This is a genomic window from Neorhizobium sp. NCHU2750, from assembly GCF_003597675.1.
Taxonomy (GTDB): Bacteria; Pseudomonadota; Alphaproteobacteria; order Rhizobiales; family Rhizobiaceae; genus Neorhizobium.
Genome location: NZ_CP030831.1, coordinates 115,344 through 171,266, shown reverse-complemented (window position 1 = coordinate 171,266; position 55,923 = coordinate 115,344). Strand labels below are relative to the sequence as shown.

53 protein-coding genes and 1 pseudogene (2 of these 54 running past the window's edge) are annotated in these 55,923 nt (G+C 60.6%); 20 read left to right on the top strand and 34 right to left on the bottom strand.

The annotated features are described in order from the left end of the window. The 5 genes in view from NCHU2750_RS28760 to NCHU2750_RS28740 are tightly spaced (at most 60 nt apart) and all read right to left on the bottom strand, a layout consistent with a single transcriptional unit that may run on beyond the window. Positions 1-727: the 5' portion of an ABC transporter permease gene (locus NCHU2750_RS28760; RefSeq protein WP_045231716.1), read on the bottom strand. The gene continues 200 nt to the left of window position 1, outside the view; 727 of the gene's 927 nt are visible here — the first part of the coding sequence; the start codon lies at positions 725-727; its stop codon lies beyond the left edge, outside the window. Further along, a complete protein-coding gene (locus tag NCHU2750_RS28755; RefSeq protein WP_010974903.1) occupies positions 724-1,743 on the bottom strand; it encodes an oligopeptide/dipeptide ABC transporter ATP-binding protein in 1,020 nt (339 codons plus the stop codon). Before NCHU2750_RS28755 ends, NCHU2750_RS28760 begins: the two co-directional genes overlap by 4 nt. Then, positions 1,740-2,678: an ABC transporter ATP-binding protein gene (locus tag NCHU2750_RS28750; RefSeq protein WP_045023296.1), complete on the bottom strand. Its 939-nt coding sequence runs from the start codon at positions 2,676-2,678 to the stop codon at positions 1,740-1,742. Before NCHU2750_RS28750 ends, NCHU2750_RS28755 begins: the two co-directional genes overlap by 4 nt. A 60-nt stretch (positions 2,679-2,738) precedes the next feature. Continuing rightward, positions 2,739-4,304: an ABC transporter substrate-binding protein gene (locus NCHU2750_RS28745; protein ID WP_045231717.1), complete on the bottom strand. Its 1,566-nt coding sequence runs from the start codon at positions 4,302-4,304 to the stop codon at positions 2,739-2,741. A gap of 57 nt (positions 4,305-4,361) precedes the next feature. After that, positions 4,362-5,138 carry a DeoR/GlpR family DNA-binding transcription regulator gene (locus NCHU2750_RS28740; RefSeq protein ID WP_010974787.1) on the bottom strand — a complete coding sequence of 259 codons (777 nt, stop codon included), beginning with the start codon at positions 5,136-5,138 and terminating at the stop codon, positions 4,362-4,364. A gap of 541 nt (positions 5,139-5,679) precedes the next feature. On the opposite strand from NCHU2750_RS28740, the gene NCHU2750_RS28730 reads away from it, so the two are divergent. The 5 genes from NCHU2750_RS28730 (at position 5,680) to NCHU2750_RS28710 (ending at position 11,963) form a co-directional block, all read left to right on the top strand. Continuing rightward, on the top strand, positions 5,680-7,332 hold the full coding sequence (locus NCHU2750_RS28730; RefSeq protein ID WP_045231718.1) for a Na/Pi cotransporter family protein: 1,653 nt from the start codon (positions 5,680-5,682) through the stop codon (positions 7,330-7,332). 51 nt (positions 7,333-7,383) lie between these two features. Further along, the gene (gene gtfA, locus NCHU2750_RS28725; RefSeq protein WP_045023299.1) at positions 7,384-8,841 is read left to right on the top strand and encodes a sucrose phosphorylase; all 1,458 of its coding nucleotides are present in this window, start codon (positions 7,384-7,386) and stop codon (positions 8,839-8,841) included. Positions 8,842-9,058: 217 nt separating this feature from the next. After that, positions 9,059-9,763 (top strand): autoinducer-binding transcriptional regulator TraR, encoded by a 705-nt coding sequence (gene traR, locus NCHU2750_RS28720; protein WP_045023300.1) that lies wholly within the window; start codon positions 9,059-9,061, stop codon positions 9,761-9,763. Positions 9,764-9,792: 29 nt separating this feature from the next. Further along, complete coding sequence (locus NCHU2750_RS28715) at positions 9,793-10,068, top strand: hypothetical protein (RefSeq protein WP_233278959.1); 276 nt, start codon at positions 9,793-9,795, stop codon at positions 10,066-10,068. Positions 10,069-10,223: 155 nt separating this feature from the next. Beyond that, positions 10,224-11,963 (top strand): methyl-accepting chemotaxis protein, encoded by a 1,740-nt coding sequence (locus NCHU2750_RS28710; RefSeq protein WP_045231719.1) that lies wholly within the window; start codon positions 10,224-10,226, stop codon positions 11,961-11,963. A gap of 162 nt (positions 11,964-12,125) precedes the next feature. Here NCHU2750_RS28710 and NCHU2750_RS28705 read toward each other — a convergent pair whose 3' ends face one another. The 5 genes from NCHU2750_RS28705 to traA form a co-directional block, all read right to left on the bottom strand. Continuing rightward, complete coding sequence (locus tag NCHU2750_RS28705; protein ID WP_010891530.1) at positions 12,126-12,434, bottom strand: transcriptional repressor TraM; 309 nt, start codon at positions 12,432-12,434, stop codon at positions 12,126-12,128. Positions 12,435-12,959: 525 nt separating this feature from the next. Then, complete coding sequence (locus tag NCHU2750_RS28700) at positions 12,960-13,589, bottom strand: TraH family protein (protein ID WP_045023302.1); 630 nt, start codon at positions 13,587-13,589, stop codon at positions 12,960-12,962. 13 nt (positions 13,590-13,602) lie between these two features. After that, positions 13,603-14,799 (bottom strand): conjugal transfer protein TraB, encoded by a 1,197-nt coding sequence (locus tag NCHU2750_RS28695; RefSeq protein WP_045231720.1) that lies wholly within the window; start codon positions 14,797-14,799, stop codon positions 13,603-13,605. Next, positions 14,789-15,319, bottom strand: a complete 531-nt coding sequence (gene traF / locus NCHU2750_RS28690) for a conjugative transfer signal peptidase TraF (RefSeq protein ID WP_045023305.1) — start codon at positions 15,317-15,319, stop codon at positions 14,789-14,791. The genes NCHU2750_RS28695 and traF overlap by 11 nt, the downstream gene beginning before the upstream one ends. Beyond that, on the bottom strand, positions 15,316-18,900 hold the full coding sequence (gene traA, locus NCHU2750_RS28685) for a Ti-type conjugative transfer relaxase TraA (RefSeq protein WP_045231721.1): 3,585 nt from the start codon (positions 18,898-18,900) through the stop codon (positions 15,316-15,318). Before traA ends, traF begins: the two co-directional genes overlap by 4 nt. A 256-nt stretch (positions 18,901-19,156) precedes the next feature. Between traA and traC the strand changes: the two genes are divergently transcribed. From traC to NCHU2750_RS28665, 4 genes are all read left to right on the top strand, one after another. Further along, entirely contained in the window at positions 19,157-19,453 is a 297-nt protein-coding gene (traC, locus tag NCHU2750_RS28680) for a conjugal transfer protein TraC (RefSeq protein ID WP_045023309.1), read from the top strand. A gap of 4 nt (positions 19,454-19,457) precedes the next feature. Then, a complete protein-coding gene (gene traD, locus NCHU2750_RS28675; protein ID WP_045231722.1) occupies positions 19,458-19,673 on the top strand; it encodes a type IV conjugative transfer system coupling protein TraD in 216 nt (71 codons plus the stop codon). Then, positions 19,660-21,609: a Ti-type conjugative transfer system protein TraG gene (traG, locus tag NCHU2750_RS28670; RefSeq protein ID WP_045231723.1), complete on the top strand. Its 1,950-nt coding sequence runs from the start codon at positions 19,660-19,662 to the stop codon at positions 21,607-21,609. Before traD ends, traG begins: the two co-directional genes overlap by 14 nt. Positions 21,610-21,674: 65 nt before the next feature. Beyond that, the gene (locus NCHU2750_RS28665) at positions 21,675-22,031 is read left to right on the top strand and encodes a hypothetical protein (protein ID WP_349509046.1); all 357 of its coding nucleotides are present in this window, start codon (positions 21,675-21,677) and stop codon (positions 22,029-22,031) included. 377 nt (positions 22,032-22,408) lie between these two features. Here the strand turns inward: NCHU2750_RS28665 and NCHU2750_RS28660 are convergent, their stop codons facing one another. Then, the gene (locus NCHU2750_RS28660; RefSeq protein WP_045025118.1) at positions 22,409-22,735 is read right to left on the bottom strand and encodes a hypothetical protein; all 327 of its coding nucleotides are present in this window, start codon (positions 22,733-22,735) and stop codon (positions 22,409-22,411) included. A 431-nt stretch (positions 22,736-23,166) separates the two neighbouring features. Between NCHU2750_RS28660 and NCHU2750_RS28655 the strand changes: the two genes are divergently transcribed. Both NCHU2750_RS28655 and NCHU2750_RS28650 read left to right on the top strand, forming a co-directional pair. Next, a complete protein-coding gene (locus NCHU2750_RS28655) occupies positions 23,167-23,424 on the top strand; it encodes a WGR domain-containing protein (RefSeq protein ID WP_010974892.1) in 258 nt (85 codons plus the stop codon). A gap of 138 nt (positions 23,425-23,562) precedes the next feature. Next, positions 23,563-23,841 carry an HU family DNA-binding protein gene (locus tag NCHU2750_RS28650; RefSeq protein WP_010891541.1) on the top strand — a complete coding sequence of 93 codons (279 nt, stop codon included), beginning with the start codon at positions 23,563-23,565 and terminating at the stop codon, positions 23,839-23,841. A gap of 41 nt (positions 23,842-23,882) precedes the next feature. On the opposite strand, the gene NCHU2750_RS30750 is transcribed toward NCHU2750_RS28650, so the two are convergent. The 3 genes and pseudogenes from NCHU2750_RS30750 to NCHU2750_RS28635 all read right to left on the bottom strand — a co-directional run bounded on the left by NCHU2750_RS30750 (position 23,883) and on the right by NCHU2750_RS28635 (position 25,641). Beyond that, on the bottom strand, positions 23,883-24,053 hold the full coding sequence (locus tag NCHU2750_RS30750) for a hypothetical protein (protein WP_162936979.1): 171 nt from the start codon (positions 24,051-24,053) through the stop codon (positions 23,883-23,885). A gap of 318 nt (positions 24,054-24,371) precedes the next feature. Beyond that, on the bottom strand, positions 24,372-24,689 hold the full coding sequence (locus NCHU2750_RS28645; protein ID WP_045024646.1) for a DUF736 domain-containing protein: 318 nt from the start codon (positions 24,687-24,689) through the stop codon (positions 24,372-24,374). Between the two features lie 467 nt (positions 24,690-25,156). Further along, positions 25,157-25,641, bottom strand: a pseudogene (locus NCHU2750_RS28635) (NUDIX hydrolase). A gap of 131 nt (positions 25,642-25,772) precedes the next feature. Here NCHU2750_RS28635 and NCHU2750_RS28630 point away from each other — a divergent pair. From NCHU2750_RS28630 to NCHU2750_RS28615, 4 genes are all read left to right on the top strand, one after another. Beyond that, positions 25,773-26,624: a DUF4160 domain-containing protein gene (locus NCHU2750_RS28630; RefSeq protein WP_045231725.1), complete on the top strand. Its 852-nt coding sequence runs from the start codon at positions 25,773-25,775 to the stop codon at positions 26,622-26,624. A gap of 62 nt (positions 26,625-26,686) precedes the next feature. After that, the gene (locus NCHU2750_RS28625; RefSeq protein WP_010974890.1) at positions 26,687-28,093 is read left to right on the top strand and encodes a HEPN domain-containing protein; all 1,407 of its coding nucleotides are present in this window, start codon (positions 26,687-26,689) and stop codon (positions 28,091-28,093) included. An 80-nt stretch (positions 28,094-28,173) separates the two neighbouring features. Then, entirely contained in the window at positions 28,174-28,416 is a 243-nt protein-coding gene (locus NCHU2750_RS28620; RefSeq protein ID WP_003524955.1) for a hypothetical protein, read from the top strand. Further along, positions 28,388-29,008, top strand: coding sequence for an ATPase (locus tag NCHU2750_RS28615; RefSeq protein ID WP_081880124.1), 621 nt, complete (start codon positions 28,388-28,390; stop codon positions 29,006-29,008). The genes NCHU2750_RS28620 and NCHU2750_RS28615 overlap by 29 nt, the downstream gene beginning before the upstream one ends. A 91-nt stretch (positions 29,009-29,099) precedes the next feature. On the opposite strand, the gene NCHU2750_RS28610 is transcribed toward NCHU2750_RS28615, so the two are convergent. The 5 genes from NCHU2750_RS28610 to NCHU2750_RS28595 all read right to left on the bottom strand — a co-directional run bounded on the left by NCHU2750_RS28610 (position 29,100) and on the right by NCHU2750_RS28595 (position 32,866). After that, on the bottom strand, positions 29,100-29,417 hold the full coding sequence (locus NCHU2750_RS28610; protein ID WP_041699416.1) for a DUF736 domain-containing protein: 318 nt from the start codon (positions 29,415-29,417) through the stop codon (positions 29,100-29,102). A gap of 671 nt (positions 29,418-30,088) precedes the next feature. Further along, positions 30,089-31,027, bottom strand: coding sequence for a hypothetical protein (locus NCHU2750_RS28605; RefSeq protein ID WP_045231726.1), 939 nt, complete (start codon positions 31,025-31,027; stop codon positions 30,089-30,091). Further along, on the bottom strand, positions 31,027-31,953 hold the full coding sequence (locus tag NCHU2750_RS28600) for an ArdC family protein (protein WP_045231727.1): 927 nt from the start codon (positions 31,951-31,953) through the stop codon (positions 31,027-31,029). The genes NCHU2750_RS28605 and NCHU2750_RS28600 overlap by 1 nt, the downstream gene beginning before the upstream one ends. A 69-nt stretch (positions 31,954-32,022) precedes the next feature. After that, entirely contained in the window at positions 32,023-32,169 is a 147-nt protein-coding gene (locus NCHU2750_RS30745) for a hypothetical protein (RefSeq protein WP_158006698.1), read from the bottom strand. A gap of 97 nt (positions 32,170-32,266) precedes the next feature. Then, positions 32,267-32,866 (bottom strand): hypothetical protein, encoded by a 600-nt coding sequence (locus NCHU2750_RS28595; protein ID WP_045231728.1) that lies wholly within the window; start codon positions 32,864-32,866, stop codon positions 32,267-32,269. A gap of 517 nt (positions 32,867-33,383) precedes the next feature. Here NCHU2750_RS28595 and NCHU2750_RS28590 point away from each other — a divergent pair. Beyond that, on the top strand, positions 33,384-33,689 hold the full coding sequence (locus NCHU2750_RS28590; protein ID WP_045024867.1) for an alkylphosphonate utilization protein: 306 nt from the start codon (positions 33,384-33,386) through the stop codon (positions 33,687-33,689). Between the two features lie 19 nt (positions 33,690-33,708). On the opposite strand, the gene NCHU2750_RS28585 is transcribed toward NCHU2750_RS28590, so the two are convergent. The 6 genes from NCHU2750_RS28585 to NCHU2750_RS28560 form a co-directional block, all read right to left on the bottom strand. Next, positions 33,709-33,918 (bottom strand): hypothetical protein, encoded by a 210-nt coding sequence (locus tag NCHU2750_RS28585; RefSeq protein WP_045231729.1) that lies wholly within the window; start codon positions 33,916-33,918, stop codon positions 33,709-33,711. Continuing rightward, positions 33,915-34,223: a hypothetical protein gene (locus NCHU2750_RS28580; RefSeq protein WP_045231764.1), complete on the bottom strand. Its 309-nt coding sequence runs from the start codon at positions 34,221-34,223 to the stop codon at positions 33,915-33,917. Before NCHU2750_RS28580 ends, NCHU2750_RS28585 begins: the two co-directional genes overlap by 4 nt. Further along, positions 34,220-35,107 (bottom strand): DUF7007 domain-containing protein, encoded by an 888-nt coding sequence (locus tag NCHU2750_RS28575; RefSeq protein ID WP_045231730.1) that lies wholly within the window; start codon positions 35,105-35,107, stop codon positions 34,220-34,222. The genes NCHU2750_RS28580 and NCHU2750_RS28575 overlap by 4 nt, the downstream gene beginning before the upstream one ends. Next, positions 35,104-35,577, bottom strand: a complete 474-nt coding sequence (locus NCHU2750_RS28570) for a UCP036055 family protein (protein WP_045231731.1) — start codon at positions 35,575-35,577, stop codon at positions 35,104-35,106. The genes NCHU2750_RS28575 and NCHU2750_RS28570 overlap by 4 nt, the downstream gene beginning before the upstream one ends. 96 nt (positions 35,578-35,673) lie before the next feature. Then, a complete protein-coding gene (locus tag NCHU2750_RS28565) occupies positions 35,674-37,434 on the bottom strand; it encodes a ParB N-terminal domain-containing protein (RefSeq protein ID WP_045231732.1) in 1,761 nt (586 codons plus the stop codon). Between the two features lie 380 nt (positions 37,435-37,814). Beyond that, complete coding sequence (locus NCHU2750_RS28560) at positions 37,815-38,738, bottom strand: zinc-dependent alcohol dehydrogenase family protein (RefSeq protein WP_162939845.1); 924 nt, start codon at positions 38,736-38,738, stop codon at positions 37,815-37,817. A gap of 142 nt (positions 38,739-38,880) precedes the next feature. Between NCHU2750_RS28560 and NCHU2750_RS28555 the strand changes: the two genes are divergently transcribed. Continuing rightward, complete coding sequence (locus tag NCHU2750_RS28555) at positions 38,881-39,240, top strand: winged helix-turn-helix transcriptional regulator (protein ID WP_045231734.1); 360 nt, start codon at positions 38,881-38,883, stop codon at positions 39,238-39,240. 95 nt (positions 39,241-39,335) lie between these two features. On the opposite strand, the gene NCHU2750_RS28550 is transcribed toward NCHU2750_RS28555, so the two are convergent. From NCHU2750_RS28550 to NCHU2750_RS28540, 3 genes are all read right to left on the bottom strand, one after another. After that, positions 39,336-44,426: a helicase-like domain-containing protein gene (locus NCHU2750_RS28550; RefSeq protein WP_045231735.1), complete on the bottom strand. Its 5,091-nt coding sequence runs from the start codon at positions 44,424-44,426 to the stop codon at positions 39,336-39,338. 129 nt (positions 44,427-44,555) lie between these two features. Then, positions 44,556-44,957, bottom strand: a complete 402-nt coding sequence (locus NCHU2750_RS28545) for a DUF3085 domain-containing protein (protein WP_045024671.1) — start codon at positions 44,955-44,957, stop codon at positions 44,556-44,558. A 12-nt stretch (positions 44,958-44,969) separates the two neighbouring features. Further along, a complete protein-coding gene (locus NCHU2750_RS28540) occupies positions 44,970-45,572 on the bottom strand; it encodes a DUF1419 domain-containing protein (RefSeq protein WP_045231736.1) in 603 nt (200 codons plus the stop codon). 389 nt (positions 45,573-45,961) lie between these two features. Here NCHU2750_RS28540 and NCHU2750_RS28535 point away from each other — a divergent pair, with 389 nt between their 5' ends. Next, complete coding sequence (locus NCHU2750_RS28535; RefSeq protein WP_045231737.1) at positions 45,962-46,423, top strand: mobile mystery protein A; 462 nt, start codon at positions 45,962-45,964, stop codon at positions 46,421-46,423. Beyond that, a complete protein-coding gene (locus NCHU2750_RS28530) occupies positions 46,420-47,016 on the top strand; it encodes a mobile mystery protein B (RefSeq protein ID WP_045231738.1) in 597 nt (198 codons plus the stop codon). The genes NCHU2750_RS28535 and NCHU2750_RS28530 overlap by 4 nt, the downstream gene beginning before the upstream one ends. Here NCHU2750_RS28530 and NCHU2750_RS28525 read toward each other — a convergent pair. The 6 genes from NCHU2750_RS28525 to NCHU2750_RS28500 all read right to left on the bottom strand — a co-directional run bounded on the left by NCHU2750_RS28525 (position 46,977) and on the right by NCHU2750_RS28500 (position 55,611). Further along, positions 46,977-47,900: a DUF3991 and toprim domain-containing protein gene (locus NCHU2750_RS28525; protein ID WP_045231739.1), complete on the bottom strand. Its 924-nt coding sequence runs from the start codon at positions 47,898-47,900 to the stop codon at positions 46,977-46,979. The genes NCHU2750_RS28530 and NCHU2750_RS28525 overlap by 40 nt on opposite strands. 217 nt (positions 47,901-48,117) lie before the next feature. Continuing rightward, positions 48,118-48,294, bottom strand: a complete 177-nt coding sequence (locus NCHU2750_RS30740; protein ID WP_045024681.1) for a hypothetical protein — start codon at positions 48,292-48,294, stop codon at positions 48,118-48,120. A gap of 519 nt (positions 48,295-48,813) precedes the next feature. Beyond that, on the bottom strand, positions 48,814-49,932 hold the full coding sequence (locus NCHU2750_RS28515; RefSeq protein ID WP_045231740.1) for a hypothetical protein: 1,119 nt from the start codon (positions 49,930-49,932) through the stop codon (positions 48,814-48,816). Positions 49,933-50,166: 234 nt separating this feature from the next. Beyond that, positions 50,167-53,430 (bottom strand): error-prone DNA polymerase, encoded by a 3,264-nt coding sequence (locus NCHU2750_RS28510; protein WP_012654873.1) that lies wholly within the window; start codon positions 53,428-53,430, stop codon positions 50,167-50,169. Next, the gene (locus tag NCHU2750_RS28505) at positions 53,427-54,938 is read right to left on the bottom strand and encodes a Y-family DNA polymerase (protein ID WP_045231741.1); all 1,512 of its coding nucleotides are present in this window, start codon (positions 54,936-54,938) and stop codon (positions 53,427-53,429) included. Before NCHU2750_RS28505 ends, NCHU2750_RS28510 begins: the two co-directional genes overlap by 4 nt. After that, positions 54,859-55,611, bottom strand: a complete 753-nt coding sequence (locus tag NCHU2750_RS28500; RefSeq protein ID WP_045231742.1) for an ImuA family protein — start codon at positions 55,609-55,611, stop codon at positions 54,859-54,861. The genes NCHU2750_RS28505 and NCHU2750_RS28500 overlap by 80 nt, the downstream gene beginning before the upstream one ends. Before the next feature lie 282 nt (positions 55,612-55,893). Between NCHU2750_RS28500 and ligD the strand changes: the two genes are divergently transcribed. Beyond that, positions 55,894-55,923, top strand: the 5' end (the start) of a protein-coding gene (gene ligD, locus NCHU2750_RS28495) for a non-homologous end-joining DNA ligase (protein WP_045231743.1). Its footprint extends 1,032 nt past the window's final position; 30 of the gene's 1,062 nt are visible here — the first part of the coding sequence; the start codon lies at positions 55,894-55,896; the stop codon falls past the right edge of the window.

The following is a 55,923-nucleotide window of genomic DNA, read 5'->3' as shown; positions in this document are numbered from 1 at the left end:
CCAGCAAGCCAGCTGCAACGAAACCCAGCATGGTCACCATCGGGATCGCCGCGTTCGGGAGCGCGTGGCGGATAACCACTTCCCACTTGGGAATACCATCGGCGCGAGCCGCTGCGATATAGGGCTGTTCCAGAACTTCGATCAGCGCGGAACGTGCGAAGCGCGCAATCGCAGCCGCATTGACAAGACCGAATGTCGCAACGGGCAGGATCGCATGCTGCCAGGTGGAACTTCCCGAGCTCGGCAGCACACGAAACCAGACGGCAAACACGAAGATGAGCGTCAGTCCGAGCAAGAAATTTGGTACGCTATAGCCGAGAACAGCGCCTGCCATGACGGATTTGTCGGCGGCACTGTCGCGGCGGACTGCTGCAATGATTCCCGCGGGGATACCGACGAGTACGCTTAGCACGAACGCTGAAATCGTCAGCGTCAATGTCTTGGGTATACGTTCGGCGATGACGGTGAATACCTCACGACCGTCGGCTGCCGATACCCCGAAGTCGCCTCTGAGCGCGCTGGCGAGATAGATCAGGAACTGTTCAGGAATGGATCTGTCCAGGCCCCATGCTGTTCGGAATGCTGCCAGCGCCTCTGGCGTCGCGTTCTCGCCCAACATGGCCCGAGCTGGATCTCCACCCAACCTGAGAATGATGAAGACAAACGTCACGGTCAGCATCATGACAATGATCGCTCGAACGAGGCGTGCAAGGATGAAACTAATCATCGCGCCACCTCCATCATCTGCGCCGGATCAGTCTGCGCGACTATAGATCTCGGAAACTCTTCCGCTCTATGACACGCTGCCAGTTGCCCGCCCGCAGGCCGAAGCAGCGGCGTTTCTTTCGCACATCTTTCGATTGCAAAAGGACAGCGTGACCGGAAGGCACAGCCAGTCATTACCTTGCCAGCGTCGAGTTCCCCCTTGATCGGTGGTTCAATATTGCGGACCGTCGGGTCCATAGTGGGGACGGAGGCAAGCAATGCGCGGGTATAGGGATGGCGTGGCCACGCATACACAGATTTGATATCGCCGGTTTCGACGACGCGGCCAAGATACATCACGACAATACGATCAACGAGATGGCGAACGATGCGCAGGTCGTGGGTGATGAACACATACGCCAGATCAAGCTCCTGCCAGAGCTGCCGAAGCAACGCAACGACCTGGGCTTGCACAGAGACGTCGAGCGCAGATACCGCCTCATCGAATACGACCAATTTGGGGTCGAGGATCAAAGCTCGGGCAATAACAACTCTTTGTCGCTGCCCTCCCGACATCTGATGTGGATAGCGGTTCATCATCGCGCTCGAGAGGCCGACCCGGTCCAGCATGGTTGCCGCCCGATCACGCGCGCCCGCGCGGTTGGCAACCCGGTGAACCCAGACGGCTTCAGCGATTTGCTCGCCGATCGTCATTTGTGGATTAAGGGCGGACAGCGGGTTTTGCTGGACCAGGGAGGTCTCCTTTCGGAACGTCGACCAGTCTCGCGCGCTACGATCTGTGTGCGCGAGTCCTTCGAACAAGACCTCTCCCTCGGTGGTGGAGGTCAAGCCGAGCAGAAGTCTACCGAGTGTCGATTTCCCGCTCCCAGATTCACCGACCACACCTACCCGCTCACGCGGCGCAAGTTCGAGATCAATTGAATTAACCGCCACATGTACCGATGGCTTTACGAAAAGCCCGGATTTCAGGCGAAAGACCTTGGTGACCCCGCGGGCCTGAAGAAGAGGCGCACTCATGGGCTCACCGGATGGTAACACGCCGCGTCATGGAACGCGCCGACGTTGACAGGCCCGGGAAAGCTCACGGAACATTGTTCGCTCGCGCGGGGACAGCGTGGGTGATAATAACATCCGGCAGGCAGGTTATCGAGAAGAGGAACAGAACCCGGGATTGGTACTGGCGGCTCCAGGTCGTCCGCATCGATCGTTGGCATGCAGCCGATCAGGGCGCGAGCGTAAGGATGCGCTGCACGCTCCAACAATTCCGCAACCGGCGCCGTTTCGACGATCTTTCCGCAATACATGACCGCCGCACGATCCGCGAGGCGGGCGATCACGCCGAGATCGTGCGACACGATCAAAAGCGCCATGCCTGTTTCAGATCTGAGTTCCTCCAGAAGATGAAGGATCTGCGCCTGCGTCGTGACATCGAGCGCTGTCGTGGGCTCGTCGGCGATCATCAGCTTGGGCTTCGCAGCGAGCGCGTGGGCAATCATGACGCGCTGGTTCATACCGCCCGAGAACTCATGAGGATAGGATCGCAGCCGACTTTTGGCGCGGTCGATACCGACACGTTCGAGAAGACGCATGGCCTCGAGCCGTGCATCGTTGCCCTCCAGACCCTGATGGCGATAAAGGCTGCTCTCGAGATAATAACCGATCGAATGAACCGGATTGAGGCTGCTGGTCGGGTCCTGATAGATCATGGCAATAGCCGGCTTGCCATCAGCCTTTGGTCCACTGTTCAGCTCAATAGTTCCGCCCGTCTGCGAAATCCCTCGCGGCAATGCCTTGGCTATTGCGTAACATGTCATGCTCTTTCCGCAGCCCGACTCCCCGACGAGTCCAAGCGTCTGCCCTGCATCCAGTGAAAAACTGACACCGTTGATGATTGTGATATCGCGCGCCGGCACCTGAACGACCAGGTCGCGAACTGTTAGTAGATTTGACAACTTAGGCTCCTCCAGGGCGACGCGCACACCTCGCGCGCGCCGCCTTCTCGATTAACGAGTTCAGCCGAAGCTGAGATTGTTGCGGAATTCCATCATCTCGAAGCTCACGGGCTTCCAGTGGACATCCTTGCGCGCGGCATAAACGTCATACGGCTGATAGAGAATGACGGCTGGCGCCTCCTCTTCGAAAATATCCCGCATGCGATTGTAGGCGTCGAAGCGCTCCTTGCCATTCGGCAGAACCGTGACCTTCTGACATAATTCGTTGAACTCGGCCGGCGCCTTCCAACCCCAACGCTTTTGAACCTGACCATTCGGCCCGAATTCGGGGACGATCGTGGCGTAGGCATCGGTCATCCATTGGCCGTTGGACCAGTTTCTGATCCAGGTCTGGTTGTCCGGGGGGAAGCTACCCGGTGCGTAGGTTTTCATGACCACGTTCACACCGATCTGCTTCCACATTTCGATCATCATCATCAACGCAGGCATGGCGTTGGCATAATAGTTGCCCATCGTGTGATAGGTGATCGGCGTTCCATCGTAGCCGCTCTCCTTGACGAGACGCTTGGCCTCCTCGACATTATATTCCATGGCCTTACGCTTTGGATCGAAGGTTTCCCCATAGTTCGGGAAATTGAAGCCGGCCGGGATAGATGCTTGTTTCTTCCAGAGCGCTTCAACCATGATTGGCCGGTTGACAGCCAGAGCAAGAGCGCGCCGAAGCTTCTTATCCTTGAAAACTTCTTGGTTCATATTGAAGGTGAACATGTGGAAGTTTTCGATGAGCGTCCCGCGCGTTTCGAGGTCCGGATAGCTATTTATCAGCTGAATGTCGTCCGGCGTCAGGGTAGTGATGATATCGTATTCACCGCTGATCAGACCCGCGACGCGTGTGGCTGGCTCTGCGACGATCTGGTAGGTGATCTTCGATGCAGTCGGCTTTGGACCCCAGTAGGCGTCGTTGGCTTCCAGCACCACACGGTCACCGGCAACAAAGTCCACGAACTTGTACGGGCCTGTTCCAACGGGCTTGTTACCGAAATCTACTGCTCCCAGTTTCTTGTAGTATTCTTTGGGAACAATGCGGCTCATCCAGGATGCGACGAAGGTCTCGATGAGATAGCTCGGGGTCTTTGTGCGAAGTGTGACTATGTATTTGTCCTCGACCACGGGCTCATCGAAATCGAGCGAATAGGATTTCCCAAGCGGGATTTTCTTGATCGCTTCGGGACCCCAAAGGCGTTCGGAAGAAAAGGTGTATGCGACATCGTCCGCGGTCAGTTCAACACCATCGTGGAACATGACCTTCTGCCGCAGCTTGAAGCGAACCGATTTCTCATCGATGCGCTCCCAGCTCTCGGCAAGTGCCGGAACGAGGTCGATGGCATTGCCGGGAGCTCCCTTCGCGAAAAAATCGCGCGCTATCAGCGTGTCGAATATCTGGTTGACGATACGCGGGCCGACATTGCTGATTGCATTGACCGGCTCCAGCGAGTTCGGCAATCCGTTCACACCCAGGCGAAGCGCCCGGCGTTCTTGCGCGAAGGTGAACTTCGCACCGGCAGTTGAAGCGACCGCTATCGCCGCGGTGCCCATCATAAAATTCCTGCGATTGGTCTTAAGCATGTGGTTTTCCTCCCAGCTCTGTTGAATGAGGGTTTAATTCGCCCGCGGCCGTCGAACCTAGTTCGCAACAACGAACTTCTTCCGCAGCTTTTCCGGTATTGTCTCAATGATGGTTCGGGTTCCAGAGTCGGTGACGATCACGCCGACATCCTCGATCCTGGCCGTCACCGAGAGGCTCGATTTTGTGAATTTCGAATGATCCGCGACGACGATCACGCGGCTCGAAACTTCGATCATGGCGCGAGCGACACTCGCGTTCACGGGCGACGACGTACAGATCAATCCGCGATCAACATCGATCGACGCCGCGTTGAGAATGAGTTTGTCGACATTGAATTGGCGGATAAACTGCTCCGCCAAAGGGCCGCGGAAGGAGCGGTTCGTTTCGGTATACTCGCCCCCGACCGAATAGATGCTTTTGCCCTCCCCTCTCGTCAATTCCTCGACAATGTCGAGACCATTCGAGATGAAGGTGAGGTTTCTGCGGTCAGCGAGCTTCTTGGCAACTTCCAGCGCAGTTGTACCGGCGTCCAGAAGAACCGTGTCACCCTCGACGATCATACCGGCAACGACTCCGGCTATGGCCGCCTTCTCCGCCCGATTCCAGACGGCGCGGGCAGCGTTCGGCTTGTCCTGTGTAACCTGCGTGACGCTGACCGCACCGCCGTGAGTTCGACGCAAGAGTCCGGCCTCGTGGAGTTCGCTCAAGTCGCGCCTCGCAGTGGCCACCGAAATCTGGAAGTGCTCCGTCAATCTGCCGATAGCCAAAAACTGCTCATCGCGCAAAAGCTCAACGATTTTCGCCTGGCGGTCCTGAGTCGAGTTGAACACCAACGCTTCCCTTCCAACAAGAAATGGTCTATATCGCTCACACTATGAGCGTAATCGTTCTTCGTCAAATGAAAGTTTGGTGACAGTTTTGTTGCATCGCAACGATACATTACAAGTGATTACGCATTGTTGGGGATCAAGAAGCTTCGGGTAGCTAAGCGGAAGCCTTTGTTAGTGTGATCGAAATCGCTCACTTTCGCACCGCACCAAGATCGTAAGCTTCTAGGAGGAGTGATGACTCATTCGATGTCGAACTGCCGTCAACAAAACCGGCGCGGATCAGCGCTACTCCGCACGACAACAATACGAAACCAGTTGGAATTCATCTTGCCTGCGATACGGCGCGGGCAAGATGCCGGTGGGCAGCTCTCCTCCCTGCTCGCCCACCGGCACCCTCATCAACCGCAAGCTGGACAAGGTCTGCGACGAGAACCGCTTCCCTCTCGAGACAAATCAAGACGGCACCCGTCTGGCCGATCTCTGTTGCGAGCAGCCGCTTCGCTGATCAAGGCTTACTTCCAACAGAATTAGCGAGAGGCGCGACTTGGAATCGATAATCGTTCTCATAAATCTCTGCGGCGCCGTCGCGTTGCTGCTGTTCGGCCTGGCCCAGGTGAAGGACGGAGCCTCCCGTGCGCTTGGGGCCAGATTGCGAACGGGCCTCGCCTCCGGCACGAAAAGCAGCGCCCGGTCGTTTCTATCAGGGTTCGTCGCCACAGTCGCGCTTCAGAGTTCTACAGCGACGGCGCTGATGGTCTCCTCGTTTGTGGAACGAGAGCTTATCAAGCCTCGCATGGCGCAGGTCGTCCTCCTCGGCGCCAATGTCGGAACGGCGGTCACCGCCTGGATCGTCGCAACGGGCATCGAATGGGTGTCCCCTGCCCTACTCTTCATCGGCATCATTCTCTATCGAGGCGGTTCGACCTCCAGGCAGGGCGCCGGAACAGCGTTGCTCGGTATCGCGCTGATGCTGCTGTCACTACACCTACTCAGCAACGCGACCGAGCCGCTTCGCCATTCGCCGGCGCTCGCAGCGTTTATCGGCCTGCTTGAAAACGCCTGGCCGGTCGCGATGATCTTTTCCGCGGCCATCGCATTCGCTTCATCTTCAAGCTTGGCTGCGGTCGTTCTGATTTTGTCGTTGACCTCCACCGGAATCCTCTCTGGCGGGCTTGTCGTAGCGCTGGTTCTTGGAGCCAATTTCGGTGGCGCAATACCTCCGGTGATCGCGTCGTTATCAGCATCGGCGGCGGCCAGGCGGGTCACACTAGGCAATCTGATTGTCCGGGCAATCGGCTGCCTGCTGATCCTGCCAGTGGCCGATATTTTGGCCAGCTGGCTTTCGATGTTGCCGGTCCCAGCGTCCAAACTTCCCGTGGACGCGCATCTCGCGTTAAATATCGGCCTGGCTCTCCTGGCCATGCCGTTTTCCCGCCTTCTTGCACGGTGGATGGGGGTCCTCATCCCCGCGTCCGAACAGGCTGACAACACACCGAAATTCCTCGATCCGGATGAGCTATCAACACCAGTCGTAGCACTGACGAGTGCTGCACGCGAAGTGCTTGGCGTTGGAGACCTGATCGAAAGAATGCTCTTGAGAGTGTCGGACGCGTTCCAGCAGAACAATGCCGCGAGATTGAAGGATATTGCGCAGCTTGAGCGCCAGGTCGACCGGTTACAGCAGGAGGTCAAGGTCTACTTATCGAAACTCGGCCGTACTGGACTGTCGGAAGACGAAGGCCGCCGCTCGATCGTCATCATCGACTACGCCATCAACCTCGAACATATCGGGGATATTGTCGAGAAAGGTCTGCTGCCCGAGGTCACGAAGAAGATCGCCCACGGTTTGAAATTCTCTGATGACGGCTTCTCCGAACTAACACAACTCTTCCAGCTCACCGTCGATAATCTCCGGATCGCACAAACAATCCTTATCACCCGGGACATCAATCTCGCGCGTCAGCTCATGGAGCGGAAAGTCGAAGTCCGGCACATGGAAAAACAGTCTTCCGAGCGCCACCTGGAACGTCTGCGCGACGGGCGCACCGACAGCCTTCAAACCAGCTCGCTTCACCTCGACATCTTGCGTGATCTCAAGCGGATCAACGCGCATATCGTCTCGGTTGCTCACCCGATCATGGACGAGCAAGGATTACTGGGCGAGAGCCGTCTCATCGCGGGCGGCTCTGCAGACTGAGTGAAAGAAAATCAACTCGTCCTCGTAAGACGACACATACTGGAAATTGAAATGCAAAACAAAGTGCAGTTTATCACCTATGTTGACCGCCTGACCAGAGGTGGTTTCAGGCAATTGAAGGAACTGGTCGATGGCAAGTTCGCTGGCCTGTTCGGCGGCGTCCATGTCTTGCCTTTCTTCAATCCGATCGATGGCGCTGATGCCGGATTCGATCCAACAGATCACACGATCGTCGATCCGCGCCTCGGCGACTGGGAGGATGTGCGGGCTTTGTCGGGATCCGTGGAAATCATGGCCGATCTTATCGTCAACCATGTCTCATCGCAATCCGGCGCATTCACGGACTTCATTGCCAAGGGTTCGGCGTCCGAATTTGCCGACATGTTCATGACGTTCGATAAGGTATTTCCCGATGGCGCCACCGAAGAAGACCTTCTGAGGATCTATCGACCGCGCCCCGGTTTACCGTTTTCGAAGGTGACCCTGGCTGATGGTACTCAGCGGATGCTCTGGACAACCTTCACACCGGAGCAGATCGACATCGATGTCCACAGCGCCAAAGGCACAACCTATCTCGAAACGATCCTCGATCGCTTTTCGGAGGCGAATGTGACGGCGATCCGCCTCGACGCCGCGGGATACGCGATCAAGAAAGCGGGCAGCAGTTGCTTCATGATCGACGATACCTACGCATTCCTCGAAGAAGTGGCTGGAAAGGCCCGCAACCGCGGCATGGAGGTTCTGGTTGAGATTCATAGTTATCATCGTGACCAAATCGAGATCGCGAAGAAGGTCGACCGGGTCTATGATTTCGCACTACCACCGCTCATCTTGCATGCATTGTTTACGGGAGACGCCACGCCGCTGGCAAAGTGGCTGGCAATAAGCCCCCGTAACGCGATCACCGTTCTCGACACCCATGACGGGATCGGCGTTATAGATGTCGGTGCCCATAGCGACGGCCGGGCGGGCCTCCTCGAACCCCAGGCGATCGACAATCTTGTGGAAGAGATCCATAGGCGATCGGATGGCCAGAGCCGCCAGGCGACGGGGGCCGCTGCATCGAATCTGGACCTTTATCAGGTAAACTGCACCTACTATGACGCGCTTGGTCGCAACGATAATGATTATCTCATCGCTCGGGCAATTCAGTTTTTTGCTCCAGGAATTCCGCAAGTCTATTATGTCGGTTTATTGGGCGGTGTAAACGATATGGACCTGCTCGCCAAAACGGGCGTGGGGCGTGACATTAACCGGCACTATTACGGCAACGACGAAATCGGTACGGCCCTTGAGACGCCGCTCTTCCATCGCCTTTCAAATCTGATCCGTTTCAGGAACACCCATCCCGCCTTCGGTGGAGCGCTCAAGGCCACCATTGCTGATGCCGGAGCGTTGGTGCTTTCATGGCAACACGGCGATGCTTTTGCTGAATTGAAGATCTCATTTGCCGACCGCAAGGCGAGCATTGCCGCATCTGGTCAGAGCGAGATGCAGATCGTCGAGTGAACTGCACGCAAGTGCCGCTTCCCCGGCTCGATAGCATGTACAGGGGGATAGTACGGATATTCGTGAAGCGTTGGAGCATGTATGCCTCGTGGAAAAATGCTTCGGCTCAGCCTGAGTTGTCTGGGTAAAAGAGGATGAAAGCAGATTCAGCCCGGCGGTCGGCTGCTGGGAGCAAACGTTAGAGTAGGCATCGCACACCAGCATATGGGGGTATGGAATGCAGCACTGGCTGGACAAGTTGACCGATCTTGCCGCAATTCAGGGCGACGAGTGCATCCTGAAGGATGGCCTTGCCGACCTTGCCGAACATTTCGGCTTCACCGGCTATGCCTATCTCCATATCCAGCACAAACACACCATCGCGGTCACCAATTATCATCGTGACTGGCGATCGGCTTACTTCGAGAACAACTTCGACAAGCTCGATCCGGTCGTCAAGCGCGCGAAATCCAGGAAGCACGTCTTTGCCTGGTCCGGCGAACAGGAACGATCGCGGCTATCGAAGGAAGAGCGTGCCTTCTACGCGCATGCGGCCGATTTCGGCATCCGCTCCGGCATCACCATTCCGATCAAGACCGCCAACGGATCGATGTCGATGTTCACGCTGGCGTCGGAAAGGCCGGCGATCGACCTCGACCGTGAGATCGACGCGGTCGCAGCCGCGGGCGCCGTCGGGCAGCTCCACGCCCGCATCTCTTTCCTTCAGACCACTCCGACAGTGGAAGATGCCGCCTGGCTCGATCCGAAAGAGGCGACCTATCTCAGATGGATCGCCGTCGGCATGACGATGGAGGAAGTCGCAGACGTGGAGGGCGTCAAGTACAACAGCGTCCGTGTCAAGCTCCGCGAGGCCATGAAGCGCTTCGACGTTCGCAGTAAGGCCCATCTCACCGCCCTCGCAATCAGAAGAAAGCTGATCTGAAAACGTGACAGACAAACCAGGGGAGAGGAATGATGTCAGTAACTTCCTATACGTTCTACACCTATTCTCAGGCGACTGCCGATGACCAGGCGCACTGGCTGCACGGGCACACCACCGTTCAGTTTTTCGATAGCCTGGAAGCGGCCCGGCAGGAGATAGTCAAGTTGCACGAAGACCTAAGCCAGGATCTCGACCTCACGTGGCGTCCGCTCTATCTCGAAAAAGCGAGACCCGGGCCGTCACAAAAGACCTGCTGCTGTCTTTGCTCAATCGCAACATGGAAGCCCTTATCGAGCGGCACATGATTGTTGATACAATCTCCTCCTTCTCTTCGAGCGCTTTAAGCGGGCATAATTGATGGATGCCAGTTCCATGTTTAAATGAAGATTAAACATCGTATGCAACTATTCGCGCTCTGCCGCGACCTTCGGTCCGGTAAGTATCCTTGGGAGGTCGCCTAGTGAATATTCTCAATCGTGGTGCCAATGCATGCGCGGTACTTGCTGCCCTCTCTAAGTCTCAGGCCATGATCGAATTCGATCTGTCCGGCAGGATACTCACTGCCAACGACAATTTCTGCCGGGCGCTTGGCTATGAGCTATCAGAAATTATCGGCAAACATCACAGCATGTTCGTTGAACCGGCATTTGTGAAATCGGCAGACTATAAGGCGTTCTGGGCGAAACTCGCCGCCGGCAACTTCGACCAGCAGCAATATAAGCGCATCGGCAAGGGCGGCAAGGAAGTCTGGATCGAGGCGTCCTATAACCCTGTCATGCGCCGTGGCAAGCCGGTCAAGGTTGTCAAGATCGCCACCGACATCACCGCCCAGAAGCTGAAAGTTGCAGAAGATGCCGGCAAGATCGAGGCTTTGTCGCGGGCGCAGGCGATTATCGAGTTCACGCCGACCGGCGACGTCCTGACCGCCAACGAGAATTTCCTGTCCGCCCTCGGATATTCTCTGAGCGAGATCCAGGGCAAACACCATTCGATGTTCTGCGAACCATCCTATACCGCGTCGCCCGACTATCGGAATTTCTGGAAGATGCTTGCAGGCGGGGATTTGATGGCGGACGAGTTCATGCGGCTCGGCAAGGGTGGTCGCAAGGTCTTTATCCAGGCCTCATACAATCCGATTTTCGATATGAACGGCAGAGTCTTCAAAGTCGTGAAATTCGCGACCGACGTGACGGCCCGGGTCGAAAACGTCGAACAGCTCGCGGGCTGCCTGAACAGTCTGGCGGACGGTGACCTGGCGCAGCAAATCGAAAAACCGTTCATCCCCTCGCTCGAACGTTTGCGCACCGATTTCAACGCCGCCTCCGACAAGCTGAAGCGCGCGATGGCGACTGTCGCCGACAACGCCAGGGCGATCTCCGCGGGATCCAGCGAGATTCGGACCGCCGCCGACGAGCTGGCAAAACGCACCGAGCAACAAGCCGCCTCGGTCGAGGAGACCGCCGCTGCGCTCGAGGAAATCACCACAACGGTCAAGGATTCCAGTCGTCGGGCGGAGGAGGCTGGCCAACTCGTTGCACGCACCCGCGAACATGCAGAGCATTCCGGGCAGGTGGTGCGCGACGCGATCGGCGCCATGGATCAGATCGAAACGTCCTCTCGCGAGATCTCCAACATCATCGGTGTCATCGATGAGATCGCGTTCCAGACCAACCTCCTGGCGCTGAATGCCGGTGTCGAAGCGGCCCGTGCCGGCGAAGCGGGCAAGGGATTCGCGGTCGTCGCGCAGGAAGTCCGCGAGCTCGCGCAGCGATCGGCCAAGGCCGCCAAGGAAATCAAGACGCTGATCACCGCGTCGGGTAGCCAGGTCCAGAGCGGGGTATCGCTTGTCACGAAAGCCGGTTCCGCGCTGCAGGAAATCGCGACCCAGGTCCACGACATCAACACGAATGTCGTCGCGATTGTCGAAGCGGCACGCGAGCAGTCGAACGCTCTCGGTGAGATCAACAAGGCCGTGAACAGCGTCGATCAGGGAACGCAACAAAACGCCGCGATGGTCGAGGAGCAGACGGCGGCCAGCCACAGCCTTGCTCGCGAGGCCGCCGCGCTATTCGAGCTGCTGGAGCATTTCAGGTTCGATGACACCGGCCGAACGCAAGCGTTTGCTGGCCAGGTTCATCGGCCATCCGTCGCGCCAGTCGCCAAACCGTCGAGCCGCGCTGCCCAGGTCTTCGCTGCGTAGGGTTCCACCGCGGTCGGTATCAAAGAGACCGAACGGAGGAGCTCGTGTCACGCCGCCTTGCCTCCGATGAAGATAGCGGGTCTGAGCTGCCGCAATAGTTCAGGACCGATATGACATCATAGCCCGCTATAAAAATTCGCCATGAGACAAACGGAAGCCGGTTCAGTTCACGGAGGCGTTCGGGATATAGCCAAGAATGCTGATTAGCGTGCTGACAGCGCTCATCTGCGCGTGCATCTCGATACTGGCCTCGATGTAACACAGATGCTGTGGGCCTCCGACTTCCTTTCCCGACTTATAGCTTTCCGGCAGGGCCTGGAAAAGTTCGTCGGCCTTTTCGACAAGTCGCCGATGTGCACGGATTGCGTCTATGGTCAGTTTCTCGAGGTCAGCCGGGTGTAGTCCACGAGTTAAGCCGACCAGTGGCCGGAGCTCAACTTTTTTCGTCAATGTTGCATCTTCCGATTCCATTCCTGACCTAACCCTGGTTTTGTCTGCGGTGCGCCCCCGCCGACGTTGAACCCTTTGAACCCTAGCCGGGGGTTAGAATCCGAGATGAATCGGCCCTGAGACCTTTAGCACCGAGGCGCCTGGACATGAGTCACAGGCCCCCGGCCACAAGGTCAGAGGGTTCCTGGCACCGTTTCGGTCAGCGCCAACCGTTCATCTGCGGATTCTAAGCCGCAACACAGCGCGTACTGCGTCATGCCCCTTATAAGAGCCATTCCAAAGAGATGCCAGCGCCGATCGACAGAACGACGGTGCAAATCTTCACATGCCCATCTCGATGCAAGGCACAAAATACCTCAAGGCCTATGCTTTCGAAGAAGAAATCAACGCGACTTGCGACCAGGGATAGAATGCATTGTTGAAGCGTGACGACACTTAGTTGTTTTCCGCCATGGTCTCATTAAGTGCGATTCGCTTGGCCCACGGACCGAGCGATTTTTCCCTCCTGGCCCGCGTTCATCCACGCAGACGCGAGGAACCTGTTCCTCACTTCCCGCGCGCGCCGATGCCGGAAAGGTCGATCCGAATACCGGCCTTGTTCGGGTCAGCTGGTTCCGCCTCGAGTGCAGTATCGACGTTGCCGCCCTTCATCTTGTCACTACCGGCTTCGGACGTTTCCGCTTCCACCCCTGGATCCGGCTCTGGCAGCTTCACGTCGCCCGGATCGGCTGCCCGGAACACCGCTGTCCCCTCGAAATACCCCGTTTGCCATGCGATGATCGCGTCTTCAAAAACCTGCGGAAGGACCTCGCTTTCGGGAGGGTTACCGTACCATTTGGTGACGATACGATAGACTTTGGCGAACAGGGCCGTGCCCATCTTGATGTTTTCGCAAGGCTCGATCAGGTCCGGCTTCAACTGGCCCGCCTCGACGATACCGAGGCCGGCGGGATACTGCGTCAAGCCGACGCGAACGATATTGCGGCCGAGGTTCTGGCGTATCAATGCGAGCGCTTCGTCCGGCGTTGTCGGCTTCGGCACCAGAACGATGCGGTTGCCGGAGCGGACAGTGACCGCGAGCGGGTCCGGCGCCCCTGCCCGTTCGATGAACTCTTCGACGATCGCGGGCTTCAGGCCGGGATCGCTGCATTCCTTGATGAGGGCGGAATCGACCATCGCGAAAGTCTCCTTATGTGTTGAAAGCCGTGACGACGGGTCGCCCGAAGAGTTTCGCCCAGGCGATCACGCCTGCTTGTTGGATGGCGACGATCGACGTTCCCTCGGTCCACCATCCGTTGCCCGTGGCGACGATGGCGGCGGGGGAAAACAGCATCGAGTGCAGTATGGGCCAGACGATGAGCTGCTCGTAGCAGATCAGCGGCGCGATCCTCGTGCCAGCGAGATCCACGGCCGGGTTGGCGAAGAAATGCGCTTGAGCGCCACCGCCCTGCCCGGTCCATTGCAACCATGGCTGCCACATCGATACCGGGATCGGCATGCGCTCGCGATAGAGGATCCGTGCTTCACCCTCCGAGACCGTCACCATGACGTTGTCGTAGCCGCCCGGATCGATGACGGCCGCGCCGGCGATCACGGTGACGTCCGCCCCTCGCAAGCCCGCCTGCCAAAGCCGTGCGACAGTCGGGGTCCATAAGCCGAGGGCGCTTTCGGGAAGAACGATGACACGGGTTTCCGCTCCTGCCGCCGCGCGCACCGTTGCGATCAGGTCACGGTGATGGTCAAGCGAACCATCACGTCCAAGCGTTTGACCCTGTTCGAGGTCGACGCCTTTCCATCCATCCGGTAGGACAGGTTGCGTCCACGTAGCGGCGGACCAGAACCAGAAGCCTCCCAGGGCAATGGCAGCAGCCGGCCAGTATCGCGATGTCATCATCGCGAGGCCGGCTGTGGTCGCACCCAGCCCCCACCATCCAAAGCCGGGAAACAGAATGCCCGCTGCGGTCAGTGGATGCGCCCACCCGGTGATGCCGAAGGGCGGCAGCCCCATCAGCACCGCGGCCGCAAGGTAGCGCACCGGCTTTCCCCAACCCAGAGCGCCCCTTCCCGGGAGCCTCTTTTGCAAGCGCGCGGGCCAGAACGCCGCATGCACGGCGACAAAGCCGGCCGAGGCCGCCAGCCATAGCAGGAGGCCGGGCCAGAAATCGGCGGCGTAGAAGTTCGCCACACCCTGCGGCAGGCCGCGCGAGGCGGTGAGGAAGTACCCGGCAGACACCGCGCCCGCAACCAGTCGTGATGGAGATTGCGCCCATAGCAACGGAAAGAGCATGGCTGTCGGAAGAAGGAGGGCCTCGCCGCTCCAGCCGACCGCTCCGACGGCGATCGAAAGCAGGATCAGGAGCGCCACACGCCAGCGGTCACGGGTCAAACGTGAACACCGGCCGCGCCTGACCGAGAAGGCCGGATGCCGGGATCGGCCCAAAATATCGTGAATCATAGGAGCTCGCAAAGGATGAGTGAAGAAAGAGATGGCCGGGTGGCACGACGCCGCCGGGATAGGGATGGATCGCCCTGCCGGCACCATCCGTCGCCCGCACAGCGGATGCGGGTACCGGGCGGCCGTCGATGATGACCTCGCCGGCGATCTCGACCCGGTCGCCGGGAAGAGCGACAATGGTCTTGATCAGCGGCGCAAAACCGCCCCTGCAAAGCCCGCGGTGGAGATATCCGCGCTCTAGCGCCTCGATGAACGGCGCGTTCGACGGCGGGCAGATGAACACCAGATCCCCGACCTCAGGGGAGCGGTTCAATGCCTCGATGCGCCAGAGCCCGAGCGGCTCGCTTGGTGTTAGGTTCAGGCGATAGCCGCCGACCGCGGCGACGACCGATTCGCAGAGAATGACGGTCACAGAGGCACGGATCAGGATGATCGCCCGGCGCGGCGTCATTGCTTGATCACCGGTGTCTGGCGCTGCGATAGCCGCAGGTCCTCGACCTGCCTCAAGGTCGCGGCGGTGCGCTCGTGGGCAGCGAGTTGCTGGGCGGTGCGCATCACCGGCCATGCCTCGGCCAGGTGCTCCTTCTCTTGGGGCTGGAGCCCCTTGGCGAGCTGCTCGAACAGCCGCCCGGACGGTTCGCGCGCGGCGTTCGGCAGCAGGCTGCGTTCACCGAAGCGTTCCGATACAGCCTTGTTGAATCCGTCGATTTCGAGCTTGGCCTCCTTGTCGCTGACCGCATATCCGAGTGCTGCGGGAAGGTCGTTGCGGTCGATCGCATCGCGCACCCGTTCGAGCACCGTGCGGGCGGACGGCGACAGTGCCGGAATGTCGATCGAGACGCGATGCCGGATTGCCCTCTCCTCCGTTTCAAGGCGCTGCATGGCGTTCGTTCGCATCTGAAGATAACGTTCGAGGTCACGCGAAAGCGCCGGCGCATTGACGTGTGCAATATCGCGGTCCTCCTTCTCCACGCGGCTGGCGAACAGGCCGGTCTTGCCTTTGAGCGCTCCAAAACTCTCCGGCTCGTTCGCGATCTTCGCGAGCGTGGATTTCGCAGTCGCCGGATCCTTCAACGCCGCGTCGACATCGACCGCGCGGAAGGCGGCTTCGGGCTGGGCGTAGATCAGATGAAAACGGGAGGAGACTTCCTCCCATTGCTTCTTCAGACCGGGATCGGCGGCGAGCTTGTCCTCGACCGCCTGGTCGAGGGATTTCGGATGAATGGTGATGCCGGCAACCATCGGCCTGACCTCCTTCATGTTGCTGGAAAGCGATTGTTGCTGCTGAGTGCTGGAAACGAGACCGAGCTTGCCGCCGATGGCGAGCAGCCGGCTTCCGAGACGGGCAAGCCGCTGTTTCTGCCGGACCGTCCAGTCGAGCCGGTCGCGCATCATGGTCCGGGCGACGTTCATGAGGCGCAGGCCATGCGTGTCGGCGAAGCGGAGTGCCGCGCGATAGAAGCTGGCGTTCTCGTAGTCGAGCGTCGTTTCCTTCGCTGCGTCGCGCGACATGCGTTCCGTCATCCGCGACAGCGCCAGCTCGCGGATGTCGACGACCTTCCAGGTATGGCGCTTGACCTTCTTGCCGTCGGGAAGACGGACCATTTCGGAACCCTTGTGGTCGAGGCCGATGCGGTCGCCGATCTGAGGCGCCGCCTCTGCCATCGCGCGCTTCAGGTCGACGCCCCAGATGGTGTTCTGCTTCCCCTCGCCGGTTTCGAGCGTGACGAAATAGCTGTCGTGGTTCTCGGGCTTGTTCTCGTAGGGAGCCTCTCCGTGATCGACGAGAACGCCGCCGCGGTTGGTGAACTCGTTCATGCCGACATAGAGCCGGGCTGCATCACGATGACGGGTGAGCGCGACATAGGTCAGATGGCGGTCCATCGTGCCGGAGGCGAGCACCCTGACGACGTCGACCGTCGCGCCCTGCGATTTGTGGATGGTGGTCGCATAGCCATGATCGACATTGGCGTAGAGATGCTGATCGACCGTCACCTGGCGGCGATCCTCCCCTTCGCCAATCTCGGCGACAAACCTGCCGGGTGCGGCTTCGACCACCTTCGCCAGCATGCCGTTCTTGACGCCGAGCGATCCCTCGTTCTTCAGGAAGACGATCCGGTCGCCGGCGTCGAAGCGACGCTCGCCCTCTTCTGTCCGGAAGGCGAAGCCCTCGCCGACGAGACCGCGCCCGACCAGCCTTTCGCGGGCGAGTTCGTTGAGTGCGCGCACGTCGAGTCGTCGATGGGCGAGAATGAGAGAAGACCTCGCCGGATCGTAGTCGCGGTTCCAGTCTTCGATCAGCGAGGCTATGGCCTCGTCCTTCGACCAGTGCGAATGGATCAGGTTCGCGCGGTCATAGGCTGCGAGCGCCGACCCGACTTGACGGTGGGCAAGATCGACCGAGGCGCGACGCATCCACGCCTCGCGCTGACGATAGATCGTGCCAAGTTCGGCATAGCCGATGCGGTCGGTGATCGCGCGGAATGCGGCGCCCGCTTCGATCGGCTGGAGCTGATCGGGATCACCGACCAGCACCAGCTTGGCCCCGGCCTCGGTCGCTGCCTGGACAAGCATCGCCATCTGCCGCGACGACACCATGCCCGCCTCATCCAGCACCATGACGGTCCTGTCGTCGAGGCGGTCACGCTCCTGCTGCCAGCGTAGTTCCCACGACGACAGCGTGCGCGCGATGATGCCGGCCTCTTTCTCCAGACCCTCCGCCGCCTTGCCAGCAAGCGCTGCGCCCACGACGCGATATCCGGCGGCTTCCCATGTCTCGCGGGCCGCTTTCATCATTGTGGTCTTGCCCGCTCCGGCACGGCCAACGACGGCGGCTATGCGATTGGCGCCGGCGATATGCGCAAGCGCTGTCCGCTGTTCCTGCGACAGCCGGTCGTGGCGCGCGAAGGTCGCGTCGAGAACGGCCTTGCCGATACCATGCGAGGAGCGTCGGTCAAGCCACATCGCGCTCCGGGCCATCGTCGCTTCGAGGCGGATCAGCTCGTGCGTCGTGAACTTCGACGGCTCGCGCTTGCCGGTTGCCAACGAGATCCGCTCGCGCTCCAGCCGCAGCACTTGCCCACTCTGCATGATGCGCGCCATCATGTTGCGGAACAGGCCCGCATCGTCGATATAGCGATGCAGGATTTTGGCGACATCGCGCTCGTCGAAGACGCTCTTCTCGCGGGTGATGAGATCCAGCACGAGTTCGGGATTCTCCCGGATGCGGCGGGCATTTTCCTCGCGCCGCTCCTCGTTGAGCTCAAGGCGTTCGAGCTCGGCTTTGCGTCCCTCCCCTTCGGCCTTACGCTCGATCGCCTTGGCGCCGACGCCGAGATGAATGGTCGGCACCAGATCGATACCCTGCTTCTCGTAGGATCGCCCGTCGACGCGCAAATTGATGCCGTTGAGCGCCAGGTGATGGTTCATCCGTTCGAACCAGGCGTCGCGAAACGCGTTGAAGTCGTCCGTTCCGCCGGCCCATAGCTCATAGACGATCTTCCCGGCTTTCGTCCGCAGAGGTTCGCCCTCCTCGCCGATCACCGCGACCTTCTTCGCGCCAAAACCGTATTCGGTCAGCGGCCGCAGTGTCGTCATCAGGTGGATGTGCGGATTGCCGGGATTGTCGTGATAAACCCAGTCGGCAACCATCCCTCTGGAGAGAATGTGCTTTTCCACGAAGTCACGGACGAGCGCGATATTCTGCTCGGCTGTGAGCTCCAGCGGCAGCGCCACCGTCAGGTCCTTGGCGAGCTGGGCGTCGATCCGCTTCTCGAAAGCCTCGACCCTGTTCCAGAAGGCCTCCGAAGCGCCGGCGACAGAGCGGTCGGCGATCAGCATCCGGACCCATTTCGGCGCATGGTCCGGCAAAAGGAACTCTTCGTGAAGGAGCCCAACCTTGCGGGTGTAGTCGATGGTGCGCGCCTCACGCTCGTAGTGCATCTTCGCACAGTGCCGGTAGGCCGCCGACAGCACCGCGCTGCGGCCGTCGCCGCGGCTGACGATGCTGGCTGAGAAGTGGGCGATGGCCACGGCGGCGAATACTCCCGGTCAATCGGTCGAAACAAGCTGCTCGTCGCGAATAGCGGCCCCGCCAGGGTCATTGAGCAACGCGTCGCGCCAGCGACGTATAATTGCGCCCTTGGATCCGCTCCTTCGGAACGGCGGGATCATCTTCCAAAGTGTCGGCTTTGCCGACGTGCAAATCTGCACGTTCCTTCGGACGTGCTTTTGAGGAAGTCTGGCGGCGAGAACATCACCGCGAGACTTCCAGGGAGATCCGACCGGAATGAAGAAACCGTCATCGAAGATACGTGAAGAAATCGCCCGCCTTCAGGACCAGCTCAGACAGGCGGAGACGCGGGAGGCCGAGCGCATCGGCCGCGTCGCGCTGAAGGCCGGTCTTGGCGAGATCGAGATCGAGGAGGCCGAACTCCAGGCAGCGTTCGAGGACATCGCCGGGCGCTTTCGCGGAGGTAAGGCAGGGACATCCGGAAGGAAAAATGCCGATGACGGCCGGACCGCCGGCGAGCCGGGCGCGACGCTCGCATCTGGCTCGGATGCGGGCAGCCGTGGCGAGGCTTGAGCGGATGCACCGGACCTCATCGACCGACGCCCGAAAGAAGGACACCCGCGAGAAGATCGAGCTGGGTGGCCTGATCGTCAAGGCCGGGCTGCGCTACGAGAAACGGGCACTGCTGCTCGGCATGCTGATCGATGCAGGTCGCCGCATCAAGGGCGACGATGCCGAGCGATCGCGCCTCACCACGATAGGGGCGGAGGCCTTTGGTCGTGACGGCGAATAGAATTCTCCTCGCCGTCGTCCCCGCCACGACGATGATCGCCGCGGTGATCCTGATGCCGGGGATCGAGCACTGGCTGGCGGCGTTCGGAAGGACGGCGCAGGCGAAGCTGATGCTCGGGCGGTTCGGCATCGCCCTGCCCTACATCGCAGCGGCTGCGATAGGTACGATGTTCCTGTTCGCGGCCAACGGTGCCGCCAACATAAAGACGGCTGGATGGAGCGTCGTCAGCGGAAACGTCGCGGCGATTATCATCGCGATGATCCGCGAGGCGGCTCGTCTTTCCGGCATCGCCGGAAGCGTCCCCACGGACCAGTCCGTCCTCGCCTACACGGACCCGGCGACAGCGCTCGGTGCGGCCGGCCCATTCCTCGCCGGCGTCTTCGCACTTCGCGTCGTCATCAAGGGCAAGGCTGCATTTGCCAGTCCGGCGCCGCGCCGTGTCCGCGGCAAGCGGGCCGTGCATGGCGAGGCGGACTGGATGGGCGTGGTCGAAGCGGGAAGACTGTTTCCCGATGCGGGCGGCATCGTCATCGGAGAACGCTATCGCGTCGATCGCGACAGTGTGGCGGGCATGTCGTTCCGCGCCGATCAGCGCGAGACATGGGGCGCGGGCGGCAAGTCCCCGCTGCTCTGCTTCGACGGCTCGTTCGGCTCGTCGCACGGCATCGTCTTTGCCGGCTCCGGCGGTTTCAAGACGACATCGTTGACGATCCCGACGGCGCTCAAATGGGGTGGCGGGCTTGTGGTTCTGGACCCGTCGAGCGAGGTGGCGCCGATGGTCTCGGAACACCGGCGCAAGGCCGGCCGAAAAGTGATCGTGCTCGATCCCGCCACGCCCGCCATCGGCTTCAACGCGCTCGACTGGATCGGGCGGTTTGGCGGAACGAAGGAGGAGGATATCGTGTCGGTCGCGACCTGGATCATGACCGACAACGCGCGGACTGCGTCCGCCCGCGACGACTTCTTCCGGGCTTCCGCCATGCAGCTGTTGACCGCGTTGATCGCAGACGTGTGCCTGTCAGGGCATACGGACGAACAGGACCAGACGCTGCGCCGGGTGCGCGCCAATCTCTCGGAGCCTGAACCGAAACTGCGCGAGCGGCTGACGCGGATTTACGAGCAGTCCGAATCCGAATTCGTCCGGGAGAACGTCGCGGTGTTCGTCAACATGACGCCGGAGACGTTCTCCGGCGTCTATGCCAACGCCGTCAAGGAAACGCACTGGCTCTCCTATCCGAACTATGCCGCCCTGGTGTCCGGCGACAGCTTCTCGACGGACGATCTCGCCAAGGGCGAGACGGACATCTTCATCGCACTCGACCTGAAAGTGCTGGAGGCACATCCGGGCCTTGCCCGCGTCGTGATCGGCGCGTTCCTGAACGCGATCTATAATCGCAACGGCGAGGTCGAGGGCAGGACGCTGTTCCTGCTCGACGAGGTGGCCCGTCTCGGCTATCTGCGCATCCTCGAGACAGCGCGCGATGCCGGTCGCAAATACGGCATCACGCTGACGCTGATCTTCCAGAGCCTCGGGCAGATGCGCGAGGCCTATGGCGGTCGGGACGCCACGAGCAAATGGTTCGAGTCGGCGTCATGGATCTCGTTCGCGGCGATCAACGATCCCGACACGGCCGACTACATCTCGAAGCGATGCGGCGACACGACGATCGAGGTCGACCAGACGAACCGGTCGACCGGAATGAAGGGATCGTCGCGCTCGCGGTCGAAGCAGCTTTCGAACCGGCGGCTGATCCTGCCGCATGAGGTGATGCGCATGCGGACCGACGAGCAGATCGTGTTCACGGCTGGCAACGCGCCGCTCAGATGCGGCCGCGCCATCTGGTTCCGCCGCGACGAGATGACGAGGATCGTCGGCAAGAACAGGTTCCATCAAGGCGATGCGCCGGCCAAGGGGCCGGAACCTTCCACACCCTGACAGAACGAAAGGAAGCGCGCATGATGCATTGGAGAAAAGACTGGTACTCGTTGATGGGGCCGTTGATGACCTGGGTGGCGTTCATCATCGCCATTCCGTTTCTCGGCGCCGGGGCGATCGTCAGCATGGCCATTCTGCCAGCGATCGGCGATACGATCGTGAAGACGGTTGGCCTTTTCTGCGCTCTGGTGCTTGGGCCACTGGCGGCGTTCACGGAGATCGCGCCGCCATTTGTGACGAGAGAAGAGGTGGCCTGGCGCAACAGAAACAGAGAGATGCTCTTCGAAGGCGATGTCGCCTGGGAAGATGTTCCGTTTCTGCCACCGGTGCTGAACCGGATTCGGTCCACAACCGGAAAACGAAAGCGGGAGGAAGAGAAGGAGGGGGCCGCTGCCAGCGATGCGAAGCCGTCCATCGCATGACGTCCGAAAGCGCGTCCCCGGATGCCGTACGGGACCTGTATCCGGCACACTGCGACAAGCTGCTGAATTCAGGGGGAGAGGCTATCACCGGTGCATAAAATCACCAATGAGCGACGCCGATCTCCCGGAGCTTTAAGCCGGCCGCAGGCCGCACCCGGGAGAGGGATAGGGGTTTGGGGAAAGGGTGGAGGGAACCGTCCCCTTTCCCCATGGGAGGGTGTTTGAGGGAGGGGCTTGCCCTTCCCTCATGGGGTGAGCGGCGAGAGGGGCGGCGCAGCCCCCCTTTCGTTAGCCATGCCGGCCGGTCGATCCGGCTGACGAGGCTCGCAGACAGGGATACGGACGAAAGGTGGCACCACCACCTTTCGTCCTCGACATTAATCGGGGCTAACGTTGAGTTCACGGATCACCGTGTCGATGCGCCAGTCGCCAATCTCGGTTCGTCGCTGGGCAACCAGAATATCGACGGCCGTTTCGTTCGCCTCGATAGCACTGATCGCCGCGTCCATCGCATCCCATGGACCGAGGTTTTCGACAGGGATGACGTCGCCGTCATCGTCATAGGCGCCTGAGATGTACATTGGCGCGCGCGTGACGCGGTCATGTGCACGCTCGGCTTCTCGAATCAACCGAAAACCCTCTTCCCGCTGACGCCAGTATTCCGGGCTGCCACCATCGATGTATTTGATTTTCTGCTCTGTCATGACAATCTCCTTTCGTCTTTCTGACGCAAGGAGGCTGCGCCGTAGACGCGAGGGGTCAGGGATCGCATTGCGACCGCCGGAGGCGGCGAGTGGAGGAGCCGATTTGCAAGAGCCGTCGCGGACGGCGGCTGCAAATTGGAGGTGCTACGACGTCCTTGACGCCGGAGTGGCGGGTGCAAAATACAAAGTCAGAGAGAAGAGAGACCCGCGCCTGCAGGGCGCGTCCGTCTGCCGGTAGAACCGGCCGCGAGAGGATCGCAACCGGATGGCCGAAACCGCTTGCGGGTTCGGTGCGCTTGCGCATAGAGCCATGCGTTGAAGCCGCCTCGCCCAGTTCCCTGTCTGAAATCATCACGGCGATGAATCGGTGACACCGGATCGATTCAGATAACTCGTTGGACGCTGCTTGCCGAGATAGCGACAATGAGGGCATGGAAGACAAGGAGACATGCCCGGTTCATCTTCACCGCATCGAGACGGCGCAGAACATGCGACGCTTCTACATTCTGGCGATCCAGCCGACACTGTTCGGCGGGGCTTCGGTCATCCGCAACTGGGGCCGGATCGGATCGGGCGGCCAGACGATGATGCAGACCTTCGATCATCCGGATGATGCGAACACAGCACTCTCCTGTCTCGAACGAACGAAGAGACGACGTGGCTATCGGGACGCGGGCAACACCGAATAGCCGGTTTCAATCGACCGCATTGCTGCATTTCCTGTGGCTTACGCGCTCCTTCCGGGGATTCCTGCCTTTCTGCCCCTTTCTTCGCCACATCTTCATTGCCAAAGCTGAGGGACCGAAACAACATGAGGAATGTCCAATATGACCACGACCAACGAAATCGCCGACAAGATCGCAGCCGAACAGAGCCTGACCAAGGCGCAGGCCAAGACGATCGTCGAGAGCGTCTTCAAGCAGATCACCGACGCGGCGCTTGCTGGCGCAGAAACGTCGATCCCATCATTTGGAAAGTTCAAGCTGAAGGACACTCCGGAGCGCGAGGGACGCAATCCGGCGACGGGTGCTACGATCAAGATCGCGGCATCGAAGAAGCTGACCTTTACGCCCGGCAAAGCGGTCAAGGACGCACTGAACGGCTGAAGCGACCACGCCGCCGGAAACGGCAGCATGATGGAAGCCTCCTAGAAAGGAGGCTCCGCGCTGATGCGTCCGTCCTGTTCGGCCTCGATCGTTGCAAGCTCCGCCTGTACCATCTCCAGCTCCGCCGCAATCCGGCGGCGCTCGGCCGGATCGCAGGCATTCCTGAATTCGGCCCGAAGCTCTTCGCGCTGAATTTCGAGAGAAATCGTCATCGTCGTCTCCTTGACGTTTGTGAAAGACGACGCCGCGCGTCATGGCGGAGCGGAGGGGTCCAGCATCGCGGGACGCGACCGCCGGAGGCGGCGAGGGGAGGAACCGATTTGCGGGAGCCGCCATAGGCGGAAGGAGCAAATTGGAGGCGCCGCTCGTGCTGGACGCCTTCGTTTCGCCATGGCACCCTTGGACGAACTGAGCAGCCCACAACTCCTCGTATGGCACCGGAAAAGCCGGAAGCAGGCTCGATGCCTGCGCCCGGCTCTCCCTCGCGACACGAAAAGAGCCCCGCCTTTCGGCGGAGCTCGTTGCGGTGATCAGGCCTCCCGCTTCGGGCGGTTCCAGATGAGGGCGTATTCGCCTTCCTTCTCGCCCGGCCAAAGGGCTGCTGTGATCGGGGCATTGAAGCTGGGGTCGTCGAGCTTGACGGAGATGAAGGGCTCGCCATCGTTGGAGACCTTGTTCCAACCCGCGCCGACCTCGACGCCGTTGCCGGCGGTGATGCGGAAGTCCGGAGCGTCGCGCGAGACGCGCTCGATGGGGTTCAGGCGGGCCTTCATGCTGACTGTGAGCGTGCGCACGTTGCCGATGATGGAGTTGTTGCCGTTGGTGTTGAATTCGCCGATGACTGCCATTGTCGTGCTCCTTTTCCGGTTTGCTCGGGCCGCGCCCATCGCGTCCTCGATGACGGTGTTAAGACCGACGGCGATCGACGTCGCACCGCTGGCGGCCGGAACGAAGTGGAGGACGGCCGGGAGCGGCTTTCTTGGCCCGCGAGGAATGCAAACCTGTTTGCAGGGGAAGAAAGTCGCGTATGGCCGTTGCGGCCAAGGCGATCGAGACGAAGGCGTCCTTCGGTCACACCAGATCCATCGAGGTCTGCGTGGGTGTGGCCAGCCAGAACCGGATTGCGCACGACATGCCGAGAAACCAATCGTTGAACTCACTACCAGCACGCCGCTGGCACAATCGTTTTCGGCACCCTGCTCACACCACGTCACGGCTGCGGACCTGCCGTTCCTTCGACGCCATCGCCGATGGGTGCGTCTGAACTACCTGTCGTTCGACAGTCGAGCGATGCCGAGACGGCTCTGACTCGACGTCATGAACATCGCATTGCTCCACGCGTCGAATAGATAAGGAGGTGTCGAACCGGCTGTCGCTGTACGAACTCGGCCTGCACATGCTTCAGCACATGGCGTTGACCCGCAAAAGGCACCATCCCCAAGGCCGTTTCGAACGGCACCCATCGAAATTCGCTATGTTCGTGATTGATGACAACAGTTGCCCCAGCATCCACGAAACCAACGAAGACCGGCAGCATGCTGATTGCGTCGCGATCCGCCTCATAGAACTGCTCACATATGTCTGCCGAATAGAGCTGACCACAAGTCAGGCCGGTTTCTTCACGAACTTCGCGCAGCGCTGCTTCCCATGCTTTCTCCCCCTCTTCAATTCCACCGGCAATCTGGCACCACTCGCCGATCAGCGTGCGATTCCGGCGTAAAAGCAGTACCTCGGGTCCAGCGGCGACGCTGCGAAGAAGTACGACGGATACGGCAAAAATCGGATCGGAATTTCAGCCATCTGCTGCGCTTCCCTTCACTCACATAGTTTCCGGCAGACCTAAGCGACATCAATCCATCAGGGGTAAACATTCGCATTTCGATGGTCTATAGCAGTTTGCAACTTCCAGTCATTTGTCTCCCGGAATAACAATGATCCTTTTTCATCATACTTCTGTTTCCCTTGCCGAGGGAATTTTGGCATCTCAGCTCAACCAGGGTCACGTCACCAGGCGGTCCGAAGAGCCATTGCGCGACGTCGTATGGCTGACGACCGATGAAAGGCACGAGGGGCACGGACTGACGACGGGAGAACAACTCGATCCAGTGCACCGTTCTTATGTTGAAAAAGTCGAGCAAACGAAGCTTCGCCAGGGGCGTGTGTGGACGGCCGATAAGACGCGCATCAGAATTAAGGTCAAAATTCCGACGCGGGACCGCAAGCTTTTCAACTATTCTGCCTGGTCCCGGAAAAACGACGGTCCGAGGTTCGCGAAGTTCATGGGCCTTTCCTGCGTCGAGTCCGTGGCGGGTCTGAACGCTTCGGAGCTGGAAAGAGTGATGTTGATGACAGCGACGAAAGAAGAGACCTGGTATCTCTCGTTCCGGCCCATCGATCCTAAGGAATTTGAAGAAGTATTATACCGGACGGAGGACGGCTACATCCCGTATGACTTCGAACTTCACGGCCGCCACGAGCTTGAGAACGTGGGAATTTATTCGGCAGGGAAAGCGGCCTTGGAGGAATTGCGCGAGGTTGTCGCGTCGCGACACGGGTATGACCGTGCAAGTGCTGTCGTAACCTGTGCTGATCTCGCGATGCCGGCAAACGTTGTCGTTCGTGGCGGAGGAATCAACGTGGCTTTCAACCTCGACACCCTCCGGCGACTTGAAGGTAGCGCCGGCCCGTACGAGGAGGAGATTGTAGCCTGGATTGAACGGCATCGTTTGGATCTCAACGAGGCCTGGCAGAAAAGCCGGACGCAGCTCATCAGCTACTCGTAAAATTCGGCGATTTTTGCCGCTTCGATTAACCTTCTCTGTCCAAACTCCATCATGGTGAGCAGTTGCGCCATCCCTCAATCGCCACGGTCGTCACTCCGCAGTCAAAGTCGGTCAACCAGTCCGACGCCTTCCTTGCCAGCAAACACAATCAGCTCAATCTGTTCAACTCGATCGATCATCTGGTTACGGATGAGAAGAAACTCAGCGACAGTGAACGGGGCGCAATCGAACACCATATCGTAAATATTCGCGCGGCTATCGCCCGATCGCTGTGGTCAAAGGAAATTTATGTCGGTACGTCTCTCTTGGATGAGCATGTTCTCGCATGCGCTAAGCAAGGTGGGGGTGGCGTTCCCGGAAAAATGCTGAGTGATCTCGCTTCGGCCGGAGTCGAGCGTCCCGGGTTCGTCCTTTATCCGCTAACCAGCTTCGGCATGAAGATGGAGATGCTGCCCTGGAGGAATTCGGGACTGAAAAGCCACATCCTGTTTCGTGCGGCCGGGTTTGCCGTCAGCGCCCAGACCAATTCAGTCGCGCGGGCACATGACCGCCTGATCGAAATGGCACGCGGGTTGGGCATACGGCAACGTATAGAGCGAGGCGACATCGAACATTTCTCGCATGCTGCGCAATGGCTTAAAACTAACCCGTTGCTGCTCGTCAAGCTGACATCGCACACGGGAGACATGTATGAAAACCAGTTTGTCTACACTCTCAAGATCCGGTCGGCTGCGTCCGCGCTACTGATGCTTCACGCGCTGTCGGTCGAGCGGGACGGCTCGATCGACAAATTCAGCTCGTCCGCTCACGTCAACAACTGGGAAACACTCGACATCCGCCACTATCTGATCGGGGAAGGTCGACGCTCTGGAAAGATTGCCACCCGGCGCGTCCCCATGAACGTGTCGGCGCTGGATCTCGCGAGACTGTCGGATGTCGCCGCCGTAGTCTCGACAGAGGCGATGGAGACGAACACGATGAAGCGTTTCGAAAGACAAATCGTGGCTGCGCTCAAGACTGTCGAGCAGGGATATTTCCGGCACGTCCATCTCACGGCCGGCTCAAAGATGGAGGCGAGGTTCTACAAGCGCATCGTCACCGCGCTCGACTGGTTCCGACAGTCATTCGGTTCACATGCCAACGAGTCGGAGGCGATTGTCGCTCTTGCGGTGGCGTTCGAAACGTTGCTCACCGACCACTATCAGCCAGGCGTGGCGGAACGCATCAAGCGCCGGGCTGGAATTTGCATGAAAGGCGTTCCCCGCGTTTCCTCCTATCAGCAAAGTATCATTGAACTCTACCACGCCCGCGGCAGCATCGTTCACACGGGGGAACTTGGCCAAGCCGCGAACGTAGAACGTGCTCAGGCAGCGTTTGCGCGATGCTTCTGCAGTCTCGTCTCTCGCCTCCCAAGCGGTCGGCTACCGAACAGCGATCCTGTTCGCAACCTGCTCGGCGACACCGGATGAATCGAGAGTACGCATTAGGAGGACTGGTCTTTTCGTGCTCTATGATGCTTGCTATATTAAGGTGAAAAATTGGAGCAGACATGGCAAAAGTCGTCGTCAAAAAGCTTAATGGCCCTAAGTCCGGAGTGCGTGGCAAAGCGGTTACGGAGAAACGGGTTCGGGATTCGAGCAGCGGGCAGTTCGTCACTGTGCGGACGATCGACGCAAAAAGCCAAACTTTCGGGCAAGATCTTACCTATGTCTTCAGCAGGAATGTCGCCAAGGCCCGCCGTGATAATAAGGCCGTGACTGGCGTTGTCGATCGTGCGCCTGAAAAAGCTTGAGCAGCCCGTCTTTCTGATTGTTGCTGGCCCGAACGGATCCGGTAAGAGCAGCGTCTACGCAAATGCGGATCTCGAGTTGGAAGGGCGCTCCGTATGGATCGTCAACCCCGATCTTCTCGCCGGCCGGATCAGTGAGGTAGAAAACAAACCACTTCCGGAAGCCAACTTGGTTGCTGTTCAGCGCATTGAGGCCTGGATTCAGTCATCGATATCCGTTCATAAGACGATCGGGGTAGAGACCGTTTTATCGACGGATAAGTACCGCCGTCTGGTTGAGGCGGCTGAAGCCGTGGGATTTGCCATCTGGCTTTTCTACACCGTTTTGGACAGCCCGGAGCGGTCGATCGAACGTATCAAACTTCGCGTTGCGAAGGGTGGACACGACGTTCCGGCTGATAAAGTGCGTGCCCGTTACGCAAGATCGCTCGATCAACTTCCGTGGTTTCTCGAACGAGCTGACAGAGCCTGGATTTGGGACAATAGCGGTGCGACGCCCAAGCTGATCGGCGAAAAACAGGATGGTGTGATCGGCCTTGATGAGAATGCTCTCGCCGTCGTCGCTTCAGCTGTGAAATCCATCGCGACCGAGTGATGAAATGGGCTCGATGCCCACCTCCGGCTTCACCATGTGAGAAAAAGACGAAAAAGAGCCCCGCCTTGTCGAGCGGAGCTCCTCTGGGTGCTCAGGCCTCCCGCTTCGGGCGGTTCCAGATGAGGGCGTATTCGCCTTCCTTCTCGCCCGGCCAAAGGGCTGCGGTGATCGGGGCATTGAAGCTCGGGTCGTCGAGCTTGACGGAGATGAAGGGCTCGCCGTCGTTGGAGACCTTGTTCCAACCCGCGCCGACCTCGACGCCGTTGCCGGCGGTGATGCGGAAGTCCGGAGCGTCGCGCGAGACGCGCTCGATGGGGTTCAGGCGGGCCTTCATGCTGACGGTGAGCGTGCGCACGTTGCCGATGATGGAGTTGTTGCCGTTGGTGGTGAATTCGCCGATGACTGCCATTGTCGTGTTCCTTTTCCGGTTTGCTCGGGCCGCGCCCATCGCGTCCTCGATGACGGTGTTAAGACCGACGGCGATCGACGCCGCACCGCTGGCGGCCGGAACGAAGTGGAGGACGGCCGGGAGCGGCTTTCTTGGCCCGCGAGGAATGCGAACCTGTTCGCAGGGGAAGAAAGTTGCGTATGGCCGTTGCGGCCAAGGCGATCGAGACGAAGGCGTCCTTCGGTCACAACAGATTCATCGAGGTCTGCGTGGGTGTGGCCTGTCCGAACCGGATCGACCACGACATGCCGCGAGACCAATCGTTGAACTCACCACCAGCACGCCGCTGGCACAATCGTTTTCGGGACCATGCTCACACCACGTCACGGCTGCGGACCTGCCGTTCCCTTCGACGCCATCGCCGATGGGTGCGTCTGCATTACCGACCGTTCGACATCAGAGCCATCTTCGACTGGATGGTGTCTCCTCCCAACCGGCAAGGGCCTCCGCTATGCTGCGATCCCCCTTGCCCTCAGCGCCCCACACCGCAACGGCTGGTCGGCATGGAACGTGTCCCCCACTTCAGAAACTGACTGGGCCGGCGTCTTTCACGGCAGAGTTCCACCATATGGCGGTGCCTCTTCCGCTCCAAATGGAGCGGTCAGCCGTTACCGCAGCGCCGGAAGGCTGCCCTAGACGCCACACATGCCTTCGCATTCGATGGGCCAGAGATCGAGTTGGCCATGATCGGCGGCCGTCGACAGGTCGGCTTCGTCAAGAGGAACACATGAGCGATGAAGATAAACTTCGCCACGGATGCGTCGAATGCCGGTCCGCAGCGCTCGATCGACTTTCACCGCGTCTGCCCAGGCTTCCGGATCATGATCACGCATGTGGCGCCAGCGTCCGTTATCGTGAAACGGGCATCCGATGCAGGCCGATTTCGGGGGCGTCGGATAATCATGACGGCGCAACCAGGCCAGGCAATCGCGCCTGCTCATGCGTTGTTCGATCAACGGCCAACGATTGATCTGCCAGTCCTCGAACGAGGGTTTGATCCGGCTGGCCTCGTCTGTCGAAATGCCAATCCACTGCTCCGCGACGGGATGATCAGGTGATCGCTTGCGCGTGAGGCCCAACAATTCCCGGACCTTCCTCCGGATCGGCACGATCTTGTAATCCGCAGTGCAGGCCCTGCGCATCATGCCGATCGATACGGTCTCGCGCGATGTCGCGCGGGAACCGATCTGGACGAGTTCGCCGTCGTCGTCCTCATCGAGAACCGGTCGTGCGCTCCCGGCTGGCGTCACGGTTTTTGCAAAAGCCGGAATCGAAGCCCACCGTTTGCCGGCAGCGGCGTCCATGAGATTGTCGCGAATATTGCCGGCCGAGACGACATGGATCGGGAACGGAACGACATTCGGCGACATCAACCATTCAAGATGATCGTAGACGGCTTTTGGCTCCCAACCAGTATCGGCGAAGATCGCGCAATCGGGCATCGGCCCGATCTCACCATGCGCTGCCATCAACGCCATGGTGGTGGACTGGACGCCGGCGCCGAGCGAAAGCGCCCGCAGCCGGATCGGGGAGGACGCGCCATCCCCGGTAAAGTTCGACACCTGGAGCATCAGGCCGCCTCCTTTCCGGAAGCTGCCTGCGGCTGAAGGTCGTGCAGATAGGCGACAGCGCGCTGCGCATGCGCCGCCGCATTGAAGATCGCCCGCTTGTCGGATCCGAGGATTTCGGCCCAACTCTGGATATAGGCGGCATGATCCGGCCGAGGCTCCAACTCTGGCACGATACCCAGATCGGCGCAGATCATCGCTGCCCCAAGCTCCACCAGCATCTCTTCGAACGCCCTCTCACGGCGATCCTTGTGGTAGCGGCTCAGGTCCCTGTTCAGTCGGGCGGGACCGCCCGCCCAATGCAAGGTTTCGTGCGCTCTCGTCGCAACGAAAGAGGCCATGTCCCGGAACTGTTCGGGCCGCGGCAGCTGGATGTGGTCGGAGGCAGGAGAATAATAGGCCTTGTCGCCGCCGTAACGGACGACAGCGCCCGTGTTATCGAAGAAGCGATCGGCATGCTCGATACGCTCGAGCGGTTTCGCGATCGGTTCGGGGCGACTGTAATAATGATCTGCAAGGCCATCGATTTGATCGCAATTGAAAACTGTATAGGCCTTCAGGAAGGGAATATTGCGCTCGACCTCTCCGCCGCCCGCGTCCGTCTCGGTTTTGGTGAAGCGGCTGGCATAGACGACGGTCGCGCCGCTCTCGCCCTTGCGCACGTGAGCGCCGAGTTCGTTTGCCTGGCGCAGCGTCATCCATGTTGACGACATGAAACCACTGGCGACGCTCTCCGACCACAGAAGCAGAACATTGAGGCCGGTGTAAGCTTGTCCGTTGTGACGAAGCGGCCGGCTCACCCGGCCCGATAGATTGGCCGCACTCCACGGCTGCACCCATGGGCGCACGCCCTTTTCCAGATCGGCGACGATCCTGTCGGTGATGCGTGCATAGATATCGGTCCGCGTGTTTGCTGTTTTCCTGCTCATTTCCAAACCTCCGTTTCAGGAGGCCGCGCCCATCGCGGCCCCGTCGCGGAGGGCCGAAAGCAGGAGCGATCAGGGGGAAGGCGCACCGGAACGGCCGGAACGCCAGTGGAGGACGGCGCAGCCGTTGCGGCTTGCCGCCGGATCCTGCAGGACCGACGAACGGGACGGGGCAGCGATGTCGCCCCGCGTCTCTTCGTCTTTCCTCTGTTTCCCCATTGAGCTTTACTCCAACGGCGACACAAAAAATGGCCGCCTCGGAGTGAGACGGCCTCGTCCCGACGAAGGCGGAGCTGGATGCTCCGCCGGAGACGTCTCAGCCAAGAGCGTCCATCTGCGCTGCGGCCGCCTTGCGGTCGAGCGTCTGGCCGGGATTGTCGACCGGCCGATCGAAAGGCTTCCACGCTTCGCCGACAATCTGTTCGTAGGCTGCGACGGCGCCTTCAGCTGCCAGGCGGAGCGCGTGGGCCTGAATACCCATGTCGGCTGCGAACTCGCGCTTGCGCTGGGCGGCGCTGTCGTAACCGACCGGGCCATCGATATCCTCGTCGCGAGCGTCCGACGCACCCTTGGCGGTCGCATCGCGTGCTTCGGTGACGGCCTTGCTGTAGAACTGGCCAGCGCCATGGGCCGATCCGACATAGGCGCCGACGATGCGCTGGAGATGGATCTGCATCGCCCGTTCGCCGAGGCCCTCGGAGAGGCCAGTCGCGGTTTCGACGATAAGGCGCTCGTGCATGTCGCGGATGCCGTCGCTGTCGAGGATGGCCGTTCCGAAGCTTTCGGCGATCCGGAGCGCCTGCGCTTCATCGGGGCATGTTAGGCGGACCATTTCGATCGTGGCGCCCTTGCGGAGCTGCACGACACGGGCGGCAGGGCGAGAAGCTTGACGTGAAGAGGTTGCGGGCTTTGCCATGATGGTTTCCTTTTCGGTTTGCCCGAAGCGATCGGCCCCTTGGCCGTTCTGTCCTTCGGTGCGGTCGAAAAGAACCGGCGCAAGCCGGGCGGTTCAGGGTCCGGGCAGGCCTGATCGAGCGAAGCAGGTGGGCGGGCAAGCGGAACCCACGGTTCTGCGAAGCCCGCGTTCCTGTTTTGTCGAGAGCGGCATGACCGGCCGTCCCGCGGCGCGACAGCGGCCTTGAACCGGACGGGCGCTGGTTCAGACCGCCACGAAACCGAAGGACAGAACGGCCAAGGGGCTGATCCCGGATGCCGAAGCCGGAAAGGAGGTCATGCAAAATGCGCGCCAGGCCCGCACCTGCAAGCTGGTCTTTCCATGCTGACGTCACTGGTGCTCCACGTCGCCAGAATGGATCGCCGATATGCCCGATGTGCCTGTCAGATCACTCTGATTTGCTTGCCCCGCCTTTCCCCGATAGACGCGCATCTGGCGTTACGACCGACCAACAGTATTCGCGAAAGGAACACCGCAGATGAGCGATCATAGCGGCGACGATTATGTCTATGACGAAGCAACCGGAGAATGGCGTCCGGCATCCGAGATTTCCGCCGAAAAAGCAAAAGCCGCAGAAGTGCGCGACGCCTCCGGCAACGTGCTGGCCGATGGCGACTCCGTCGTGCTGCTCAAGGACCTGAAGGTCAAAGGCGCCGGCCAGACCTTGAAGCAGGGCACGGTCATCCGCTCGATCCGGCTGACAGACGATCCGGAAGAGATTGACTGCCGGCATGATGCAATCAAAGGCCTGGTCCTGCGCACCGAGTTCGTGCGCAAGCGTTGATCAGGGCTGTGCCGATTGCTCAAGGTTTCGGCAGCCGATAGCGGTCCAGCCAGGTCGGGCCGTGCGTGTTGCGCAGCTTGCGAAGGATCTGGCCGTCATCGCAGCGCGCTTCGCCCATCCAGACGGTGTTGAGGATGCGCTTCCATGATCGGCCGTGCCTCGCTGCGTAATGCTGAAGCGCCTTTACCTCCTGATCCGTGAGGGACGGAAGCGGTTCATGGCGCTTCATGGTATCGTCTCCTGCAATGCCGCAATCGCGGACTGCTGCCGCATAAGCTTGCGCGCCAGAGCATCGATCTCTGGCTGGCGCTGCGCGGTGATCGCCGCAAGATTGGAGCGGTAGCGGGTGAGGAAGGCTTCGGGTTCAGGAGGCCTGACGCGGCGATATCCGTATTTGCGCCGTCCAAGCGATGGGATCAGCGCGGTCATCCTGCGAATGATCTGGCGGTCGATCATGTCGAGCTGATGCCGCGTCTGCCGGCACGCTTCTTCCATGCGCCGCAATTCCGCCTGTCGATCGATGGACCGGTTCATGCCGCCGTCCTCCTCGTCCATGAGGCAAAGCTTGATGGACCGTCGTAGGCTGCGTGGCGCGCTTCATCGATGATGAAGCCGAAACGGCCCGCTTCGTATTCGGGTGACGGCACGAGAAATCGCCGTTCCTCGCCGCCATGATCGCGCCTGCCTGCGCGCGTGGCGATTACCTCGGTCATGCCTGGATGATGATCCGATCGAAGTGCCGAGATCACGATCCAGTCGCTGGCGTGCTCGAGCTCGAACGCGCGGCGATCCTTCACATGAGATTCGCCGTGAGCAAGCACAGTCGCAAAAATCGCCTCCCACGCATCGGGCTCCCAATCCTTTAGCGTCTCGCTGGCGCAACGCTTCTCGAAGCTGGTGAACAGTTCAGGGAAGGTGTGCGCCACGGCAGCCCAAGCGCAATCCTCCTCGTAGAACCCGTCGTCCGCCCGGAGCAGCGGATGGACCGCGCGGTTTCGGTCGGCCGAGAGCCTGAAGCCGCCGTGGCTTGCAGTGGAGTGGAATTCGATCCCCTCGGCATAGGTTGTCGAGTGCTGGGCCGAACCCCATGGCGTATGCACATGGGGGGCGGTATTCCGACGTCCGAGCGCCTGTATTTCGCGCTGATGTTCGGCCTGTTCGAGGACGTGTGCACTAAAAGCCGCCTCATCGGCGAGTTCGCCGCAATGACCGTAGAAGTCTCCCCGTCGCCACTCGGGAAGCGGACGTCCAATCTTCCAGCCGGTGGCCAGATAATGCCGCCCGGCCTGACCTGGCAGCATGGCAAAGGCGTGATCGCCGACGCGGGCGACGGGGAACCCTTCGCAGGACAGACCAAAGAAAACCCCCGGAAATCCGGGGGTGCAGTCGGGCATGTTCGTGTTGGGAAGATCGATCATGCGGCAGCCCTCCCTTCCACAACATCGGCGGCGATCTCATCCGCCGTGACGTCCTCGAGAACGGCGAACGGATAGCCATGGGTGGTCAGCCATTCCTCGGCAGCCTGCCGGCTCGCCGCGAGATGGACGAGCTCGGCGCTGTCGCCAGGGCGGTCGAAGACACGGTAACTGCCGACCGCCGGACGTTCGACGATGGTGAACATCAGGCTGGTTTCCAGCGAAAATGTGCGGTGGACGCGGATCGCAATAACACCGCCGCTGCCATAGTCGCCTTCGTGGAGCGTGAAGCTGGGCGGCAGGCTGATGTTGCCGGCGCCGCGCTCGTCCTGCTTGCGTATCAGCCGGCCTCTGCTGTTGTTGGTCTTCCACGCGGAGAGCTTTTTGCGATGGCGCTCCGGCGGGCGCGGCTGGCCGTTGGACCACGCCAGAACGGTGCCGATCGGCGCCAGGAATGCGAGATGTGCGGACATGTTGATCTCCTTGATCTTTAGAGTTGGAAACGAAGCCGCCGCCAGTGGAAATCACCGGCGGCGCACAATCATTCGGAAGGAGAAGGAGGGACGCGGCTACTCCGCGGCGATCCCGTAAGCATCCTGCTCTTCGTCAGGATCGACGGCTTCGGGAGCATCGTCGGCGCTGTCTGGAAGGTCGGCCTCGTCTTCGGGGGTGGCGAGGCCCTCTTCTCTATCAAGGTCGGACTCATCGACGTCTGCTTCTTCCGCGCTGTCGTCGGCATCGAGAACCTCGCCACTCTTGATGAGATCCACGATGTCCTGCGGATCGGGCGCGAAGAGTGCGGTCGTGTGAACGAAGCGCTCTTGCCTGAAATGATCAACGAGAGCCGCACGAGTCTCCCGCACCTTCTGGCGCGCAAGCACGTTCGCCTCCTTCGCCGCTGCTTCCATCGCCTGGCGAGACAGGCACAGCAGAAAGTCCTCCGCGCCCATGTTCGGCAGGAAGTTGTCGGCGCCGATCGCGTGACCTGCGATCCTGGAGATCACCCCGCTGTTGGACATACCCCGCCGGCACGACAGCACATCGATCAGCATCGAACGCGCGGCCACGCGCAGTGTCTCCACGTCGAAGGCGAGCCTGCCGTCTTCGCCGATCAGCCGGGCGGCGTGGCGCTTGAAGCGCTTCGACCCGAACACGGTATCGGTCGCGCCGGAATCCACGCGGACGTTCAGGCCGGCGAATGCAAGCACGAGCAGGGCCATCAGCATGTCGTCCTCGATCGGGGCGCGTCCAAGCGCCTCATGCAGGGCGTCGGTGCGGAAGTCGCCGATCATGTCCTGCCCCTTCTGGGTCACATCCGGGCGCGGCTTTGGCGTGTCGACGATTGCATCATCGGCTTCGGCTAGACCGCCCGCGGTCGCCGCGCCGCCTTTGCCCTTCTTCTTGTCCTCGGGCATGCGGAAGGCGACCGACTGCACCTTGCCGTCACGGTCGAGATACATGGCGACGTGGTCGGATTTCGAAGGCTTGCCGTAGACGCGTTCCGCCTTTTTGGGCAGCTCCGGCTGGCCCCAGTTGTTGACCTCGACGATCGACCCCTGCTTCGGAAGCGTCGTCGTCATCCATTCCTGCTGGGCGCCGAGAAACGCTTCCACGTTAGTGGTGTATCGGCTGTCCTGGTCAGCTGGTGCAAACAGATCCTCGACCCATTCGATTCCGTAGGCGCTGGCAAGATCGTCGCCGAAGCTCGCATCCTTGGCAAACATGCGCGTCTTTGAAAGAGACCGGGAGATGTTGTACCAGTCCGCCCGCTCGGTCTTCTTGGCCTTGTTCGCCTTCCACACCTCCCTCTGCTCGTCGAGCGAAGCGGCCGCGATGGTGCGCAGCTGCTGCTCGTTGGGGATATCGCCGAGCGCCATATGGTCGAGCATGGCCGGCAGCACGTTGGCCAGAAGCCGAAGCTTCCTGATTTGCCGGACCGGCAGGGCGAGCGCGATACCGATCGCTTCCTCGGTCCAGCCGAGAGCGACGAGACGTTCGATGCCACGCCATTGGTCGACGGCGCCAAGAGGCTCTCTCGCGATATTTTCGACCATTGAGCGCATGGCGCCATTGTCGTTGGCAGCCTCGCGGACGATCACCTCGATTTCCTCAAGGCCAGCGGCGATGGCCTGCCGGACACGGCGATGGCCTGCTTGGATGATATAGCCGTTGCCGCCATCGGTTTCGGGTGAGACCACTGGAGGTTGGATAATGCCGACAGCCTTCACCGTAGCCAGCAGCAGTGCATCGGCTTGTGGGGACGATTTCGAGCGGCGCGCATCGTCGGGATTGTCCTTCAGCCCGCGGGGGTCGAGTTTAAGGATTTGCATGAGATTGGCTCCTTCGGGGATTGCTGAGCCGGCGCCTTGCCAGCCCCTTTTTCGTCTTCAGTTCTTTCCGAAGACACTTCCCAGACCGCGGAGCGGACGGGCCGGTGCAACTGCGGCTGAGCATCCCTGCCCGGCTGGTCAAGCAGGGCTGACAGCCCTGCGCAGGGCGACGGGCCGGGATCGCGAGTGGCGCGGTTGAGCGCAAGCGTCAGCGGCCTGCCCGATCTGCGAGCAAGCTTCCCCCTTTCCCTATTTTCTCATTTCAGGAGAGCGATTATATAAATTCAAAATAATCGGTCGCGATTTGCGAAGACCGGATACAGAAAATCGACCTGAGATATGCGGTAGGCGCTTTGAGCCTTCTGCGGGTGCTGGTGTTTTTACGCGATGTTCACGACCAGTTTGCCGAAGTGTCCTGCATCACGAAGTGCATTATAGGCAGCTTCGGCTTCGGCGAACGGGAAGACCTGATCGACTTGCGGCTTGATGCCGGTTCTCACCAAGGCGGCGAGTGTCGCGACCGGACCGACATAGATCCCTTGCAGCGTGATCCTCTTTTCCAGAATCGCCCCTGTATCGATATGACCGTCAAAGCCGGTCAGCACGCCCATGAGTGAAATACGCCCATCGAACCGGGTGGCCTTGAGCGTTTGACTGAGCGTCGCGGGGCCTGCCACATCCACCGCCAGGTCAGCACCGACACCGTCCGTCAGACGCAGCACTTCGTCCTCCCAGGCCGTTGTGCGGCGATAGTTGATCATTTCATCCGCCCCGAGCGCGCGGGCACGCTCAAGCTTTTCGTCGGAACTGGAGGTGATGATGACACGGGCGCCCGCCAGTTTTGCGAGTTGAAGGGCGAAGATCGAAACGCCACCAGTTCCGAGCAGGAGGACCGTTTCACCTGGCTGCAAGGGCCGACGCTCGAACAGGGCCGAAAATGCGGTCACCCCGGCGCATGGTAAGGTCGCGGCCTCCTCGAACGTCATGGCATCGGGAATGCGCACGATACTGTTCGATGGAACAACGATACGTTCCGTCAGCACGCCGTCCATCGTCTGGCCGCCGAGACTTGTGGCCTTCTTCGCGGGGGTGATCGGGCCTTCCACCCATCCGGGCATGAAGCCGATTACGACGCGATCGCCGACCTTCCAGTCTTCCACGCCTTCGCCAACAGCTGCTACGACGCCCGCGCCGTCCGAGAGCGGAACAACGTCCTTGAAGTTCCTGGCAATAACCAGGTCCCGGTAGTTCAGCGAAGCAGATCGCACGTCTACGGCAACCTCGCCTTTTTCGGGCTGGCGCACGTCGCCTTGCGTGAGCTTGAGACGGCGGGTTTCGTTTCCGGTCAGAATGTATCGGTGCATGTGAGATATCTCCTTTTGAGAGATCCACCATAGGGATACAAGTCATATCTATGAAGTACACACAAATTACGCATGTAGTATCATGAATGATAGTATCCCCATTAAGCGCACACGCCGCCGCGCCGACAAGACGGGGTGCGCGGTCGAGGCAACCCTGTCGGTCATCGGCGGCATCTGGAAGCCGGTTATCCTGTTTCACCTCCTGGAAGGAAAGCTGCGCTTCAATGCGCTTTGTCGCCTCGTACCGGCCGCTACCCCCCGCATGATGACCTTACAATTGCGCGAGCTGGAAGCGGATGGGGTCATCAACCGGATTGTTTACCCGGAGGTGCCGCCGAAGGTGGAATATGAACTCACCGCGTCGGGCATTTCCCTTGCTCCCGTCCTGATAGCGATGCGGGATTGGGGAGAGCGACTTCAAAGAAACGAGGAAAACGCATAGGGCGATCAAGGTCGGACTGTCGCGAGACTTTCACTTGCGCGATAGAAACTCCCATGAAAATTCAACGCCGGCGATTTTGTCTCACTGTTAAAATTTTACGCCGCCATTGGCGGTGCCGCGCCCTCAACATCCGCGGCCAGTGAAGCCTCCACCTCCGCAAGCTGCAAGCGTTTCTCGGCCAGCTCGCCGGCGAAGGCAAAGTCGCCGCCATCGTCGCGCGTCTGGTATGACGCGAGCCTGCGGCGGGCGTCAGCAAGGCGCTGGCGATTGCGCTCGCGTTCACCCTCGAAATCATCAAGCGCGTGCTCGAGGCGGGAGACGGCACCGAGCGGCGTGACCGTCACGGGCAGATCGATCTCGAAATCCGCGCCGGTGCGCATCAGCATGGTGGTGTAGCGATAATTGTCATGGCCGAAGCGTTCGCCGCGATATTCCAAATCGAAGCCGCCGATCGACGCGATCACCGTCTCGTCGTCCTGCTGGAGTTGTACCTGGGTCAGGATCTCCTTCATCAAGGCACGACCGGCCTCCTTGCGCTCGGCATAGACCTTGCCCATGACCGTCATCGAGAAGGCGGCGCCAGCGGTCGAAAGCAGACGCTCGATATCCTGGCCAACCTCTGCGATCCGCCGCGTGGCATACTCGATATCGCGTTCGGCGTCGCGAAGCTGGCGGCGAACGGCGTGCTGGTCGTCAATGTGTGCCGCGCGCAGGCGTTCCAGCCGCGCGATGTCGGCCTCCAACCCCGCCTTCTGCATCAGGCGCTGGTCGCCCGAGGCGATCGCCTTGGCCATGGCGAACTGGTTCGCCTGCCCCTCGCCGAGATCTTCGAGACGCCGGATGGAGGTATCACCGGAAAGGGCCGCCGCGATGAACCGGGCCTTGCGCTCATTATTCTGCCACATCGTGGCATCGAGGCTGCCTTCGGTGGCGTAGGCGAAGATATCGACCTCGTCATGCTGGTTACCCTGGCGCACGATGCGGCCCTCGCGCTGCTCGATCTGGGAAGGGAGCCAGGGCACGTCGAGATGATGGAGTGCCTTTAGCCGCAGTTGCGCATTGACGCCGGTCCCCATCGTCTCCGACGAGCCGATCAGGAACCGGACCCTGCCTGCCCGGACGTCGCCAAACAGCCGCTGCTTCGCCTCCGATTTCTTGAAGTCCTGCATGAAGGCGATCTCCGATGCCGGCACGCCTAAGCGGATCAGTTCGTCACGAATCCAGCGATAGGCGGAAAAGCCTCTGGTCTTCTCGACGCTGATGGTGCCCAGATCGGAAAAGATCATCTGCGCAGCACCTGGCAGTTCGAACGGCTTGCCATCATGGCGGAGATAGGTGCTGCCCTCGGTCGCCTTCCAGATATTGAAGGCATTCGAGATGAGACTGTTGAGCTTGTTGTCCGCCTCATTGTCATTGTCGGCATCCACGAGGCGCAGGTCGATCGCCGCATGCCGGCCATCGGTGATGACGGAAAGCAGGATGTCGTCGCCGGGTTCGGGCGGCCGGTCGCGCTCCTCGATCGCCTTGATGCGCTCGGCCAGCACCATCTGGTAGTGCTTGAACGCCTGTGTTGGCTTCGACGTGACGATCTGGCGCCTGCCGGTCGAGACCGCCGGCACCTTTACATACTCGCGCAAGTCCGCCGGCATCACGACATCCGCGAAGCTGCGGAACATCGCGATCAGTTCTGGCACGTTGACGAAGCTCGCGAAGCGGGAGACCGGCTTGTACTTGCCGGAAGGCTGAAGCTCCAGCTCGGTGGTGGTGTCGCCGAAGGTTGACGCCCAGGCGTCGAACTCGTGCAGGCCGCGCTCCATCAGCGCCGGGTGGCCCATCAACCGCTGGACAGAGAACATTTCGCCGAGCGTATTTGTGATCGGCGTGCCCGAAGCGAGGACAAGCGCCCGGCCGGGATTGATCGTCTCGATGAAACGGGATTTCACATAGAGATCCCAGGCCCGCTGCGAGCCGTTCGGATCGACGCCCTTCAACGTCGACATATTGGTTGCGAAGCTGAGCTTTCTGAACTCCTGCGCCTCGTCGACGATGATCTGGTCGACGCCGATCTCGGCGATGGTGAGGAGATCGTCCTTGCGGGTGGAAAGCGCTTCGAGCCGCTCCTGCAGCCCTTCCTTCAGGCGCTCGAGGCGCTTGCGAGAGACGCGGTCCTCATCCTCGACCTTTAGGAGTAGGGTTTCGTAGAGCTCCAGTTCGTCGTGGATCATCTGTTGTTCAAACACCGCCGGCACACCGATGAACCTGAAGGCGGAATGCGTGATGATGATCGCATCCCAGGTTGCCGTCGCCGCGCGCGACAGGAACCGGGCGCGCTTGTCCTTCGAAAAATTTGTCTCGTCCGCAACGAGGATGCGAGCCGTGGGATAGAGCGCCAGGAACTCGCGCGCGGCCTGCGCAAGGCAATGCCCCGGCACGACCTGCATCGCCTTGGCGACCAGGCCGAGACGCCGCTGCTCCATGATGCTTGCTGCCATCGTCATGGTCTTGCCGGCGCCGACGGCATGGGCGAGATAGGTCGAGCCGGCCGAGATGATCCTCCAGATCCCGCGTTTCTGATGCCCGTAGAGAACAAAGGCGCCTGAGGCGCCTGGAAGTTTGAGATGATCGCCGTTGAACTTTCGCGGCGCGATGTTGTTGAAGCGGTCGTTATAGACGCGTGCCAGCCGGTCGGTGCGATCGGGATCGGACCATATCCAGCGCTGGAAGGCCTGCTTGATCTTGTGAAGCTTTTCCTTGGCCGCTTCGGTATCGACGACGTTGAGAACCCGCTTTTCGCTGTCGCCGTCCCTGATCGTATCGAAGATCTGCGGCACCCGGCTGTTCAGGGCATCGGACAGCAGTTCGCCGGCATGGCGGCGGTCCGTTCCCCATTCGGATGTTCCGGCGGCGAGGTAGGAAAGCTGGCGGGCCTCGACGGTCCATGACGCCAGTTCGGGCATGTGATGGATCCGGATATCGGTTCCCATCGTCTCCTTGACGAAGGCGACGACATCTCCAGCCGGTATCCACGGAGCGCCGAGGCGCGCGGTGATGTCCGACGGGCGCAGATCGACCGGCTGGACGGCAGTGAGCGCCGAGACGTTGCGCTCATAGGCGGGCTCGAGCGCGGCCGCAGCTTCCGCGACCTTGAGCTTCTCGCGGACATGACCGGACAGATAGGCGTCGGCCATCTGCCAGGACCCGTCGGCGGGGTCGCGGAAGATCGCGCTGCCAAGCTCAGTGACGACGTCTTCGGGATTACGGTGCAGAAGTTCCGCGATATGGTCGAGATCGACGTGCCCACGTTCGTTGAGCACCACGGCGAGCGCATCCGCCGCACTGGTGATCACCGGCGGCGCGGGCGGCGAGATGACACGGTCGGTGAAGATCGGCCCGGGCCTTGCCGTATCGTTTTCGAGGTCATAGTCCTCGATCGAGGCGACCAGCCAGCAATCGGGATCGTCTGCGAACGGCTGGAGATTAGGCCGGCGATGGCTCTCGCGCGTCTCGCCTGTCTCCGGATCCTCGTTGATCGAGACCGTGGTGTGGTTGATCGGGCCGAAGTCGCGCACGAAGCTCGACCAGGCAATGCGCAGCTTGACCTGCAGATCCTTCCAGGGTTGGTCCAGCTCCTGGGCCTTCAGCACCTGACGTACCGCGTCACGGACCGGGATCAGCTTCCTGATGATCCGGACGTGCTTCTCCGGGATACCGTCCGCGCTGCGGCCCTTTCGGACCGTAATAGTGACCGGCTGGCCATCGATCACCTGCATGAGGCCTCGGGCGTTGTGGAAGAAGAAGCTGCCTTCGCGGACATGCTGGCCGGACGGAAGATCGGCAGGAATATCTTCGGTCGCGCCCTCAAGATCGAGATCGATCGCGGTGGGCTCGCCGTCATAGCGGCCTTCCGGAAGAAGATGGACGGCGGCCGACAGCGCCGCGGCGAGATCCTCGCTGTCACGCGGAAGGCATGTATAGGTCTCGCCGAAAGGACCGGCGGTCAACGCGTGGGTACCGAGCACGAATTCCGGATGCTGGGCGAACCACCTGTTGACACGTATGGCGCCCTCATCCTCCGTGGCGGGCCGGATTTCGTCCGTGTCGAGCCAAGAAAGATCGCCCTCGGGCTCGGCGACCTTGCGTTTACGGAAGAAGAGGATGTCCACGACGACGTCGGTTCCCGCGTCGGCCCGGAAGCTGCCTTCCGGCAGGCGGATGGCGGCAATCAGGTCCGCCGTCTTGGCAATATGCTCGCGCGCCGAGGAATCCGCCTTGTCCATCGTGCCGGAGCTGGTAACAAAGGCTGCGAAAGCCCCGGGCTTCAACAGGTCGATCGACCGGGCAATGAAATAGTCGTGCAATCGCAGCCCGAGCGAGCGATAGGCGCGGTCGGAACGGACGGTCCGGTCCGAGAAAGGCGGATTGCCGATGGCAAGGTCAAAGCTCGCCGGCAACTCCGTGCGCGCAAAATCTCCGGTGAGGATCCGCGCTCGCGGCTGCAAAAGCCGTACGATGCGTGCCGTTACGGGATCGAGCTCGACGCCGGTGACGTGCGACAGATCACGAAGCGCTTCCGGCATCAGCGCCGGAAACAGGCCCGTGCCGATCCCCGGCTCCAGCACCCGGCCGCCGCGCCATCCGAGACGCTGAAGGCCAGACCAGATCGCCCGGACGATGAACTCCGGGGTGAAATGGGCATACTGGGTGCAGCGGGCAAGCGAGGCATAGTCGGTCTCGCCGACCGCATCCTCGAGATCGGAACCGATGTCGTCCCAGCCCTTGCGGAATTCGAGCTCGCCGGGACGGCGGAAGACGCCGTTGGCAAGATCGGACGCGCCGAAGCCGGTGAAGCGGATCAGCATCTCCTGTTCCTCGCGCGTCGCAGGACGTTCGTCCGCCTCGATCTCGGCCGCGAGCCGGATCGCGGCAATATTGTCGCGCGCACGGTCCTTCCAGCTGCGGGCGAGACCACGGTCATCGGCGAGATGGAAGTTCAGACCACGGGCACGGCCCGCCGGGGACGACGGCCGCACGACCGCGGCGATCGGCAAGGCCGGCGCTGGAGTTGTAGGATCGGGATCATCGTCGGGCTCGAAGTTGCTGGCGAAGGCCGTCACGCCAAGGCCAAGGCCCGACGAAAGCCCGGTGTTGCCGAAAAGATCGATGGTGAAGGGATCGTCATGTGACATGCTGGAATCTCCTTGGGTGAAGGCGCGCGTCGCCACCCCCCTGGAAGGTTCCAGTCGGCTGACGACGTGCGGGGATGAAGAGAACTGGGTGGGCTGGACGGCCGCGGGACGGCGAGCGTCTGCGGATCGCTAGTCTCGCGCGATCACGGTGAGTTGCATCGAATCCCCGTGGAAGGCGATCCTCAGATGCGTGCAGGCGGGGCTGGCAGCGATTAGCTTCACGAGCATGGCACCGTCGAGAAACTCGATCCCGTCATCGCCGCCGAAATGCTGGCGCTTGTAGTGCCAGTAGTCGGGGTTCGACTTCGGATCGCACTCTTCGGCATAGACGACAAACGGACGTTGCCCCTCTGCGAGCTTGCCGTTGGACATGAGGTACACGCTCTCGTCGCCGACCAGCCAAAGACCGGGCTTCTCATCGCGGCCCGGAAACATGCCGTAGTGGGGATTGCGGAAGCCGCCATTGAGGTGCGCGTCTAGGCGTCCGCGCATCATGACGACGTGGATGTCCGTCACGGAAAAGGTGAACATCGCCGCCTCCCGTTACGCCGCGATCGCGTCAGGGAGGTAGCGCAGGTGCACCGGCAGCTTCGATGCGATCTGCGCATCCGTGAGGTCGTCGAGCAGCTTCAGGACGGTGCCCTGGCGTCCGCCGTAGAACAGCACGGTCCGCTTGCCGTGGTCGTGTTCCGGCCAGCGCTCGCCGGCATAGCCGCGATAGTCATCATGGGTGCTCGACCAGATGTGGTCCAGGCGTTCCTCGCGCGTCATTGCCCGAACGGGCCGGGTTTCGCGCTCGATGATCGCATCGCGCATCCGTTCGGGCGAACCCTTGCCAGCGAGGTCGCAATAGGCATGGAAATACCGCATCCGGTCGTCGATCTTCAGCGTGAAAAAGATGCTGGTGATGCTGTCGGTAAGGAACTCGCGCATGGCGAACATGTCGCCCCGCATGAACAGCGGTGGCAGGATCTCGAACATGTAATCGTGTTGCGCCTGGGCAACTTCGAACCATTCGCCTCGATAAAGTGCGCTGTCGTCACCCTCCCAACGGTTCGGGCGTTGCGCGTGGCGGTCGAACATGCGGAACATCTGCCGGCGATCGGCAATGCCTTCAAGGACTTTTCGGATCGGAGAGACAGTCATGGGCGGGCTCCTTTCAGCCTCGTCGGGAAAGACACGCGGCTCATCCTCGCGATGTCGCCATCCTCTTCAGCCCTTCCTGACCCCTCCTTGGCGCCGCCTCTCCGTCCGGACGGGTCAAGGGCCGCGCAGCGGGCGAAGCTTTACCCTTGACGCGGCTGGCGGGCATGCGGCAACCGGCGTTCCCCTTCCCCTTCCCCTTCCCCTTCCCCTCCTTCCTTCCCCTCCTTGCTATTTCATTCAGATGAAATCAGCTTACAGGCTGGTTCAATCGCTTGTCCTATCATACTTTGGGCTGATCAAACGGAATTGATTATCAGGTTGTAACCTGATAGATTGAGCGCAGCAATCAGCCTGTTGTCTGATGACGAGCGGCGGAGGAAAGATAAACGATGAAGGACGATGCAAGGAAACGAGCACGCAAGAGGCTTGACGAGCGTCTTTGCGGACTGCAGCCGGCGGAAGGCTTCAGGGCACCTCCGAAAGGATGGGTCCGGGCGTTGCGCGACGCGCTTGGCATGACGGGGTCGCAGCTCGGCTCGCGGATGGGAATCCGGCCCCAGACCGTCGAAGCGATCGAGAAGTCGGAGGCATCCGGAACGATCCAGCTCAACACCTTGCGGCGTGCGGCAGAGGCGCTCGACTGCACGCTGGTCTACGCATTGGTCCCGAATACGTCGCTCGAGGCCACCGTCGATGAGCGAGCGCGCAAGATCGCAATGCGCGAACTCCAGCGGGTCGCGCATACGATGCGTCTGGAGGCACAGGGAACGGACGATGGCGATCTCGAGGCCCGCGTCCAGACCTATATTCGCGACCAGCTTTCCGAGCGCGATCTCTGGTCAGAAAAATGACTGACCTTTTCCAGGAACCAGAGGACGCAACACCTCTCGAGCCGCAGGAGCGCGAGGGCCTGCTTCAAAGCTGGATCACCCACAGGCAGGATCTCAACGAGGCAGAACAGGAAAACATCGTCGAGGGCGCAGCCTGGGCTCGCGGACGACGGCGCATGCCGGTCGGCAGGATGCTGACCGAAGACTTCATGCGTACATTGCACCGACGCATGTTCGGCGAGGTCTGGCAATGGGCAGGCAGCTTCCGAACGACGGAGCGCAATATCGGCATCCAGGCCTACCGAATTCCGGTCGAACTCACGGCGCTGCTCGATGACGTTCGGTATTGGGTCGAGCATGAGACATTCGCGCCGGACGAGATCGCAATACGTTTCCACCATCGCCTGGTCGCCATCCATCCGTTTCCGAACGGCAACGGACGTCACGCGCGGCTGGCCGCCGATCTGCTCGTGGAAAAACTGGGCGCCGAGCCCTTCAGCTGGGGTAGCGGGAGCCTGGGCGACGTGGGAGATCTGCGCACGCGGTACGTCGCGGCACTGCAGGCCGCGGATAATCACGACATCGCGCCTCTCCTCGAATTCGCGCGCAGCTGAGCGCAAAGGTCCTCGTTCCAGTCTTCGTGGTGGGGACGAAGGCGCTCAAAGCCGCAGTCAGCGTCCCGGGTAATTGCTTCCAACCGATCAGCGTAGATATCGCCCTGCGCGTTATTGTCAGTGGCGGCGACCACCGACATACCCGTCCGCGCCGCCAACAAACGGATCGCCGCATCGGTGGCGGGAGCCCAGCCGCCGCCGGTACTGACATAGAGGCTATCGCGACGATTACTCTCCAGCGCGGCAAGGCTCATGGCGTCGATCGCAGCTTCCGTCACGCAAACGCGCGGCGCAAGGATCGCGCCGAACCTGAACAACACTTTCGCGCCTCCGGTCGAAAAGCCGCGCCATTCCGGCCCGCGTTCCTCCCAGCCGGTGACGGCGCCCTCGCTGTCACGGTGCGCGGCCCACATACTGCCGCGCGGACCTTCGCGCACGAGATCATGCCGGATCGCTGCGCGGATGGTTGCTTCAGGAACGCAGCGTTCTTCGCAGAGATAGCGCCAGGTCATCGAACCCGGCCACGGCTTGCGGCGCTTCGTCCATCGTTCTGAAACTCCGGCCGGCAGATCGATCTCGCGCGCAGCGTGGGTCCAGACCGGCTCCTTCGGGACGAAGTCGACCAGCGATGCGACATGGTCGAGGGCTTCGACAAAGGGCACTCGGTCGAGATGCTCGACAAGACCGAACACGTCACCCTTGGCATCGGACAGCGGATCGAACCAGCCCCTGCCCTCGTGAATCACGATGATTATGGCCCCGCCGCCGCGGAATTTGACCGCCCTGCGGGTGCTCTCCTTCAGGTCGATGGCAAACCCTGCCTGCTCCAGCACCGCGGCGCATTGCACGCGGTCCCGCAGTTTTTCCAGTTCGTTCTTTTCCATTTTTCTTCCCGACGCACCCTTGCGCCCGCCTTTCCTTCTGTTTCTTTTCCCCACACCTTGCGGGGCCTGCTCCGGACGCCGCGAAGAGCAAAGGAGGCAAGGGCGCGGCTGGCAAGATGACAATCTGCACCTTGCGCCGCCGCCGGGGTGCCAGCAGCGGCGCAGCTTCCCTTGCCGCCTGCGGCTCGCAAGCGGCACCAAAAAGGCGAGAAGGGTCTCAATGAGACCCGCCCGGAACGTATTCATGCACGATCTCCAGATCGTCTTCGTCGTCGAGTTCGTCGCTCGGCAGAACGCCGAACTCGTTACCGGACCTAAAGAGCGTGACCGGAACCATCAGGGTGCGGGAAAGCTGGAAGGCATGGTTCTGCGCAAGGGAAAGATCGGTGTTCATCTGAAGGCTCCATCTTTGGAGCGGGCCATTCCCGCTCGATGGCTCCCGTCAGTGTCCGGAACCGGTCGCGATCACCGCGAGGGCGTAGCCGAGCGGCGGCAGCTTGCTAGCCGACCCCGCAGCGGGTTGATCGTCGGAGATCCGGGGCCGGACCAGGAAGCCATCCATCAAGAGCGGTGGGACGTCTCCTATGGACCTCGTTCAACCGACAATGATCATGCGGGAGCAAACCTTATAGCGAATGCGGATCTCGCCGAGATCTGCTCTCCTCAGAGGCCGGTTTTGGTATCAATTCAGAGGCGCGGTAAGATTGAGCTGGTGAGAACAGCGTGCGCGCGTTGGGGTGTTGGTAACAGGGCCATCGCACGCACTGGTGTTCTTGGTCCCAGGACAGAGGAAGAAATTGGAACGCGTGATGAAAAGCGAGGACATTGCCGTACTGCCTCAACAGCTAAAGGGGCAGGAGCGAAAGCATGGGTTCGAACGCTTGCGTCTAGAGGCCCGGGGCGAGGACCCGTATTAGTCATGCATCACTCGCGCAGATCGCCATGACCTTAGTCTGAAATAATCGTCAGCTTTACCGTTCAGCAGGTCAGCCTCGATATCAAAGGCTGACTGCACAATTGAGTCCATTTCCTTTTCGCGATCTACTGTGAAATAGCGCTCCTCAAGTCTGCGCTGCTGTATTTCGATGGAATCCCGCCAGTAGCGGGTTCCCTTTACGTCAGTATGTGTCTCGACATATCTAGCCAAGGGACCGCCACGTTCCCGACCCATGTAGCCCGGGCAGGCGCAGCAAAACTCGTAGAGCTTATCGTCGCTCGTTGCGATCCAGACATCATGCTCGATGATCCCGAAGTTGAACTGCTCGCGCGAATTGTTCACGATATCTGCAGCAGCAATCAGCTTCAGGTCGTTGGCTCCATTCAAAGCGATGCGCTCCAGTACTTTGACGGGTGTCAAGCCTTTGCCGCCACCCTTTTTCAGTTTCACGAAGTTGTTTGTGATAGCTACTTTCCGCGTCCTGAGTTGGTCAGTTAAGCCATTTTCGGGGGCGAAGACATATCGAGCGATCGTCAGTTCCTTGAGACTGATGAGATCCAGTACCTCGGCGCAATAATCGATGTAGAGGGCGAATTTTTCCAGGCCATTCAACGCCTCTAATCGATGTATGACGTTCATAGCGAGCAGCGAAGCATATGAGCACGAGATTGCCTTCTGACGCTCCAGCGACAGCGCGCTAAAATGCTCAGGGTCCATCTTTGCACCAGCATACGGAACCTTTATCGAGTTTGGGTCCTCACGGAAATTTGGCAGATAGTCTGCAAGAAACCTGTCGAACGCTGCTTCAACGTCGCCTCGACGCGCTGGGGGCAGTTCTTGGTAAGCCGCTGCAGGCGAGATGAATACGCCATACCTGGAGGTTTTCTCGATGAGTCTCGCCAGTTCCAGAACACCAGCATTCTTAAGTTCCTGGTGTCGCTGGCCAGTCTTATAGGCGCTTTCGATTGCAATCAGGATATTGGTGTCGAACATAATATTGGTTTGTCGACCATTCCGATGGTTTTCTCGGATGGCATCCCTGTCGAGGTTGATAATTTCGGTTGAGTTCGACGACGATTTGAAAGCGCGTATCATGAGGTTCTCTGTTTTATGCTCTGCGTGAATTCTCGGTCCCGAAATCTGGGTCTTCTTGTCGATACCAAGCTTCCACTGGCCTCTCCTGTATAATAATCTGATGCTCTAAACTTAACCTCGGGCGCAGACAGCGATTTTGTTCTGGAAATTGCGCTCAAGCTTTATTTTGCTTTAAAATTGCTGCGAGCGGACTGACAACTCCCTGGGCGCCACCGCGCCTCAGGATGGGGAAAATCAATGGAAGTTCCGGCTTTTGATTTTCAGCGTATCAATGTGAAGATCGGGCGTGAAAATGTCGCGCGGGGCTACAACAGGCTTCGACTTGTCCCGCGTATCCGAACTTCCCGGCGATCCGTGGGCGAACTCATCACCCCTGCCGGCCGGCAGCTTGAACTCTTCATCGCGATCAGCCAGACCGGTCAGATCGCCTGACAGGTCGAACAGCTGCTGGGCGACAAGATGCACGACCTCCCCTTCCCGCTGGATCCGACCATTGATGGCCATCATCGAGGATCCGAGCACGACCCGCCGGCGTTTTTCAAACAGCGTCGGCCAGACAACGAGATTGGCCGGCCCGGTCTCGTCCTCAATGGTGATGAACATCACGCCATTGGCCGATCCGGGCTTTTGCCGCACCAGGACAAGTCCGGCGGTATAAACCCAACGCCCGTCCCGCGAATTCATCGCCTCGGCACAGGTGATGATGTTGCGCACTGATAAATCCTTGCGCAGGAAGGCGATTGGATGCTGCCGCAATGTCAGTCCGGTATGGCTGTAATCCTCGATGACGTTATGCCCGTCCGTCATCTGCCGAAGTGCCACCTCCGGCTCCTGCTGCTCGGCGATCGCAGCCATCTCCCGCTCGGCGGCGGCCGCAAATAGTGGCAAGGGTTGGTCGCGCAGCGCCTTGATCGCCCACAGCGCGTCGCGGCGCGCAAGCTTCAGGGACGGCAGAAAGGCATCGGCCTTGGCAAGCTGGACAAGCGCCTCCGATGGCACGCCGGTTCGACGCCACATGTCGTCGACCGAGACAAAGGCATTGTTCATGCGTGCCGCGACGACGCGCGCCGCATCAGCGACCGCCAGTCCTTTCACCTGCCGGAAACCGAGCCGGACAGCATGCCGATCGGAATTGCCGATCCGCTCCAGCGTACAGTCCCACCGCGACCGGTTGATGCAAACCGGCCGCACCTCGACGCCGTGGGCTCTCGCGTCGCCGACAATCTGCGCCGGCGCGTAAAAACCCATCGGCTGCGAATTGATGAGCGCCGCGCAAAAGGCTTCCGGATAATGGCATTTGATGTAGCTCGAGGCATAGGCGATCAGCGCGAACGAAGCCGCGTGGCTCTCCGGAAAACCATAGGAGCCAAAGCCTTCGAGCTGGGAGAAGGTCTTTTCGGCGAATTCCGGCGCGTAGCCGTTCCTCACCATGCCGGAGACGAGTTTGTCCTTGAACTGCGAGACGCCGCCGGTGAACTTGAAAGTCGCCATCGACTTGCGCAGCTGGTCGGCTTCGCCACCGGTAAAGCCGGCGCAGACCATCGCGACGCGCATCGCCGACTCCTGAAACAGCGGCACGCCGAGCGTCTTGCCGAGCACCGCTTCCAGCTCCGGCGTCGGATATTCGACTGCCTCCTTGCCTTCTCGCCGGCGCAGATAGGGATGCACCATGTCCCCCTGGATCGGACCGGGCCGGACAATTGCGACTTGTACCACAAGGTCGTAGAAGGTCCGGGGTTTCAACCGCGGCAGCATCGCCATCTGCGCGCGGCTTTCTATCTGGAACGTGCCGAGCGTATCGGCCTTGCGGATCATCGCATAGGTCGCAGAATCCTCCTGCTCGATTTTCGAGAGATTAAGATCGCGGTCCTTGTGCTCGCGGATCAGATCGAAGGCCTTGGCCATGCAGGTCAGCATTCCAAGCGCCAGGATGTCCACCTTCATGAATTTGAGGGCTTCGACGTCGTCCTTGTCCCACTCGATGATCTGGCGGTCCTTCATCGTCGCCGGTTCGATCGGCACGAGATCGTCGAGCCGATCATGAGTGAGGACAAAACCGCCGGGGTGTTGGCCGAGATGGCGCGGGGCGCCCATCAGTTGCTGTGCGAGCTTCAAAGTCAGCACAAGACGCCGGTCGTCTGGATTGAGATTGAGCTCGCGGACATTGCGATCGCAGACCTCTTCCGACCAGGACCACATGCCGGATGACAGCGCCTTGATCACGTCCTCCGGCAGGCCGAGCGCCTTGCCGACATCGCGGATCGCGCCGCGCGCCCGGTAGCGCGTCACGGTGGCGCAGAGCGCTGCCTTTTCTCTGGTATAGGTTCGATAGATCCACTGGATCACCTCCTCGCGCCGCTCGTGCTCGAAATCGACATCGATGTCCGGCGGCTCGTCGCGCTCCTGGGATACAAAACGCTCGAACAGAAGGTCGTTGGTCGAGGGATCGATGCTGGTAATGCCGAGGATGTAGCAGACGGCACTGTTGGCGGCGGAGCCCCTCCCCTGGCAGAGAATGCCTTGAGACCGAGCATAACGCACGATCGAAAAGACGGTCAGAAAATACGGGGCGTATTTCATGGTACGGATGAGATCGAGCTCGTGCCGCACGACCTTCAACACGTCGGGCGGTAGTCCCTCCGGATAGCGGTCGGGCACGCATTGCCAGACATAATGTTCCAGTGAGGCCTGAGCATCCTTGCCCGGCACGATCGCCTCCTCCGGATATTGGTAGGTGAGTTCCTCGAGCGAGAACGTGCAGCGACGGACGATCTCCATGGTTCGCGCGAGGGCTTGCCGGTATCGCGGAAACAACCGCTGCATTTCTTCGGGCGGCTTCAGGTAGCGATCGGCGTGGCGCTCGCGTTCGAAGCCGACTTCGTCGATCGTCGTGCGGGTTCGGATGCAGGTGACAATGTCCTGCAACTGCCGGCGGCCCGGCTCATGGAAGAGGACATCATTGGTGACGACCGGCCGCACCTTGAACCGCGCCGCAAGATTGGAAATCTCATGCAGGCGCAACTGGTCGTTCTGCCGACGGCGCAGACAAAGCGACACATAGGCGCGATCACCAAACACCTCGGCCATCTTGCGCAGCTGGATCCCGCAGGTGTCATCCGGTAGGTCCGGCACAAGAATGCCGATCATGCCGTCATTGTATGCGACGACGTCGTCCCAGTGCAGGATACAGTTGTTCTTGCCGCCGCGCGACTTGCCGAGCGTGATGAGGCGGGTCAGCCGGGAATAGGCAGCCCGGTCGGTCGGGTAGACCAGCACCGACATGCCGTCGGCCAGATCAAGCCGGCAACCGACAACGAGGCGTAAGCCGGTGGCGCGCGATGCTTCAAGCGCCCGGACGATTCCGGCAAGCGAATTGCGATCGACAACGCCGAGGACTTCGATGCCGAGAGCCTTCGCGGTCTCGAACAGTTCCTGCGCCGAGCTTGCACCGCGCAAGAACGAAAAATGGGTCGTGACCTGCAGCTCGGCATAGCTCATGCGAAGATCCCGTGCACGAACCAGCGGTGACTTCCGGTTTCAGGATCGATGCCATCACCGGAGCGAAACACCCAGAGGCGCTCGCCGGCCTCGTCTTCGATGACGAAATAGTCCCGCACCGCCTCCATCTCCGCGTCGCGCTGCCACCACTCGCCAAAGATCCGCTCGGGCCCGTCGGCCCGCTTGACCTTCCGCCGCTTGCCGCGCCAGGTGATCGAAACCGGCGGGCGGTCCGGTAGCAAGGCGATTGCCTCGATCAGCTCCGGACGGGCCAGCAGCCGGACCGGCCGGCGCCAATGGCTGACCCAGGTAACCTCGACCGGATCGGCAGCAGGACTGATGCGCTGGACGGAGCGCTCTGGAACGTCGGAGGCAACCGGTGCCACCCGATAGACGCGCTGCCCGCGGTTGCCGTAGATATCGATCAGCGGCGTCACGTCCTTCACTTCCTCCTCGACCAGCGAGGAGGATTTCTGGCGCTCCTCCAGGGGCTCAGCCATCACCGCGACCAGAGTGAGCTTTTCGATCCCGAAGCCCGGCTCGATCTTCTCCGTCCGGTCGCGAAACAGCTTCGTCAGCCAGGCGACGTCGCGCACCGGCTTCACGGTGCCAGCGCGGATCGCCTGCCGTGTGCCATCGACCTTGTCGACGATCAGGTCGGCGCGCCGGACACCAAGGCCGCGCCTTTGCAGCTCCTCGATCAGTTGCACGACCAGCCGGCCGACATATTTGTTGATGGTTTCGGCAGCACCGATCGGTTCGGCGAAGGCGCGGCTCACCTCGATCAGCTCGGCGGTGCGGATCGGATCGATCGGTTCGCAGGCGCGGCCAAACATCTGGTCCAGCCGCCGGCCAATCTCGGGGCCGAAACGAAGGGTCAGCGGCGCGCGCGGCGTGTTGGCCAATTCGCCGACGGTCTGGAAGCCAAGCGTGCGCAGATCGCTGATGACTTTCCCGGGAAGGCGCAGCAACGATATCGGCAGCTTCTCGACGGCGCGGACGGTCTCACCTGAAGGCACTATGACCGTTTCGCGGCTGATGGCACGGGCGCAGGCGTGTGCTGCACCCCAGGTGTCGGCGATCGCGACCCGGGGAGTGAGTTTCCTTGCTAGGAACTGATTGGCGATCTTCGTCACCATCGGCAGCTCTCCGCCCTGCAAGTGATCGGCACCCTCTGTGTCCATGACGATCCCATCGATCCCATCGACCGCGACGATCGGGGAATAAAGCGTCAGCGCCCAGAGGGTGATGCGTTCGAGCGCTGCGGCATCCATAGCAGGATCCGCATCGACCAGCATCAGGCCGCGAAACAGCGCCTGTGCTTTCGCAGCCGGCATGCCGACATGAACGCCGGCTTGTCTGGCGGCTGCGTCGGCCGCCGATACCCAGCGTTTCGAGCCGCTCCTGGCGATCACCGCGATCGCCTGTTCAGGCGGAATGGATGGATCGGCGCGACGAATGCGATCCGTCGGCAGATCCGGAAGATAGATCGAGACAACCCTTGTCATCGCACGCCCTCACGAGAAACTCAGCACATTCACCCGCTTTCACGCGCATCAATTCCAGCAACCATTGGGCCCTCCCCACACCCGGCACTGGCAAATCCTCCGATGGCATCACGCTCACCCGCCACCGCGTGGTCGACGCCGTCGGCTGCCCGAAATCATTGGCCTCTGTCTGCCGCCTCCAACGACGCACAGCCAATGCCATTGTCCCCGTGCGCTCGGCCGCCAGCTGCAGGCGGCGCGAGCTGACCATCGGCAGGCGAACGAGTTCACCGACGACGGCGCCGAGCCCACCAAAGGACAGCCCCTCCTCCATATTGGCGAGCACGTCTTCCTCCTTGTCGGACTCGACGAAGATTATCCGGTCGTGATGCAGTCCGACCTGCGCAAGCGCGGGGAAAAACAGATCTGGTCGCGTCAGACACCACACGATCGGCCCCTTCGTCCGTGCCGCTATGCCGGCTGCAAAAAGAGCAGCGGCCGCACCATCGACGGTGCCCGATCCACCACCGGCAAATTCGTGAAGCGCGCCATGAGCAAGGCCGCCGCCAGGCAGAACCCCATCCATCTCCGGCACGCCAAATGGCAACCAACCGGCTTTTTTCGCCGTGCTGGTTTCGAGCAATGCAATACGCTCCCGCAGATCGCAGATTACCCTTTCGCGGGCAGCAGTCATTGTTCACGGCTCCCTTCAAGGTCGTGTTGGCAGGGCGACTTCATGTCGTGCAAATGTCAATGTTCTGTTTTTGTTCCCATATGAGAAAGGAGTCAAGGCGGCAAAAACGTACGAGTATTGTTCCGAACATTAGAAGTTCGAGATTCTTCATGAGAATCAGGTGAATAGCTGCGACCAAGAAATTTCGCTGGCTTCTGCAGTCTTATCTCCTGATCGGTGAATAGCGGGGACAATATAGGGATAGTCACAGTATTATTAAGGTTTTTCTGATGAACTGGCCGGATGACGAGGCCTCCGAGATCAAAACCCCTC

What these genes read in the sequence shown, in the direction of transcription:
- NCHU2750_RS28600 (WP_045231727.1), bottom strand. Translation starts at nt 31,953, where the DNA reads ATGAGCAGGAAAACAGCAAACACGCGGACCGATATCTATGCACGCATC.
- NCHU2750_RS28700 (WP_045023302.1), bottom strand. Translation starts at nt 13,589, where the DNA reads ATGGTCGATTCCGCCCTCATCAAGGAATGCAGCGATCCCGGCCTGAAG.
- NCHU2750_RS28755 (WP_010974903.1), bottom strand. Translation starts at nt 1,743, where the DNA reads ATGAGTGCGCCTCTTCTTCAGGCCCGCGGGGTCACCAAGGTCTTTCGC.
- NCHU2750_RS28745 (WP_045231717.1), bottom strand. Translation starts at nt 4,304, where the DNA reads ATGCTTAAGACCAATCGCAGGAATTTTATGATGGGCACCGCGGCGATA.
- NCHU2750_RS28580 (WP_045231764.1), bottom strand. Translation starts at nt 34,223, where the DNA reads ATGAACCGGTCCATCGATCGACAGGCGGAATTGCGGCGCATGGAAGAA.
- NCHU2750_RS28595 (WP_045231728.1), bottom strand. Translation starts at nt 32,866, where the DNA reads ATGGCAAAGCCCGCAACCTCTTCACGTCAAGCTTCTCGCCCTGCCGCC.
- NCHU2750_RS28660 (WP_045025118.1), bottom strand. Translation starts at nt 22,735, where the DNA reads ATGACAGAGCAGAAAATCAAATACATCGATGGTGGCAGCCCGGAATAC.
- gtfA (WP_045023299.1), top strand. Translation starts at nt 7,384, where the DNA reads ATGCAAAACAAAGTGCAGTTTATCACCTATGTTGACCGCCTGACCAGA.
- NCHU2750_RS28650 (WP_010891541.1), top strand. Translation starts at nt 23,563, where the DNA reads ATGACCACGACCAACGAAATCGCCGACAAGATCGCAGCCGAACAGAGC.
- NCHU2750_RS28575 (WP_045231730.1), bottom strand. Translation starts at nt 35,107, where the DNA reads ATGATCGATCTTCCCAACACGAACATGCCCGACTGCACCCCCGGATTT.
- NCHU2750_RS28705 (WP_010891530.1), bottom strand. Translation starts at nt 12,434, where the DNA reads ATGGAATCGGAAGATGCAACATTGACGAAAAAAGTTGAGCTCCGGCCA.
- NCHU2750_RS28510 (WP_012654873.1), bottom strand. Translation starts at nt 53,430, where the DNA reads ATGAGCTATGCCGAGCTGCAGGTCACGACCCATTTTTCGTTCTTGCGC.
- traR (WP_045023300.1), top strand. Translation starts at nt 9,059, where the DNA reads ATGCAGCACTGGCTGGACAAGTTGACCGATCTTGCCGCAATTCAGGGC.
- NCHU2750_RS28500 (WP_045231742.1), bottom strand. Translation starts at nt 55,611, where the DNA reads ATGACTGCTGCCCGCGAAAGGGTAATCTGCGATCTGCGGGAGCGTATT.
- NCHU2750_RS28620 (WP_003524955.1), top strand. Translation starts at nt 28,174, where the DNA reads ATGGCAAAAGTCGTCGTCAAAAAGCTTAATGGCCCTAAGTCCGGAGTG.
- NCHU2750_RS28535 (WP_045231737.1), top strand. Translation starts at nt 45,962, where the DNA reads ATGAAGGACGATGCAAGGAAACGAGCACGCAAGAGGCTTGACGAGCGT.
- NCHU2750_RS30750 (WP_162936979.1), bottom strand. Translation starts at nt 24,053, where the DNA reads ATGACGATTTCTCTCGAAATTCAGCGCGAAGAGCTTCGGGCCGAATTC.
- NCHU2750_RS28610 (WP_041699416.1), bottom strand. Translation starts at nt 29,417, where the DNA reads ATGGCAGTCATCGGCGAATTCACCACCAACGGCAACAACTCCATCATC.
- NCHU2750_RS28645 (WP_045024646.1), bottom strand. Translation starts at nt 24,689, where the DNA reads ATGGCAGTCATCGGCGAATTCAACACCAACGGCAACAACTCCATCATC.
- NCHU2750_RS28655 (WP_010974892.1), top strand. Translation starts at nt 23,167, where the DNA reads ATGGAAGACAAGGAGACATGCCCGGTTCATCTTCACCGCATCGAGACG.
- NCHU2750_RS28545 (WP_045024671.1), bottom strand. Translation starts at nt 44,957, where the DNA reads ATGTTCACCTTTTCCGTGACGGACATCCACGTCGTCATGATGCGCGGA.
- NCHU2750_RS28530 (WP_045231738.1), top strand. Translation starts at nt 46,420, where the DNA reads ATGACTGACCTTTTCCAGGAACCAGAGGACGCAACACCTCTCGAGCCG.
- NCHU2750_RS28515 (WP_045231740.1), bottom strand. Translation starts at nt 49,932, where the DNA reads ATGATACGCGCTTTCAAATCGTCGTCGAACTCAACCGAAATTATCAAC.
- NCHU2750_RS28555 (WP_045231734.1), top strand. Translation starts at nt 38,881, where the DNA reads ATGAATGATAGTATCCCCATTAAGCGCACACGCCGCCGCGCCGACAAG.
- traD (WP_045231722.1), top strand. Translation starts at nt 19,458, where the DNA reads ATGCACCGGACCTCATCGACCGACGCCCGAAAGAAGGACACCCGCGAG.
- traC (WP_045023309.1), top strand. Translation starts at nt 19,157, where the DNA reads ATGAAGAAACCGTCATCGAAGATACGTGAAGAAATCGCCCGCCTTCAG.
- NCHU2750_RS28550 (WP_045231735.1), bottom strand. Translation starts at nt 44,426, where the DNA reads ATGTCACATGACGATCCCTTCACCATCGATCTTTTCGGCAACACCGGG.
- NCHU2750_RS28540 (WP_045231736.1), bottom strand. Translation starts at nt 45,572, where the DNA reads ATGACTGTCTCTCCGATCCGAAAAGTCCTTGAAGGCATTGCCGATCGC.
- NCHU2750_RS28565 (WP_045231732.1), bottom strand. Translation starts at nt 37,434, where the DNA reads ATGCAAATCCTTAAACTCGACCCCCGCGGGCTGAAGGACAATCCCGAC.
- NCHU2750_RS28525 (WP_045231739.1), bottom strand. Translation starts at nt 47,900, where the DNA reads ATGGAAAAGAACGAACTGGAAAAACTGCGGGACCGCGTGCAATGCGCC.
- NCHU2750_RS28505 (WP_045231741.1), bottom strand. Translation starts at nt 54,938, where the DNA reads ATGACAAGGGTTGTCTCGATCTATCTTCCGGATCTGCCGACGGATCGC.
- traF (WP_045023305.1), bottom strand. Translation starts at nt 15,319, where the DNA reads ATGACGCCGCGCCGGGCGATCATCCTGATCCGTGCCTCTGTGACCGTC.
- NCHU2750_RS28715 (WP_233278959.1), top strand. Translation starts at nt 9,793, where the DNA reads ATGATGTCAGTAACTTCCTATACGTTCTACACCTATTCTCAGGCGACT.
- NCHU2750_RS30740 (WP_045024681.1), bottom strand. Translation starts at nt 48,294, where the DNA reads ATGAACACCGATCTTTCCCTTGCGCAGAACCATGCCTTCCAGCTTTCC.
- NCHU2750_RS28665 (WP_349509046.1), top strand. Translation starts at nt 21,675, where the DNA reads ATGACCTGGGTGGCGTTCATCATCGCCATTCCGTTTCTCGGCGCCGGG.
- NCHU2750_RS28630 (WP_045231725.1), top strand. Translation starts at nt 25,773, where the DNA reads ATGATCCTTTTTCATCATACTTCTGTTTCCCTTGCCGAGGGAATTTTG.
- NCHU2750_RS28585 (WP_045231729.1), bottom strand. Translation starts at nt 33,918, where the DNA reads ATGAAGCGCCATGAACCGCTTCCGTCCCTCACGGATCAGGAGGTAAAG.
- NCHU2750_RS28570 (WP_045231731.1), bottom strand. Translation starts at nt 35,577, where the DNA reads ATGTCCGCACATCTCGCATTCCTGGCGCCGATCGGCACCGTTCTGGCG.
- NCHU2750_RS30745 (WP_158006698.1), bottom strand. Translation starts at nt 32,169, where the DNA reads ATGGGGAAACAGAGGAAAGACGAAGAGACGCGGGGCGACATCGCTGCC.
- NCHU2750_RS28605 (WP_045231726.1), bottom strand. Translation starts at nt 31,027, where the DNA reads ATGCTCCAGGTGTCGAACTTTACCGGGGATGGCGCGTCCTCCCCGATC.
- NCHU2750_RS28590 (WP_045024867.1), top strand. Translation starts at nt 33,384, where the DNA reads ATGAGCGATCATAGCGGCGACGATTATGTCTATGACGAAGCAACCGGA.